The organism is Mesorhizobium sp. B2-3-5, assembly GCF_006442395.1.
GTDB lineage: Bacteria > Pseudomonadota > Alphaproteobacteria > Rhizobiales > Rhizobiaceae > Mesorhizobium.
The window spans coordinates 1-57,325 of sequence record NZ_VFVX01000029.1; the positions used below are offsets into that span (position 1 = coordinate 1).

The following is a 57,325-nucleotide window of genomic DNA, read 5'->3' on the forward strand; positions in this document are numbered from 1 at the left end:
AGACGTAGCCGGTCGGCACGACGAGGCCAACGACAGGCTTGGAGACGCCGGCGCGCTCCAGCTTTTCCATCAGGCTGGGCAAGGCCGAGTCCGAGGACGAGGTGCCGAGCACGAGCAGGATTTCTTCCTTGATGTAGAGCAGGAACTTCAGAATACTGAAGCCCGCCCACCAGCCGATGAGACCGAGCACGCCGAATACGAATATGATGCTGGTGAGGTAGAACGTGCCGATCAGGAATACGAGCGGGCCGAGCGCGGAAACGCCGTATTTGCCGACGGTAAAGGCCATTGACCCGAACGCGCCGATCGGCGCCAGCCGCATGATGACGTTGATGGCACCGAACACCAGGTGCGAGCCGGCATCGATCACGTCCCTGACCGGTTTGGCGCGGTCGCCGAGATGCGACAGCACATAACCGAACAGGACCGAGATCAGAACGACCGGGAGGATATCGCCTTTGGCGAAAGCGTCGACAATGGTGGTCGGAATGATGTTCATCAGGAAGTCGCTGACCGACTGTTCGGCGGCCTTGCCGGCATAGGCCGCGACCGCGCCTGCATCGAGAGTCGCCGGATCGGCGTTGAAGCCGGCGCCGGGCCTGATCAGATTGCCGACGATCAGACCGATGATCAGCGCAATCGTCGACACGACCTCGAAATAGACGAGCGCCTTGCCGCCAACCCTGCCGACCTTCTTCAGGTCGTTCATGCCGGTGATGCCGGACACGACGGTGCAGAAAATGACCAGTGCAATCACCATCTTGATGAGCTTGATGAAAGCATCGCCGAGCGGCTTCATGTCGATGCCGGCTTGCGGCCAGAAGTGGCCGAGCACGATGGCCGCCGCGATACCGATCAGCACCTGAACATAGAGGATCTGGTACCAGGGTTTACGCGGACGTCGGGAATGCACGTGAGCCATTAGGGTCCTCCCTTGGGCGAATGAAATCGCGACGACGGGCAGCACCCGTCGCGTGGGTTGATGGTTGGCATGCGTGGTCGCGAAGCCCGCGCTGGCGGGCGTCTCAGGCGCCGGTCAGCGTGGCGGTCCGGTCGCCTGCAATGGCATCACCAGCAGGACCGTGGCGGGCTCCTGGGTATGGTTGTGCAGCCGGCGGGCCTCGTTCGGCCCGATACGGCAGGAATCCCAACGGCGCAGGCGCACGTCCTCGCGGCCGTTCGATACGGTGACTTCTCCATCGAGTACGACGTAGATCTTCTCGACGTTCGAAGTGTCGAGCGTCGTGCCGCCACCGGACGCAAGGGTTGATGCGCCGAGCCAGACCGTGTCGGCTGGTCCGGCCTCGCGTCCTTGCAGCCGCGCCATATGCATGTCGTGATGGCCGGGTGCGTCATAGGCGGGCGCTTCGGCGAAACGGACGACGTGCATGGCGTCAGCCTCCAGGCACCAGAACGACGCGGTGCCGCGACGAGCCCATCACCGCCTGGTAGGCGGCGTAGGCGTCATCGAACCGGTAGACGGCATCGTCGACGATCGGAAACGGCTTCAGCGAGCCGTCGGCGAAACCCGGCGTCAGCGCTTTGAGGATGGCGCCGGTCTCGACCGAGCCGAGCGCGATGGTGTCGATGCCGACATAGGTGTGGCGGCCCTTGTAGAAAGCGAGGATGTCGAAGCTGACGAAGCGGTCTATAACGGAAATGAAGATGGCCCGACCGCCGACCGCCATCGACTTCTGGCCGATCTCATAGAACGGGTCGCCGACAGTGTTGAAGACGATGTCGGCCCCCTTGCCGCCAGTAAGTTCGCGGATCTTCGCCGGCACATCCGTCGTGTTCGCCGCGATCACCTCCACTGGCCCGTTGGCGTGGCCGGCATACGGTTCTTCGCGCCGCACCACACCGATCACGCGCGCACCGAGCCAACTGGCGATCTGTGCCGCCGCCTGGCCAACCTTGCCGTTGAGCCCGAGGATCATCGCAGTCTCGCCCGCGATCGGCAGGCCCGCACGCCGCAACCCTTCCCAGGCGGTGACGAACGGCACGCCGATGCCGGCGGCTTGGCGGGCGCCGATACCTTGCGGAACCTCGACGACGGCACTCGCCTCGACGATCATGTGGCTGGCGTGCGAGCCGTCCTGGCGGATACCGAGATCGCCCGATGAACCGAACACCAACTTCCCGACAAGGGCTGCCGGGCCGGCCACGACCTTGCCGGCATAGTCGCGCCCGGGCGTCCGTGGAAATACGGCATAGGGCATGAGGCCGGTGGCTGCCTTGGCATCCGAAGGGTTCACCGCGGCGGCGTGGATCTCCACCACGACCTCGTGGCCCGCGACCGCGCGTAGCGGGTGTTCCTCGACAGCGAGCCTGATCGCCGCATAGTCCGGCGCTTTCTCGTACAGGCGCAGTCCTCTCGCCGAGACCTGGAGATGGCGTGGATGTTCGGTGGTGAGTGACATGGTCGGCTCCGTTCGATCTCAGGCGACGCGCTTGGTGTTCGCCGGCCGGACAGGCAGGCCAAGAATGGCTCGCGCCTCGCGCGGATTGGCGACCTGGCCGCCAAGGTCTTCGACGATGCGGCGTGCCTTCTCGACCATTGCGGCGTTCGACGGCGCCAGCATGCCGCGCTCGAGATAGATGGCATCCTCCAGGCCGACCCTCACGTGACCGCCGGCAAGGTAGGACTGCGCGACCATGTGGAAGGCGGAGCGGCCGATGCCGATCGCGGTGAAGGCGGCATCCGGCGGCAGAAGGTTGCGGGCATAGACGACGGTCTCAGGCGACGGCTGGAAGCCATAGCGCACGCCCATGACCAACGAAGTAAGCGGAGGTCCCTGCAGCGTGCCGTCGGCGAGAAGATCGGCCAGCAGCGCGATGTCGCCCGAATCGAACAGTTCGATTTCCGGCCTGACGCCGGCCCCGGCGATCACCTTGGCCATGCGGCGCACATTGCCGGGCGTGTTGATAACCACCTCGCCGCCCGAATTCATGGTGTTGAGGTCGAGCGTGCAGATGTCGGGCTTGAGCGCGGCGATGTGCTCGACGCGGCGCTCGGGCGCCAACAGCGTCGTGCCGGGGCCGGCGACCCTGGGATCGTCCTGCGACGGCACAAACCGGCCGCCGGGACCGGTGGTCAAATTGACGATCAGTTCCGGGTTCGACCCGCGGATGCGGTCCAGCACCTCGCGATAGAGCTCGAGTTCCATCGATGGGCGCCCAGTCCGCGGATCGCGAACGTGGATATGCACGACCGCCGCGCCAGCCTCGGCGGCGCCGAGCGCCGACTCCGCGATTTGTTGTGGCGTGATCGGCAAATGCGGCGTCTGTTCTGGCTTGGTCAGATTGCCGGTGATCGCGCAGGTGATGATGATTTTTGGCAGCGGCGAGCGCATCATTCAGCCTCCGTCCTAGAGCGCACGGCCGCCGTCGACCTGGACGATGTGTCCAGTCGAATAGCCTAGCATGGTGGCGCATGCGGTGATGGCGGCAGCGATGTCCTCCGCCTCGCCAATCCGCCTGAGCGGTGTCGAGGCGCTGACCCTGTCGTTGAAGTCGGTGCCGCGGCCGGGCACGAACTCAGTGTCGACGACACCAGGCGACACCGCCAGCACCCGCACCTCGGGCGCAAGCACCCGTGCCAGCGCCTTGGTCATCACATCGATGCCGGCCTTGGCGGCACAGTAGGCGATCGAGGAACCAACGCCTGTGAAGGCGGCGATAGACGAGATCGACACGACGAGCCCGTCGCCGGAAGCCTTCAACATCGGCGCGAAGGTGCGGATCGCCGCGAACTGACCTCGCCAGTTGACCTGCAGCATGCGATCGATCAGCTCGTCGGTTAGTGCGTCCAGGTCGGCATGCAGCACCGGCTTGGTGAAGCCGGCGGCGTTGACCAGGATATCGAGCCGTCCGTAGCGGTCCTGAAGCCGCGTGCGCAGCGCAATCAGCGATGGGGTATCGACCACATTGGCGACATAAGCGGCGTGATCGCCGCCCAGCTCGGCGATCAGCGCCTTGGCCGCGTCCGTATCGCGCTCGGTGTCGAGATGCGTGACCACCACCGTTGCGCCGGCGGCGACCAGCATGCGGCTGGTGGCCGCGCCGATGGCGCCGGCGCCGCCGACGACGAGCGCGACCTTGCCGGCAAGGGAGCGGGGATAGGATGGTCGCGGACGCGCCGAGACCGATGAGGAGGCGGCGGCCCCCGGCTGGATTGAATTCGACATGATTGCTCTCTCGCGTGTTGAGGGACGACTAGCGGATAGGAGGGGTCGGCAGCTTGGCTTCGCCGGCCTCCATGACGAAATCGTAGGTCAATCGGAACCACGGGCCGTCGATCCCGGGAACCGGGGCGGCACCGACACCTTGCTGGAAATCACCGATGAGGTGGCGCGTGACGCCGAAGACCACGTCGCTCTCGAGATGCTGGTCGTCATCGACGAAGACCTGGGTGATCAGCGTCTTGTAGCCGGGCTTGTAGCAGAGGAAATGCAGGTGCGCCGGCCGATAGGGATGGCGCAGCTGTGCGCGCAGGAGATCGCCGACCGGGCCATCGGTCGGCACCGGATACCCGGCCGGCTTGACCGAGCGGAACCAGATGCGCCCCTCCGCGTCGGTCCGGAACTTCCCGCGCAGGTTCATGTCGGCCTGGCCAGGGTCCTGGTTCTCGTAGAGCCCGACCGGCGAAGCCTGCCATATGTCAACCTCGACGTCAGGCAGCGGGTTACCGTCCGGGTCGGTGATGCGGCAATTGGCAAACAGGGCCGGTCCGGGCGTTTCGGACCGGACGATCGAGCCGCCGTTCTCGGTCGCCGGGGAATGCATGCGCCAGAACGGCCCGAGCAGGGCCGAGGCGGTCTCGGTGGCGCCGTTCTGACCGTTGTTCAGGAGGCAGACTAAAGTCGAAAAGCCGATTGCATCCGAGAACAGGACGCCTTCATTGTGCGCATCGTGCGTGGACTGGCCTATCCGGTTGAGAAAATCGACGCCGAGTTCGAACTCCTCCTCGGTTAGCTTCACCTCGCGAGCAAACGCGTGCATGTGCCGCACGAAGGCTGCGACGACCTCGCGCAGACGGGCGTCAGGGGTCCGCGACATGGCATTGAGCACGACATCCGTCACCGCAGCTTGATCCCCGATGATGTGAGAGCGACGTCCGACCTCGTATTCCTTGGCTCCTGTTCCTGCGCTCATCGTCTCCTCCGATGCATAGTTTGCTTGCGATATGCAATCGATTGCATTTCAATATGCGATCGATTGCATACTGTCAAGCGAGGCTAGTGGCGCGGTTGCAGCGGGATCGGAATATTCAGGACGCAACGGGCTCGGCGGCGGATGCTCGGATCAAGACGGCGCGCGCTCGGATGCTGGTGAACGAAACTGGTCAGCCGTTCGGGATCACCCGTGACGCCTGCCCATCCACCATTGGAACTGTTTTTTCAGCCCTTGCCGCTTTGGCTACGGTCCTCCCCGGCCCACGCCGATCTCAGCAGACCGAGGATTTCGTCGCGTATCAGCGGCCGCGGATTCCAATAGGCGGCCGACATCGCAATATCTGCTGCGCCGGCGAGATCCGCTTCGCGCATTCCAAGCTCACGCAAGGCCCGTGGCGCTCCGACGCCGTCCGCGAAGATTGCAAGTGCATGGCCGACGTCGCCGTCATCAAAGATTTCGCGCATCGGATCCAGAAGGGCACCTGTGGCGGTCGCGTTGAAGGCGATCGTATAGCGCAGCATTACCGCGTGGGTCTCGGCATGAGGCAGGCCGAAGGAGCCGCCGAGCACATGGCATAGCTTGTGGTGCAAGGCCATGCCGACTTGCCCGAGCACAGTGCCGCACAGCCATGCCCCATAGAGGGTCTCGCCACGCGCCGTGAGATCCCGAGGATTGCGGCAGACATCCGGCAACGCCCTCCGGAACGCTCGAAGCCCCTCTGTCGCGAGAAGCGTCGATATCGGATTGCGATCGCGCGCATAGAGCCCCTCGGCCGCATGCGCCATGGCGTTGAGCGCGCTTGCCACGGTCGTCGAAGCCGGCAGCGACCGGATAAGTTCGGCGTCGTAGAGGATGACCTTGGGCTGAACCCGGGCATCCGTCAACGTCGTCTTGACCCCGTCTTCGGTCTGACCGAGCACCGGAGTGGCTTCGCTGCCGGCATAGGTCGTCGGCAGCACGATTTGCGGCAGTCCGGTTCTCAGTGAAAGCGCCTTGGCAAGCCCAATGGTTGATCCACCGCCGATCGCGACCAGGCAATCCCCGTCCATTTGTCCAACTTGTAACATGGCCTCCTGGGTCACCGGCACGGGCGTGTGCATTTGCGCGAGCGGCACTACGCCTGCAGCGAGGTCGCCCACATCCGTCCTCAGGTCGTGCGCCATCGCGACCTGGCCGGGGGTCGAAATTATGATCGCGCGCCTGCAGCCGAGGCGCTCGACCTCGGCGCCGGTGTCATGGCGAACCCCTGGGGCAAACCGGACCCGGACTGCTGCCTGGGAGAATGCGAATTCAGGTAGAAACGATGACATCGGCCTGCTTTCTCCGGCTCAGAACGAGCGGATTTCCTGGATATAAGCTTCGAAAAAATCGGAGAAGGTGGCAACCCGGAGCGGTAGCTTTTCGTAAGGCGGATAGTAGAGCGTGAGCCATATCTGCGGAGTGGTCCAGTCCGCAAGAACCTCCACCAGCCTTCCAGCGGCGAGATCATCGTCAACGATGAACCGGGGCAAGAGCACGATCCCTTCGCCGTTGAGGGCAAGTCGGGCGAGCAGATCGCCACTGTTGGAGCTGAAGGCGCCGGTTGCCTTGTGGGTTCGCCGGCCGCCGCCTTTCGAGAGTTCCCACTGCTCATCGCGCGCATCCGACCCGTAGCTGAGGCAATCATGCTCCGCCAGATCGTCGGGCGACTGCGGGGTACCGCGGGAGGTCAGATATTTTGGGGCAGCAACCAGCACCCGCGGCACCTCCCTTATCTTGCGCCAGATGGTCGACTTGTCGACGGGCGGTCCGGAAATCCGGATCGCGAGATCGTAGTCCTCTTCGACGATGTCGACGAACCCGTCGGAAAGCGCCAGGGAGACGTGCGTCTGCGGATACAGGATCACGAATTGCGAGAGTACGGGGGGTAGCACTTTCAGCCCTAGTGAAAGCGGGGCGCTGATGCGGATGCCACCGGACGTTATCCCCTGAGCCTCGCGGGTTTCCTCGGCCGCACGGACGAGCCCCAGGGAAAGAGGCGCCACGCGCGCCGCGTAGACGGCTCCGGCGGATGTCAGGGACACCTGCCGCGTCGTGCGCACCAGCAATTGCACGCCGAGCTGCCGTTCAAGCCCGGCGATGGTGCGCGTCACCGAGGCTGGCGTCATGCCGAGCTGGCGCGCCGCGCCGGCAAAACTGCCTTGTTCGGCGACGGCCAGGAATACGCGCAGAGATTCGAGTTCACCCATTCGGAGATTATTACGATAGAGGCAACAATCAATGCAAGATTATGCCTATTCCGAGAGCGAAAGTGGGAGGCTATCTGTTGCTCAACGAAGACAACCAAGAGCGAGGACACCACCATGCCTACCCAGATCAAAGGACTGCATCACGTCACTTCGATGGCTGCCGATGCACAGGAAAACAATGACTTTTTCACCAAGACGCTGGGCCTGCGCCGGGTCAAGAAAACCGTCAATTTCGACGCGCCGGACGTCTATCACCTCTATTATGGCGACGAGGTCGGTTCCGCCGGCACTGTCATGACCTATTTCCCGTTCCCGCATATCGCCAAAGGCAATCGCGGCGCCGGTGAGGTCTCCGAAACCGTGTTTTCGGTGCCGAAGGAAACGCTTGGCTACTGGAAAGAGCGTTTTGCCGGCAAGGGCGTGCTCGGACTGCAAGAGGTCGAAGCTTTCGGGGAGAAGCGCCTGCGCTTCCTCGGCCCGGATGGCGACGGATTTGCCCTGACTGAAGTCGATGGCGACAAGCGTCAGCCCTTCGCCGGCGGAACGGTGCCGACCGCCGAGGGTGTCCACGGATTCCACGGAGTGACCATGCGGCTGCGTGACGGCGGTGCGACGGGCGAACTCCTGAAATATATGGGCTACGAGGAAGCCGATCGGCGGGGAGCGCTGACCCGTTACGCCATCAAGGGCGGCAATGGCGCCGACTTCGTCGACATCGAGGTGTTGCCCGGCGCCCCGGCGGCACGCCAGGGTGCCGGCTCGGTCCATCACGTCGCCTTCGCGGTCGAGGACAGAGCGGCCCAGGCCGAGGTGCGCAAGGCACTGATGGACACGGGCTATCACGTCACCCCGGTTATCGACCGCGACTATTTCTGGGCCATCTATTTCCGCACGCCCGGAGGTGTCCTGTTCGAGGTGGCGACGCATGAACCCGGATTCAATCGCGACGAGGACACCGCCCATCTCGGCGAGGCGCTGAAGTTGCCGCTTCAGCACGCCTCCCTGCGCGACCGGATCGAAGAGATCCTCCCACCCATCGTCGACTGACATCGGAAATCCCGCCCCCGGCTCCGGCCGGCGGCCTTCAGTGAAATAGGAGAACACCATGTCTCGTGACGCTTACCAACATTTCGCAAAGCAGCCCGAAATCGGAGCTCCGCTTGTCTTCGCGTTCCACGGCACCGGCGGCGACGAACAACAGTTCACCGGTCTGATAGGGCAGATATTGCCCGGAGCCGGCATCATCTCGCCGCGAGGCGACGTGTCCGAGCATGGCGCAAACCGCTTTTTCCGCCGCAAGGCGGAAGGTGTCTACGACATGGCGGACCTTGCGACCCGTACCAGGAAGATGACGGATTTCATCCGCGCCCACCGGGAAGCGAATGAAAGCGCAACGGTCTTCGGACTCGGCTATTCCAACGGCGCGAACATTCTCGCTTCGGTGATCCTCGATGCACCAGAGCTCTTCGACCGGGTGGTGCTGATGCACCCGTTGATCCCTTGGTCGCCGCGACCCAATCCGGGTCTTCGATCACTTGAGGTTCTGATCACCGCCGGCAGGCGCGATCCGATCTGCCCGCTGCCTTTGACCGAGGCGTTGGCCGGCTATCTCGAAGGCCAGGGCGCGAAGGTCGATTTAAAATTGCACGATGGCGGGCATGAGGTCAGGCAGCAGGAGATCGATGCCGTCGCCACCTTCCTGACCCGCGGCCCATAAGGCGCCTTGCAGCGACCGGTTTTCCGTTACCCAGCCGGTCGCTGCGACCGCATGTTTGACCGATCTTCGAGAACGAGAGTATCCACTTCGATCGCGGGCCAGAAGTTGAGGCGGGTCAGGTGAGAGGCTCGATGCCGCAAGACAGGTCTGGATTCCGCCCGCCGCCCGGAGACGACGCCGAATTTTCTCGTCCCGGCTATCGACGCTTCAGGTCACTGATCTTAAGCAATGCCATTCCCTCGATGCGCCGACGAGGCCGCTTCATGCAGATAAACCCGACAGACAGGATGCCGACATGAGCAGCCATCAGCCAAGCGGCATCCATCACGTCACCCTGATCACCCGCAATGTGCAGGCGAATGTCGATTTCTATGTCGGTTTCCTTGGGTTGCGGCTGGTCAAGCGCACAGGCGGTTATGAGGATGCCGAACAGCTCCATCTTTTCTATGGTGATGGGCTTGGATCTCCAGGTTCACTCGTCACCTTCCTTGTCTGGGAAGACGGCGCGCCGGGGCGCGTGGGCAATGGCCAGGTTTTTGAAATAGCCTTCGCGGTTCCTCCGGCCAGCCTTGGCGAATGGATGACGCGCGCCTTGAAATATGGCGTTGCGGTTGACGGGCCGATGCACGAATTCGGCGAAGCTGTCCTGAGACTGAAGGACCCGGATGGCATCATCGTGAAACTGGTCGCTTCCAATCTTTCTGCGACGCATCCATGGGGCAAAGCCGAGATCGCCCCGCGGCGGTTGCGGGCCGTGACGATCCTGTCGGAAGTTCCGGAAGAGACCGCCGCTTTCATCGAGAGGTTCGGCTATCGGCGTGGTCCCAGCCGGGGCAGTATCACGCGTCTTCTGTCCGATACCGATGCCGTCGACATCCGTGACGGCTCTGGCTATGTCCCTGGCATCCCCGGCACCGGTACGGCCGACCATGTTGCATTCCGTGCCTCGGACACCGCGGCCATTGATGCATTGCGGGAGCAACTGTCGCGGCTCAATTCGTCGCCCACCAATGTCCACGACCGGCGCTATTTCACGTCGCTCTATGTGCGCGAGCCCGCGGGCACTTTGCTGGAAGTGGCAACGGACGGGCCGGGCTTCACCGTCGACGAAGCGGCGGAGCAACTGGGGACAACCTTGATGCTGCCTCCGGCCGACAAGGACCGCGCCGATGATCTTCGGATCATGTTGCCGCAGTTCGCCTTGCCTGGAGAGGCGCGTTTGCCACGGCGCGACCTGCCGTTCGCGCATCGCTTTCATACACCCGAAAATCCGGACGGCAGCACGATCATCCTGCTGCATGGCAGCGGCGGGACGGAGGCGGATCTGATGCCGCTGGCGCATCGGGTGGCGCCGCGCGCGACATTGCTCGGCGTGCGCGGACGCAGCCACGAAGAGGGAAGCGCGCGCTGGTTCCGCCGGATGACGGCCACCACCTTCGATCAGGCCGACATCAAGGCCGAGGCCGAGGCCTTCGCGGCCTTCGTGGAAGGCGCCATCACGGGTTATGGACTCGAATCCGGACGCATAAGCTTTCTCGGATTTTCCAACGGCGGGAATTTCGCCGCCGCGATGATTGGTCTGCAACCGGGAGTCATCCGCCGGGCGATCCTTTTGCGATCAATGCCGGTGCTGGAGACCTTGCCCACGGCCGACCTGAGCAACGTTGGCGTTCTGATGGTCTCCGGCTCGCGCGATCCGTTTGGTGACGGCTCCCGACTGGCGAATTGGCTCGCAGCGTCCGGCGCGAAGCTGGAGGTGCACACTATCGATGCAGGGCATGAACTTGTCCCGCAGGATACGTTGGTCGCACAGGAGTGGTTTGGCAGGAACAACGGAGAAGATCATGGCCGACATCAAAATCAGCAAGGAACAAACCGGTGAGCGGCATGGACGCTATGTGGCCCGCATAGAGGGGATCGCCGCAGAGGCCGAGATCACCTTCACGAAGAGGGGCGCCGATCTGATCAGCGCCGATCACACGGGTGCGCCGGAAACGATGAGGGGAACTGGCGCTGCCGCGGCCTTGGTTTCCTTCATGGTGGAAGATGCACGCAGGAGCGGCTTCAGGATTCTGCCGATATGTCCCTATGTCCGCGCGCAATATCGCAAGCATCCCGAATGGGCCGACGTCATGACGCTGCCTCCGGGCGCGGAGCCCAATTCCGGGAAGCACGGTTGATCCATCCGGATTTGTAGCTCGCTCGCCGCTGGCGCGTCGAGGGAAGCACCGTCACGAGGCTGTCGAAGACGGTGCCGCCGCAACCTGGCGTGACGAGGCCTCGTGCCGCATGAGAAAACGCTCTATCGACCGGATGGTCGCGATCAACAGCAGATTGATCACCAGATAGAGCACCCCGGCGATGGCGAAAATCTCGAAGATCGCAAAGGTCTGGCTCATCAGCCGCTTGGCATAGCCGGTGATTTCCAGCACCGTGATCGTCGAGGCAAGGCTGGTGCCCTTGACGACGAGGATGAGTTCGTTGCCATAGGCCGGCAGCGCCTGGCGGATGGCGAGCGGGAACTCGATGCGCCGGAACCGCAAGATGCGCGACATGCCGCAGGCCTGGGCCGCCTCGACAAGCCCGACCGGAACCGACATCAATCCGCCGCGCAGGATCTCGGATGTGTAAGCGGCCGTGTTCAGCGCCAGGGCCAGGACGGCGCAGCGCGCGCCGTCGCTGATCACCCACCACGAAGCCGCGTTGTCCTTGATCAGGGGAAGCTGGCCGAGCCCGTAGTAGAACAGGAAAATCTGCACCAGCAGCGGCGTCCCGCGAAAGACGTTGCTGTAGTATTTGGCGAAGCCTGAAAGAAGCCGGTTCGAGGACAGGCGCATCAGCGCCAGGCCGAGACCCAGATTGAAGCCGATCAACACCGAAACGAACGTCAGCGCGGCCGTTACCCACAGGCCCTTGAGCAGAACGGGAACCGCAAGCTGGATGAGGTCCATCATGCTACTTTCTTGTCCGCAGCCTGAGCAGGCGTTCGATCCCGTCGAACCCGGCCTGACTTGCAAGCGTGATGAGGAGATAAACCACCGCCGCGATCAGATAGAAGATGAACGGATGGCGGGTGGAATTGGCGCCGATGAATGAAATGCGCATCAGTTCCTGAAGGCCGACCACCGATACCAGGGCCGTGTCCTTGATGGTGGTCTGCCAGACATTGTTGATGCCGGGAACCGCTATGCGCAGCATCTGAGGGGCGATGATACGACGGAAGATCCGGCCGCCCGGCAGCCCGAGCGCGCGAGCGGCCTCGATATGCCCATTCGGGATGGCGCCGAGCGCCCCGCGCACGACCTCGGTCGAATAGGCGCCGGAGATGGCGCCGATGGCGATGACCGCGATGACGAACGCATAGCCGCTCTCCGCGACGCCGGCATAGCCGAAAGCCGTCACGACCCTGGTCACGAATTCAACCGAACTGAAAAACAAGAGGTAGATGATGAGCAGCTCCGGCACGCCGCGCACCAGCGACGTATACGCATCGACCAGCAGCGAAAGCGGAAATATCCGGGCCCATTTGATCAGGCCGCAGACAATGCCGATCACCAGCCCGGCCGCCATGCTGACGAGACCGACGAGGATCGTTATCGAAGCGCCGCGCAAGATCGCGGGCACCCAACCCGCTTCCCAAACCTGCCAGAGACCGAATTCCATGTGAGTGCCTAGTCTGCGCGAATGATACGAAGCCCGGATGCATGCGCCCGGTTGCCCGGGCACATGCGATAGAAGTCCACGGCGTTATTGGCAGGGCCGGGAAATGTCCGTCTTGAACCATTTCTGGCTGGCCTTGCCGACCGAACCATCGGCGATCAGCTCGCAAAGCCCCTTGTCGATCTTGGCCTTGAGTTCGGTGTTGTCCTGCGCGATGCCGACGCCGATGCCCTCGCCAAGAGTCGGATCGAACGTGCTCTTGATCTCGACGCCGACCAGCTGAAAATTCTTGCCATCGGGCTTGTCCAGGAAGTCCTGCAAGGCGGATTGATCGGCGAAAGCGGTATCGATGCGGCCGCTCGCCAGGTCGATCTGCATCTGGTCGAGCGTATCGTAGGTTTTCAGGTCGGCGTTCGGCGCACGCTTCTCGAGGAAATGCGCGTGCGTCGTGCCGGCCTGCACGCCGACTTTCTTGCCGTCGAGCGATTTCAGCAGCGTGTCGACGTCGGTGATGGCGGCCAGATCAGAGCCCTTGGCCGCGACGAACATGTTGGCCAGTTCGGCGTAGCCGACGCTGAAATTGATCTCCTTCTTGCGATCGGCGGTGATCGACATGCCCGAGATGATGACGTCGAAGCGCTTGGCCTTCAGCGCCGGGATCAACCCGTCGAAGGCCTGCACGACGAAGTGGCACTTCACTTGTAGCTTGGTGCAGAGCAATGCGCCGACATCGGCGTCGAAACCGGTGACATTGCCATTGGCGTCGGACATGCTCCATGGCGGGTAGGCGCCTTCCGTTCCGATGGACAATTCGCCTTCGGCGGCCAATGCGCTGCCCATGCTTCCCGCGAGAAAGGCGAGCAGCGTCAAGACTTTCAGTTTCATGTCAGTTCCCCTTGTTGTTGATCTTCATTGCCGTTGTCCGGTGCGAACCGAACGCTTCGAGGGTGTGGTTCCTCACTGCGTGCGCGCCAGGAACTGACGCAAACGCTCCGAGCGCGGGCTGCCGAACAGCTCCGCGGGCGCACCCTCCTCCTCCACCTTTCCCTGGTGGAGAAACAGAATCTTGTGGGAGACCTCGCGCGCAAACTGCATCTCATGCGTCACGAGGATCATGGTGTTGCCTTCCTCCGCCAATTGGCGGATCACCCGCAGCACCTCGCCGACCAATTCGGGATCGAGCGCCGATGTCGGTTCGTCGAAAAGGATGACCTTGGGCCGCATCGCAAGCGTTCGGGCGATCGCCGCCCGCTGCTGCTGGCCGCCGGAAAGCTGGCCCGGATAGTGGGCGTGCTTGTCGGCGAGCCCGACCTTCTTCAACAGGGCGTGGGCGTGTTCGATGGCCTTCTCGCGGGGCTCTTTCAGCACATGCCGGGGCGCCTCGATGATGTTCTCCACCACCGTCATGTGCGGCCAGAGATTGAAGTTCTGGAACACCATCCCGACGCGGGCGCGGATGCGTTCGACCTGCGCCATGTCGGCCGGCCCGACACGGCCGTTCGACAGCGGCTTCATCTTGATGACCTCGCCGTCGATGGCGACCTTGCCGCCATCCGGTTGCTCCAGGAGGTTGATGCAACGCAGGAACGTGCTCTTGCCGGATCCGGACGAGCCGATCATGGAAATCACCTCCCCGGCATGCGCCGTGAGATTGACCCCCTTCAACACCAGAAGGGAGCCGAAGCTCTTGTGAAGCTCGTCGATCTGCACGGCTGGCGTCGTGGGCTTCGGTTCCTGGGCGGGAGCCTCGGCAACCATCGCGGCGCGAACGGTTGGCGACGTTTGTTCGCTCCCGATGGCCTCGTCCTGGCCGATCTCGACAGCCTGCAGGTCCGCCAGCGCACGATCGAAATAGCGCAGGCTGCTGGAAAGGCAGACCCGCTGCCAATCCGCATCGTCCGGAATGAAGGCCGAGCGCAGCGTTTCCCGGATCCGCTTGCCCAGCGGCGAATCGAGCTTGCCGAACAGATGCAGCCAGTTGTCGGCTTGCACCGCTTCCATCACGGCCGGGCCGTCGAGCGTGCCGCATTCGACGACAAGCGGCAGCACACGCGCGTTCGGCATGGCCTTGCGGACGGCATCGGAGACATAGCCGGTCGCGGTCGCCGCGATGCCGGTGCCCGTCTTGGCGCCCGGACCTGTCAGGACTGTCGCAAGCGCTGGCCCGAAGATGGATTTGCCCCAGGCAAGGCCGGGATGCTCGGAACTCGCCACCGAGAGCAGAGCCGGATAACCATAGGGCCCGGCGCCGGTATGCAGGTCGAAGACGATGACCTGGCGCGCCCCGCCGGCAAAAGTCTTCAGGATCTCGTGCAAGGTGCGGTTCGACCAGACGGGACCGCCGCCACCGTAATACAGCCCGTCGGCGAATTCATACTGGCCGGCCTCGACGATTGCCGCCAACCCGGCATGCCCGAGTTTCTTGCGCGCCACGGCGAGCTTCTCGTCGGCCGCTATGCGATCCGGCCCTTCCCATTCATGGTAGGCCAGCGCGTCGTGCAAGCCGGCATAGCCGTTGTTGACGGGAGCGCCCGACGACCAGTCGATCAAGTTGCGGTTGAGATCGACATTGTCTTCATTGACACGCCGCGACCACGCCGTGCCCCAGGGATTGATGAGGTGGATGGCAAGGATCGCCGTATCGTCGGGCAAACGCCGCAGGTTCTTCTGGCCGAGCCACGCGGTCTGGCAAGCCGAGCCGAACGGCCCCTCGACACCATGCGTTCCGGAGATGACCACGATCAGCTTCGGCGCATCGCGGCGGCCAAGCAGCGCCACATCGGTCGCCAGAGCCTCGCCATCCGGTCCGTTCAGCGGATGAATATGTTCAGACAGTTCCGCGCCCGCCCGCTTGGCCGCTTCGCGAAATCCCCGGCGCAAGCCGGCGAAATCCGAGGCATAGGGCGCCGGCTCTGCATGGCGTACCATTGGTCCCGCCGGGCGACTGGCAGCTGCGGTCAATCCGTTCATTCCCTGTCGTTCCGCCGTGGGGCTATTCATCGTTGAGATCGCTCGCGTTCTTAAGGGGCAATCGGCGCTCGTTGCCTTGGGGTAGCGGGCTGCGGGACCGGACGAACCAGGCATCGCAGGCAAGCACCTTGTCGGGGTTCATGATCGACTGATCGTCCAGTGCTCTTTTCACCCGCTCCATTGCGGCGAGTTTCGTCGGGTCGGCTGTCGCCAGCAGGGAATGGATGCGCTTCGACCCAACGCCATGCTCGGCGGAAAAGGAACCGCCAATCTCCCGAAGCTGTTGATACAGGACGTCCTCTACCGCCTTCGCGAGGTGAGGAGCCAGCGGACCCTGGCGGTTGAGCACGATATGCAGGTTCCCATCGGCCAAATGCCCGAAGACATAGGGCGCGAGACCCGGCTCGATCGCGGCAAGGCCGGGCATGATCCTTTCGAGATAGGCTGAAATCTCAGACAATGGCACGGATACGTCGAAGGAAGGCGCATTGGGATGAGCGCGGTAAAGCACGCCGCTGTCCTCGCGCAGCCGCCACAAATCGTCCTCCTGTCGCCGTGAGCCGGCAATGATGCCGGTCGCCTCGGGATGACGCTCCATCGCTTCCGAGTAAATCCGCTCGAAATCCTCGCGCAGCGCATCCTCGCGGGCCCCGCCAAGCGACAGCAGGAGAAACAGCGGCTGCTCGGGCGCAACCCCGGGTTCTGACCATCCATGCGCGGCGGCTGCCAGCCTGAAATATGAGTTCCACATCGCCTCAGCCGCGCGCAGATGCCCGGCATCCGATTCAAGCGCCAGCCGAATTGTCCGCAGGGCCGCCTCGACCGACGGCAGGCCGAAAAGCGCGGTGGCGGTGGCTCGCGGCGAAGGGTCGAGCTTGACGACCACGCGGGTGACGATGCCGAGCGTTCCCTCGGCACCGATGAAGAGATGCTTCAGGTCATAGCCGGCGGAATTCTTCACCACCCGGGTCAGATCGGAATAGATCGATCCGTCTGCCAGCACGGCCTCGAGACCAAGCACGCGATGGCGCATGACGCCGTTGCGAAAGGCCATCACCCCACCGGCATTGGTGGACACCATGCCGCCGATCGTGGCCGAGCCGCGCGCTGCAAGGTCTATGCCCGGTTCCAGCCGGTGTTCGAGCGCGGCCTGCTGCAGGGCTTCCAGAGTGACGCCGGCGCCGACCACCGCCACGCGCTCGATCGGATCGAGCCGATCGATGTGGCTCATGCGCGCCGTCGACAGGACGATCTCGCCCGGCCGCGAAATGCTGCCCCCGACCAGGCCGGTCCGCCCGCCTTGCGGCACGATGGGAACCTCGTTGCGGCGGCAAATGCGCACCACTGCCGCGACCTCCTCTGTCGACGAAGGCGTGACAACAATGCCGGCACCACAATCCGTGCCGTTCGACCCAAGGTCGATCGCCCTGGCATCGTCGCCGGTCCACACGTTCGAGGCGCCGACGACACCGCGGATGCTGTCGACAACAGGCAATGGCACCGCCTGGCCGATCCAGTTCAGTTGCCCTGGAGAAGCGACGCCGCTCATTGTCTCGCCAAACCCTGGAGCGCCGTGATCAGCCGGTCGTTGTCCGCCGGGGAGCCGATGGTGACGCGCAGAAAGCGTTCATAGCCGGCCTCACGCCACGCCTTGACGATAATCCCCTGCTCCAGGAGACCAGCGGCGAGGCTCGAACTGTCGCCCTTGCCCTCGAAGAACAGGAAGTTCGTTTGCGACGGCGCCACCAGGAAGCCAAGACCGGCGAGCGCGGCGGCGACACGGGCACGCTCGCCTCTGATGCGCCCCACCGACGCCTTCATCCAACCTTCGTCGGCAAGGGCGGCAATAGCGGCTGTCTGCGCCGCGGCGTTGACGTTGAACGGCGTCTTTGCGGCGGCAATCACTCTCGCCAGCTCAAGGCCGGAACAGACGGCATAACCCGCGCGCAGTCCGGCCAGGCCATAAGCCTTCGAGAAGGTCCGCAGCACGACATGGTCGATAGAACTGTCGCGCAGAACCTCGATACCGTCCGGCGCGCCGGGATCGGCAAACTCGAAATACGCCTCGTCGAGGACGAGAAGCGTGCCGGGCCGAACGGCGCCGATCAGCCGTCGCAAGCTGGAGCGATCGAGACCGGGGCCGACCGGGTTCCAGGGCGAGGATATGAAGACCACTCGCGGCCCGGCGGCGATTGCTGTTTCGAGCCCGGCAACGTCGAAGCCCATCTCCAGCGTCATGGCGATCTTGACGACGTCAGCACCCGCCGCCAGCGGCTCTATCTCATGCAAGCCGAAGCTCGGCACCGTCGTCACCACCGAAGCGCCCGGCACCAGGACGGCACGCGAGATGGCGGCGATCATCTCCTCGGAGCCATTGCCGACGACGATCAGGTTGGGGTCGACCGTCAGTCTATCGCCAAGTGCCGTCCGCAAGGCCGTGCAGGCCGGATCGGCATAACGCCATGGCTCAAAGGACGAGGAGGCCAGCGCGGCGGTGACGGCGGGAGAACAACCGTCGGGGTTTTCGTTGCTGGCAAGACGGGCGATGTCGTGGCGCCCGCTCAGCGCCCGCGCCATCGCGATGTTCATGCCGGCATTGTAGGGCGGCAATGCCGCGACATGCGGATTGAGTGGGAAGCTTGAGGCTGGTTTGACCGACTGTTCCAAATCCCGACTTCCGTTTCCCCCGGCCACGCGCGGCACGACGATCTTGTCAAATATCCAGGACGACTGATCCGCGCGGCGTCGAGCAGCACAGCAGCACGTCGCCTGCCCTGAGCTCGTCCAGCGGTTCTTCGAAATAGGCGACCTCGCCCGAAACCAGCCGCGACTTGCAGGTGCCGCAGATGCCGGCCCGGCAGCTGAATTCCGGTGTCAGGCCCTGATGCTCGGCGAAGTCGAGCAGCGATGCCGCCGAGCCGTCCCAGACCGCCTTGAGGCCCGATTTTCGGAATTCCACGGTTGTCGCCTCGCCGGTCGCCTCGATCCTTGCCGATTGCAAGGGGACCGGGGGAGCTCGCACCGCATCCGGTTCGAGCACCGTCGCCGGGCCGAAAAATTCGTAGGCGATGCGATGCTTCGGCACGCCAAGGCCGCGCAACAGGGCGTAGATCGCCTGCATGAACGGCGGTGGCCCGCAAAGATAGAAATCATAGTCGTCGATCGGCAACAGGCGCTGCAGCACGTCTCGCGAAATCATGCCCTCGCTGTGGAAGCGCCGCTCGGCCCTGTCGCGCTCGGACGGCGATCGGTAGCAGTAATGGGCGATCAGCCCGGGCCGGGTGGCGACAAGGCCCGTCACCTCGTCGCGCAGCGCATGCACGTCGCCGTTCTCGCAGGCGTGAATGAAGGTGGCATGGCGGTCCGGCGTCGAGGTCAGCGCATGCAGCATCGACACCATCGGCGTCAGCCCGACGCCGCCGCTGAGCAGCACGACCGGGCGGGTGCTGGTCCTGTCGAGCACGAAATCGCCGCGCGGCCCTTCAGCCTGAAGCACATCGCCGACATCGATCCGGTCATGCAGGAAGCACGAGCCTGTCCCGTCGCGAAGCCCCGGCGCGGGTGCGACCTCGCGCTTGACACTGATCCGGTAGCGGCCCTCGCTGGCCGGCGAACAGGAGACGCTGTAGTTGCGCAGCACGTATCCCCTTTCGCCAGCGGCATTCCCGGGCAACGGAATGCGGAACACCAGGAACTGGCCCGGCTCGAAAGCGCGCCAGTCGCGTGGATTGACCGGTTCGAAATGAAACGACGTGATGACAGCACTTTCCTTCACCTTCGCGACCACCTTCAGGTCGCGAAACCCGCTGCTTGCGATAGTGTCGCGGGCGGTGAATGCGTTCATTCGGCGGCCGCCAATTCCTGGCTCTCGCTGGCGATCAGCTTGGCCAGATTGCGGCGGAAGCGCAGCGGCCCGACATCGATCTTCAGATCGAGATTGGGCGTATGCTTGTCGGCCATGCCCTTGTGCACGGCATTGAGCACGACGCGGTCCTCGTCGAAGGCGCCACGCACCGACGTGGCGAACTGGCGCGAAACCTCCAGATCGTCGGGCGCGAAATTGCGCATCTGGAACCAGTAGTATTTCGTCTGGTTCTCATCGACCGGCGTCATGAAGTTGTAGCTGTCCATGAGGAACACGTCCTCGTGCAGCGGCTTGCCCTCGCCGCCGGTGCGGGCCGGCACGAAGATCGCCTTGATGATCGCGTTGGAGGGGTAACGCACCTCATAGTGCTGCTTGCGGTCGCAATTGCCGGCGAATTTGAGGAAGGGCGCATAGAAAGGCGCCGGCTCCGCATCGACGACCCAGCGCCACACGGTCACACCGTCAGTGCCGACCGTGGTTTCGAGCGGCGCATCCTCCATGGCCTGGACGCCGCCGAAGGAGGATTGGTGGACCCACGACACATGTGAGGGATCGAGCAGGTTATCGGTCATGTAGAGATAATTGCAATCCAGCGACATCGACTCGCCGCGGTTGACGCCCCATGCCGGATCGCCCCAATGGTCGACCTCGAAAATCAAGGCGGGATCAGCCTTTGACGCCTCGCCCATCCATATCCAGAGCAGCCCGTAGCGTTCGGCGATCGGATAGGAGCGGACGCACGCGACATGCGGTATCTTTTCCGCGCCCGGCACCCGCGTGCAGGTTCCCGTGCTGTCGAAGGTCAGGCCGTGATAGCCGCATTCGACCGCGTCGCCCTTGATGCGGCCCATGGACAAAGGCAGCTTGCGATGCGGACAGGCGTCTTCGAGCGCCGCCACAGCGCCATCGGTCCGTCGGTAGAGGACAATGTCCTCGCCAAGGATTCGGACGGGCACCAGCCGGTCGGCGACCTCATGATCCCATGCGGCAACGTACCAGCAGTTTCGAAGAAACATGGCGTCCTCCCCAGCTTGTGAACACGAAAACGGATATCGTGCGAGCTTGGGACGACATAGGGCTTGCATCTGCGTTCTATTTTAGAAAAACTAAATCAAGCTGCCCCCAGGATCGATGCCCAGGTGAACAAGACGCCCCCATTGCGTGCGATACAGGCCTTCGAGGCTTTCGGCAGGTGCGGCAGCGTGACCGCCGCGGCAAACGAGCTTGGAGTCTCCGTCGGCGCGGTCAGCCAACAGATACGCAAGGCCGAAGATGCCCTGGAGGCGAGGCTGTTGGAACGGCGCGGCAGGAGCGTGGCCCTCACGGCGTTGGGCCGTGTCTATCACGCGGCCGTTTCACTCGGGTTCGATCAAATTCGCGAGGCTCAGGATGTCATCGAACGGGCCCGCTCCGCGGACACTTTGACCATCTCCTGCCTGCCATCGCTGGCCAGCAAATGGATCGGCCCGCAACTGCTGGATTGGCAGGCCAGCCATGCCGGCGCGACGGTGCGCCTGGTTGGCGCCGAGACAGAGCCCCGATTGGACACAGAAGAGTTCGACTTCCGTATTTCCTACGGCGACAAATATCGTGATTTCAACCACTACACCGAACTGTTCACGGATTGGGTGGTGCCGGCATGCTCGCCAGCGCTACTCGCAAAGCATCCTGTGCGCAGACCCGCCGACATTCTCGATCTGCCGCTTCTCAGCATAGAGTGGGCCCGCGACCACCGCTCGCCGCCAGGTTGGGCGGAATGGGCCGCAAGCATCGGGGCGTCGTACAGAAAGGCTTCAGGTGAAGTCGCCTTCTCATTGTCGAGCGCCGCGATCGATGCCGCGACAAACGGAAGGGGCATCGTGCTGGCGCAACTTTCGATGGCCGCCGAAGACATCGCGTCCGGCCGGCTCGTCATACCTTTCAATCAACGTCTAAAGTTGTCCCAGGCCTATTTCCTCGCCTGGGACCGCGGGGCCCTGCAAAAGCCCTTCGGTCCGGAACTGCGCGCATGGATCGTTTCGATTTCCAAGCGGATGGGCGCAGCGTTAACGGTCTAACTGATGTCCTCATGTCCCGCTCTCGTTCGCCGCCCAGTTGCGGATGCGAATACGTGCATCGAGAGGTCGCGCTGGAGTTCTTAAGCTGAACACGCTATATGACCATCTATATGGTCAGGAGAATGGCATGGATGAGATCAATCTGGCAGACGCCAAGGCCCATCTGAGCGAGTTGATCGACCGGGTCGAGGCAGGCGATTCAATCGACATCACTCGGCGCGGCAAGCCGGTTGCACGGCTCACCGCCGTGGCCAAGCCTCGCAAACCGATCGACGCCGCCGTGCTCCGGTCTCTGACGGCGACCATGCAGCCGCAGACTGAAAGCGCTGCTGATCTGGTGCGAGCGATGCGGGACGGCGACCGCTACTGATGCTTTATCTCGACACGTCGCTGATCGTCGCGGCGCTCTCCAATGAAGCGATGACGCCGCGCGTTCAGGCCTGGCTGGCGGAGCAGGATGCGGCGCAGCTTCTGATCAGCGACTGGACCATCACCGAGATGTCTTCGGCCATGGCGATCAAGCTGCGGACCCGCCAGATCAGCCTGGAACAGCGCGCCGGGGCGCTCGCCATGTTCAACAAGCTGGTCGCCGAGAACTTCACCGTGCTCGGCGTGACGGGCAGGCAATTCCGGACCGCGGCGAAGTTTGCCGATCAGCACCTGCTTGGGCTGCGAGCCGGCGATGTGCTGCATCTCGCCATTGCATCGGAGCATGGCGCCACGGTGCACACGCTCGACCAGCGGCTCGGCGAGGCCGGTCCAGCGCTCGGTGTGCCGACGCGGTTGCTGACATGAAGCAGGCCCTCCCGCTGCTTTTACCCCTCACTCCCACTCGATTGTCTTGACGCGGTTATGCCCTTTCCGCGTCTTTTTGGGTGTGGGCCTAGCACTAACAGCGCAAATTAATTCGCCGGAACAGAAGCAAAACAACTGGAAACAGGCCGAGTGCCCGGGCCCAATTGAGCAGCGCTGCTGATTGCGCGCGGCGCAGATATCGCTTGCCCCCGAAAAGCGGTGGACGGGCGATCGGATTGCCGCCGGATTAGCGACGAGCAGAAGCGGGCGATCGTGCAGGAAACGGAGAAGCCCGGCGTCGCCGTGGCACAGGTTTGCGCCGTTGCGCCCGAGGTCGAACGCGGAGCCGTTGCCAACTGACAGCCAATTGTCAGCTTCGTCATGGGATAATGCGTCCCAAGCGATCCAGAATGGATTCGCTAGTGCATGAGCCAAGCTGGATTGAAACGCGGATGAAAAAGATTGCCCTGTCGCTCTTCGTGATCGCTGCCTCCGGCGCCTATGTCTGGGAACAACCCGGCAAGGCCCAGACGGACGATATGCTTGGTTCGGCGCTTCCTGCCGACGCTGCGGAGCGTGATGCCGGGCAGCCAGCCATCCCCGCAACACCTGCGGACACCGCCCCTAACCCAGCGCCGGCCTTGCTCGAGCCTCGCCGGCAGAGCGTGCGGCTGGAGCCCCGGGTCGACGTGCCGTCGTCGGCGGTCGGCAAGGAAATGACGGCGGCTATTCCGATGCCCGCACCAGAGCCGGAGCAAGCCGCGGTCAGGCTATCGCAGGCGTCGCGGGTGCCGGCCTCCCAGCCCACGGCCCCGGCACCGGCGCCAGCCGTGGCCAAACCTCAGCCGAGCGTCGCTGCTGAAACGCAGGAGACTTCGTCATTCGCCGTAACTCCCGCCGTGTACATCCCTATCCCACAATCGCGGCCGGACTATCCCCAAGCACCGGCTCGCGTCATCCGCGCAGGAATGAAGGCGATCGCGACAAGTCCGGCCACGCACGGTTTCAGGGACGGAACATATGCCGGTCCCGTTACGGACGCCTATTACGGCCCCATGCAGATCCAGGTTTCCATACAGGGCGGCCGTCTGACCGCGCTGAAAGTGCTGAAATATCCCTCGGACCGGAGCACCTCCGTCCGCATCAACAGAGAGGCGCTGCCCATGTTGCGCGACGAGGCGATCAGCGCGCAAAGCGCCAATGTGGACATCATCTCAGGCGCAACGTTGAGCAGCAGGGCCTTTATCCAATCGCTCCACGGCGCGCTGAGGAAGGCTTCTTCCTAATTCGATGCGCGAAACCCGCGTTCTGATGGGAATGCCCATTACGGTCGACATCGGTGGCGCATCTGGCACGCTGATCGAGGACGTCTTCGGCTATTTCGACCGGATCGACCGGCGCTTCAGCACGTACAAGACCGACAGCGAGATTTCCGCCATCAATCGCGGCGACGTTCCGGTCAAGGATTGGAGCCGCGAGATGATGGAAGTGCTGGCACTTGGCGAGCGGACGAAGAACGAGACGGGCGGTTACTTCGACATGCGCAGGCCGGACGGCTCGCTCGATCCTTCGGGGATCGTCAAAGGGTGGGCCATCCGCAACGCCGCGGGCCTCGTTCGCCAAGCGGGCGTCGAGGACTTCTTCATCGAAGCCGGCGGCGACGTCCAGTCGAGCGGTAAGAACGGCTCCGGAACCGACTGGAGCGTCGGCATCCGCAATCCCTTCAAAATGGATGAAATCGTCAAGGTCATCTACCCGCGTGGTCTCGGCGTCGCGACCTCCGGCACCTATGCGCGCGGACAACATATCTACAACCCGCATGGGTTCGATGACCCGATCACCGGGATCGTCAGCCTGACGGTTGTCGGACCCGATGTGCTCGACGCCGATCGCTTCGCCACCGCCGCCTTCGCAATGGGCCGGGATGGCATCCACTTCATCGAGCAGGTTTCCGGCCTCGAGGGCTATGTCATCGACATCGACGGTCGGGCAACGCTGACAACCGGTTTCGGAGATCTATGCGAACCATGATCAAGGCCCTCGACCGATTCCTCGACCACCTGACCATGTACAGGCTGGTGCTCTATTATCTGACGGCCCTGCTGGTCACGGCCTTCGCCTTCACCTTCGCCAAGCTCGTGCCCTACGATCCACTCGCGCTCGCCTTCACCTCCGCGCTGACGCTCGCGGTCTGCTGGATCACCAACAAAGCCTTCGAACTGGTCTTCGAGGTTCCGGCAAACAAAGAGTCCGTCTACATCACCGCGCTCATCCTTGCCCTCATCCTCGATCCGGTGACCGCAACGGACCTCAAGGGCATTGGCGCCGTGGCATTCGCCTCCGTCTGGGCGATTTCATCCAAGTTCATCTTCGCTGTCGGCCGGAAGCATCTTTTCAATCCGGCAGCGCTCGGCGTGGCGCTGTCGGCGCTGCTTCTGGACAAGCCCGCCACCTGGTGGGTCGGCGGCAATTCGTGGCTGCTTCCCTTCGTGCTGGTCGGCGGCATTCTCATTGTCCGAAAGCTGCGGCGCCTGGATCTCGTCGCGGCATTCATGATCGTGGCGCTGATCACTATCCTGGCCACGACAGATCCGTCGCTCTATGGCGAGGCGCTCAAGGAGACGCTGACCTCGTCGCCGCTGCTGTTCTTCGCCTTCGTGATGCTGACCGAGCCGTTGACGGCGCCTACCACGCGTTGGCCACGCATCGCCTTCGCGGCGGTCGTCGGTTTCCTGTTCGCTCCCAACGTGCATATCGGCTCGTTCTATTTCACGCCGGAGCTGGCGTTGCTTGCTGGCAATGTGTTTGCTTACGCGACTGGGCCGAAGGGCCGCTTCGTGCTGACATTGGAGCGCATAGAGCGCTCCGCCATCGACAGTTACGACTTCATCTTCAGTTCGCCGCGAAAGCTGGCCTTCGAGGCGGGCCAATATCTCGAGTGGACGCTCGGCATGAACCGCTCCGACAATCGCGGCAACCGCCGCTATTTCACCATCGCCTCGGCGCCGACCGAGGAGACCGTCCGTCTGGGCGTGAAATTCTACCCGCAATCGAGCGCCTTCAAGCGCGAACTGATCGCCATGAAACCCGGCGGCAGAATCCATGCCGCGCAGTTGGCAGGCAACTTCACCCTTCCGGCGAACCATGGAACAAAGATCGCCTTCCTGGCCGGTGGGATCGGCATCACCCCATTCCGCTCCATGTTGCAACATCTGCTCGACCGCGACGAGAGACGCCCGATCGTCGTTCTCTATGGAACCGAGGGACAGCAGGATATCGCCTATCGCGATGTGCTCGGCACTGCCAGACGAAAACTCGGCATCAGGACAATCCATGCCGTCGCGCGGGGCGCCGAGCGCGGCCAGTATCCAGGCTACATCGACGAGCGCCTGATACGCCTGGCGGTCCCCGACTATCTCGAGCGGACGTTTTACATTTCCGGCCCACAGGCCATGGTCAAGGCGCTTCGCCAGAAGCTTCGCGCCATGGGCGTGCGCCGTTCAAGGATAAAGGTCGACTACTTCCCCGGCTTTGCCTGACGAGCAGTCACCCGTGCCTTGGGAACGAAATGGTCACGACCAGGCCCGGGTCGGCATTTGCCATGGCAAGACTTCCGCCGTAGGCTTCCACGATGTCCGAAACGATAGCGAGGCCAAGGCCGCTGCTGCCGCCCTTGCTGTCCAACTGAACCCCGCGGGACAGGACGGACTGCCGGTCCGCGTCCGGGATGCCCGGCCCGTCATCGGCAACGGCGATAACCACGGCCGCGGCTCTCACGGATGCCGCGATGCGTACCGATGATCGTGCGAAGCGCGTGGCATTCTCAACGAGGTTGCCGAGTATCTCCGACAGATCTCCTTCATCGATCGGCGCGACAAGATCATCGGCGACATCGATCTCGAAGGAGAGACGCTTGCCGCCAGGCGTCCGCTTTACCACGCCGACCACGCCGGCCGCGGTCTCGAGGACGCGGCAAGTGGCCTTGCCGAAAATGCCGGGCGCAAGGCGGGCGCGTGCCAATTCCCGCTCGACGTGGCGCCGGATCGCGCTGGCGCTTCTTTCAATATCGTCGGCTAGCTCAGTCTCGCCCTTCTTCCGCAGCGCGCGGATGTCGGCTGAGAGGACCTGCAATGGCGTCTTGAGCCCATGCGCCAGATCTGTCGCGCGTGAGCGGGCGCGTACGAGCGCCTTGTCCTGGGCCTCAAGCAAGCGGTTTATCTCATCGGCGAGCGGTTGCACCTCCCGAGGTGCCGCTACTTCGAGCCGCGTCGCGCGCTGGGCGACAACGTTTCGGACCGCGACCCGCAGGCTTTCCAGGGGGGCGAGACCCACAGTGATCTGGATGAAGAATGCGGCCATTAGGGCCAGGGCAAGAACGATCAGGGCCGGCGCGAGATCGCGAACATATTCGCTCACCGCTACTTCCACGCTGCGGTGGTTCTCGGCGACGATGGCACGAAACGATCGGCCACCGGGATCGATGACCGTGCGCGCGACCGCGATTGCGAGCTCTCCCTCCGGCCCTTTGAACTCCTTGATTTCCTTGAGCTCGCCACCGATTTGGTGGGCATGCAGTGCAAGGGTCGCATCCCATAGTGAACGCGAGCGGACAAGATAGCCGGATGCGATGTCCTCCACCTGCCAGTAGTGGCCGGACAGGGGAATGGAAAAACGGGGGTCGGTCAGCGGCGTCTGGACGGAGAGGTGGCCGTCGGCACCGTAAGCGGTGGCGCCGATCAGTTCGTTGAGGTCGACGGTTAGCTCACTGACGATACGCCGTTCGACATTCAGTTCGAACAGATAGCGCAACCCAACGCCCGCGATGGCAAGGGCGATGAGAATTGAAACCGTGGCCGCCAGCCAGAGCCTGAACCGGATCGAGTTTCCCATCAGCTGCCATCATCGGCTATGAGATAGCCGAAGCCGCGCCTTGTCTTGATGATGTCGCTGCCGAGCTTCCTGCGCAGGCGGGCAACGATGACCTCGATCGCATTGGGGTCTCGATCGTTGCCGGAATCGTACAGATGCTCCGCCAGTTCGGTCGGTGCCACGACGCGCCCGCCATGATGCATCAGGTACGCCAGAAGCCTGTACTCGAGAGGCGAGAGTGAAACAGGGGCGCCTTGGACTGAGACACGCATTTGAAGAGTGTCGAGAAGCAAGGGTCCGGATCTGAGCACCGGCGCTGCCTGGCCTGTCGAACGGCGCAGAATCGCCCGCAATCGCGCCAGCAGTTCCTCCATTTCGAAAGGTTTGGGCAGGTAGTCGTCGGCGCCCGCATTGATGCCTTCGACGCGTTCCGTCCACATGCCTCTCGCCGTCAGGATGAGGACTGGAAACCGGCGACCGTTGGCTCGCCATCGTTTGAGGACGGTGAGGCCGTCGAGCTTGGGCAAGCCGAGATCCAATATGGCCGCGTCGTAATTCTCGACGTCGCCCGCAAACCAGGCATCGTCGCCGTCCCGCACCACATCGACGGCCATTCCGGACGCCTTCAGCGCTGCAGCGACGTCCGCCGCGATCCGGGGTTCGTCCTCGGCCAGGAGGATCCTCAATGGTCGCTCCCCCCGCCTCTCACGATCACGCCGGCTCCGGCGTCAACGTCCACAATCTTGCGGCGACCGTCCGCGCCGACAACCTGCAATCGATAGATCCATTTGCTCCCAAGGCGGACAAGGTCGACGGCAACGACATCGCCGGGCGCCTTGGCGCGCACGATATCCAGTATCCTGGCAAAGCCCTTGATTTGGCCATGCTCGTAGAGGTCCCTTGCCCGGTCGTGATCGCCGTCGTCATCCTCGCCGGCTCGCGCTGCGAGCGGCTGGACGGCGGCGAGCCCAATAAGGCCAGCCACGACAAGTCGTTTGAGAATGGTTGTCATCGACCAGGCATCTCGCACACAAAGGCTGTCAATCCGCTGTCAGCCAGCCATCGTCCAGCAGGCAGCAAAGATAGTACCAGCAAGCTCGGCTCGAATATTGCGGATGCTGTGATTGCCGACAACCCGGCAATCACCGGTCAATCGAGGCCGGTCCGCGATCAGTAAGCAGATCGTGGAGCCTTACGCGCCCTGCTCCTAGTCTGACTTGCCCGGCAGTATCGAACCCAGAACCTGCCTGACGGTCCCGCGAATAACACCGGTTTCACTGGGATCGCCCTTTGCAAGCGACGATGTCAGGTTTTTGATCTGGTCGAAGGTGAAATGCGGGGGAAGTGGCGGGACCTCGGGATCGGTTTTGACCTCGAGGACAACGGGATAATCGGACGCAAATGCTTCGTCCCAGGCCGGTCCGAGGTCTTCTGCGCGATCAACAAACAAGCCTTTAAGACCTATCAATTCGGCAAACCGATGATAGGGCACGTCCGGGATACGCTGCGACGCCTCGAACTTCGGGTCGCCTTCCATGACCCGCTGCTCCCAAGTAACTTGATTGAGATCCTGATTGTTGAAGACGCAGATGATGAACCGGCCATTCGGCCAGGACGACTTCCAGTATTTGGCGACGGTGATCAGTTCCGCCATGTTGTTCATCTGCATGGCTCCATCGCCAACAAGCCCCACCACCGGCCGGTCCGGGTGCGCGAATTTCGCGGCGATCGCGTAAGGGACAGCGGCGCCCATCGAGGCAAGGCCGCCGGAGAGCGATGCCATCATCCCCGGCCTGATCCTGACGTCACGCGCGTACCAATTCGCGCAGGATCCGGAATCGCTCGTCAGAATGACGTTATCCGGCAATCTCGGCGAAAGCTCCCATGCCACAAGTTGCGGATTGACTGGGTCGGCTTTTGTCTTGGCCCGCTCCTCCAGAAGTTTCCACCAGTCGGCTACGCTCTTCTCGATCTGTTTGCGCCACTTGTTTTTCTTCTGCTTCAACAATGGCAGCAAAGCCTTGAGCGTCTCAGTTGCATCGCCGACAAGATTGACGTCCATCGGATAGCGCAAGGACATCATGCCGGGCTTGAGATCGATCTGAACGCCTTTGGCCTGACCTTCTTTTGGCAGGAACTCCGAATAGGGAAAGCCGGATCCGACCATCAGCAACGTGTCGCAGTCCCGCATCAGATCCCAGGAGGGTTCCGTTCCGAGCAACCCGATCGAGCCCGTTACCCAAGGGAGAAAATCCGGTAAAGCCGCCTTGCCGAGAAGCGCCTTTGCGGCACCCGCGCCAAGGCGATCGGCGATGTCGATCACCTCTTGCGTCGCGGCAAGGGCACCAGCCCCGACGAGGATTGCGACGCGCTCGCCTTCGTTGAGGATATCGGCGGCCGCTTTCAAATCATCCGCGTGCGGAACAACCAACGGCTTGCGATAGCCGACGCCGGAATGAACCGTGCCGTGAGCGCGGGACGGTTCCTCATAAGGCATCTCCTGCAAGTCGTTCGGCAGGACGAGCGCCGTCACGGTTCGGTTTGCCAACGCAATGCGAACGGCCCGGTCAACGAGGTGACGAACCTGTGCGGGAACAGCGGCCTGGTGGACGAAATCTCCCGCCACATCCTTGAAGAGGGAGGCAAGATCGACTTCTTGCTGGTAGTGGCCGCCGATCGCGCTGCGGGCCTGCTGGCCGACGATGGCCAGGACAGGCTGGTGGTCAAGGCGTGCATCATAAAGACCTGTCACGAGGTGCGTCGCGCCGGGACCGGAAGTCGCTATGCAGACGCCAAGTCCGCCAGAAAACTTGGCATAGGCCGACGCCATGAACGCGGCCATTTCCTCATGTCGTGCCTGGACGAATTCAATCTTGCCATCCGCACGGTTGAGGGCCCCGAAGACGCCGTTGATGCCGTCACCCGGGTATCCGAACATCCGCCGTACGCCCCAGGCGTGGAGGCGCGAAATCAGGAAATCGCCAACGGTTTTAGACATGAGAGGAGCCTTTCGATCACGGCTGGAAAGGGAATTAACCAGCGTGGCGACGTCCTGTTCCCAGCCTCGCCACAGATCGATGGGCCTGGCAGCCTTAGCCGGTACCGACCAAAAACCCGTTCTCTCGGTTTCTTACCCGCCCGTGAGTTTCTGTTTGATCTTGTCAAACATGCTGGCATCGTGGGACGCACCCATAAAACGGTTCTCGATCGCCGCCCACTCAGACATCCGAACGACGTCCTCGAATGTCTTGAGGTCGACGCTCTCCTCGGGTTCCAATGGCCTGCCTCGCCGGAGATCGCCGAGGGCCAGCTGCATGGCTTTCACAGCTCTGAACAACACAGTCGTTCGCAGCTGCCATGGCAAAGCCCCCGATCTGATAGGCAGGGAAACCGGCTAGATCGATGAGCCTGGCTGTCAGCGCATCCGCCGCCGAAGGCAAAACCAGCGGGCTATGGTGTTGAAGCACCGTTCTCCAGCTATTGGTCCGAGCCATCGGTCTGCCAAGCCTCCTAATCGGCTAATGGTGTTCACCGCTCCCAGAAGAGCTTCCCTGTCCGCCGGGTTCAGCCCGCAGCGACACGCCGGGCGACCGCCTCGGGATCATCGCGTGCCAATTCAGACGGACCTTGTTGCAGAGCCTGGTCTCGACCGACTTCCTTGCCAATCTTGTAAGCGGCATAGACGATGCCGAGACCGATCAAAAACCTGACCATGGAAAATCTCCTTCGGCGGGAAACCCAATCGTTGACGGATGGTTCCGGGAGCGTGCGATGACATTGCGCGCGCATCGGGCAAAGGGGTTTGGCCGAAGCCCCGCGCCTATTCGCCCAATATGATCCCGGAAGCTATGATCTGAGCCGTGCGCCCTGTTAGCCTTCCGCGTTTCACGAGCGTGGGTTTGACATAGGGTTTTCTCGTCATCACAGATCCACTGGCGCCGGAGATACCGTTTACCTTGCCAAGGCGGCATTCCGGCTTAAACGGCCTTCGCGCGCCAGTGTTCCACAGAATCACATGGTTCTGCTGATGAACAAACGCGATATGCAACGGCTTGGGGTCTCGAACGGGGACGAGATCGATCCGCCATCGGCAGCCGAGGATGGGGTCGAGCGACGTGTCCGGGGCCTGAGGGTCACGCCTTGCGCGATCCCTCCCCGGATTGCGCAGGCTGCTACTCGGAGCTCAATCCTCTGATTCCCCTGTGGCATCGGGCGGAGAAAGGCGCATGTGCCCGCGGCCAAAATCGGTACCGGTGAGTTTGGTTTTGCGTGGCGGATAGTAGGCAGCGGTCTTCCTTGCCCGACGCCCTCGACCTTCGTGCGTCGAGCCGGGAGGCAAAAGTCGGCCGGATCACAGCAGTAACCGCCGAACGACGTCACACCAACTCGATTGCCGTTAGCGCGAAAAGTGCTGCCTGTAACTTATGAGTGGGAGTGGCTTGCAGCATTCCTTTTCCTTGTCGCGGCGGCCTTCCTCGCAGAGGCCGACCTCTCGGCCGCGGAACGAGATGCCTGGGCTTTGCCGCCCTTCTCTCCCCCCTTGTGAGCCGCAGGGTGGCCGGTGTGCTTTCCACGTCCCGATCCGCCCTCCTTCTTGCCGCCGCCGTCATCCTTGTTCACCGTTGCCCAAGCACGACGTTCGGCTTCCTTTTCCGATACCCCTCGATGCTCGTAGCTCTCGGCTATGTGATCAGCTTTGCGCTCCTGCTTGTCAGTGTATTTCGACTTGTCGCCACGTGGCATCGTGACCTCCTGTTTCTCTAACGGTTGCGAACGAACACATTCCGATTTGGTTCCAGATCGCCAAGACATCCGAGCGGGACGCCGCTGAGCGATCGAATATCGACCATGCCCCAAACCCTTGTCGGAACTCTCGACCTGCCGGATCAGCGAACCCGGCGTGGCCGATCGCTTCCAATCAGCTGCCTTGCAAATTCGCCCAACCAGAAATGCAGCCATGGCCGGCGAGCACCGCCGACTTCGCTGGCAAGCACCAGGCGGTCCAACCCGCCGAGCCCACAACGCGGCGGGGTCAATCGCTTCGTGACGTTTTTCGGCGGCGTGTGCGCCGCTTGGCGACGATTTTGAGCGGCACAGGCGGTGCCGAAGCCAGCGCGCCCAAGGCCGCCTGTACCATACCGGACGCGACGAAATCGGCGCTGATGTCCTTGGCCAGATTGTCGGCGCCCTCTTTGTCGGCCCCGTCGAATTTGAACCATAGCGCGATCCCGACCCTGAGGTCCGCTTTGGCCCGCTTCAGCCGGCGCACCAGAAAGCGGGCATGCTTGACGGAATCCTGGTTGAGGAAGCCGACCACCGCTGTATTGACGCTGCCCAGCTCAAGGCGACGAATTGTCGACGGCTCCAAGTCTACAAAGCTCGCCTTTGACACCGCGGCGCCCTGCACTTCCAAAACCTGCGCCAGCATCGCCGCCGCTGCGTCGTCGAGTGGACCGCGGCCGCCAGCACAAAGCACCGTCAATCCCGAGCCATCCGGCAATTCGGCATAGCCATTGTTCGCGGTCTCATTGTCCTCGAGCGACCCCGCATCCTCGCCGATACCCAGGGCTTCCTCCTCGTCCATCTCGTGTTGAGCGCTGTCTTCGAGGTTCGCGACCAGCGTCAGCGCGCTGGCTGCCACCTGCTGAATCTGCTGGTCGTCCATTACGCCACGGACGCGGTCCTTCTCACCGAGCAGCAAGGCGGGCAGGGCCACCTTGTCGTAGAATTCGACTAGATAATTCTCCTCTAGAGTTTCCTCGGCATGGTCTGTTGCCTCGTCGGGATCGCCTGCCAGCAGTCGTTGGTAGAGCCGCGCGTGGGCGTCCAGTACCGGCTCGTTGCCGAACAGCACATCGAGGAATTCGAACTGCGGTACATGCCGGCCAAGCACAACCAGACAGACCGTGAGCGGTGTCGACAGGACCAATCCCAGCGGACCCCATAGCCATGTCCAGAAGATCGCCGCAACGATGATGGCCAATGGCGAGAGCCCCGTGCGCGATCCATACAGCCAAGGCTCGATGACGTTCCCGGTGATCAACTCCATCGCCACGAACAGAGCTGCCGTCCACAACACAAGCGACCATCCTGGCGCCACCGCCAGCGCAAGGAAGAGGGGCAGCAGCGCGCCGATCACCGGCCCGATATAGGGAACGAAACGAAGGGCAAGCGCCAGCAATCCCCACAGGAGCGCGTTGGGGATGCCCAACGCCCATAGCCCGATCGCAATCGGGATCGCGTAGATCAGGTTGACGACCAATTGCATCAGCAAGTAGCGCCCTACCCGCGAGCCGGCGTCCTGCAGCGCCTGCGTCGTCCGATGAAGGTCGCCGTAGCCGACAAGGCGAATGAAACGGTCCCGTAGATCTTCCCGCTCCAGAAGCATGAAGATGACGACGATGACGATCAAGCCAGCTGACCCCAAAGGGCTGATCAGCGGACCGATGATGTTCTGGAGGATTTCGAGCGGCTTTTCCTTGGCAACGATTTCAACCGGCACCGGGTCGCGTTTCGGGGTTTGCGGGGAGGCTGGAAGCGAAGGCTCTTGCCTGTTGATCTCCTGGCCAACCCGCTCGACTACACTGCTCAATCTCGAGATCACGCCGCCGCCTACTCCCGTCTCTTTGAGGGAACGGACCTTGGTGAGGATGTTTGACTGGTAAAGCGAAATGTTCTGAGCGAGTTCGCTGACCTGCGACGCGACAATAAAGCTGAACAGCGCCAGAACCGCGAATGCCCCGAGCACGCTCAGAATGACCGCGGCAAGGCGCGGCATGCCTGCCCGTTTGAGCGCCGAGACCAGAGGAGCGAGTGCAAAGGTCAGGAGCAGCGCGATCGCGATCGGCAAGAATACTTCTCGTCCGAAATACAACGCTGCAACAGTGGTTACGACAGTGGCCACGGTCGGCAACGCCGTGCGCCTGCGCGCTAAGGAAAGGGGTCCTCCCAGTCCGGAACTGGGGGAGATGCCGTTACGATCGATCGCCAAGAAATTCCTCCGCCTGCCCGCCGCGATCATAAACGCTAAAGTGCCATATGTTTTCCATCAATTGTGGTTTCCCTGGCCGGAACGAGGACACATCGAGACCCATGTCTGTGGGCACGACGGCTGCGGCAAATGCACTCCCTATGGCTTTGCCCGACCGCAGCGAAAGCCCCCGTCAGTGCGCATCACAGGGCCGGCATCCTGAGCCCAACACTCAACCCCATCCAAATCGATGAGGCCTCAAAACCTGCACGCCGTACCTGCTCCGTGCCTGCATGTTCCACAGCAAGCGCTGCGGTCCCGATTGGACGCTAAGTACTTGCTGCCGGTCGCACGTTCCTCCGGCGGGCGTTATTGTGCCTTTTGTATCGCTGGTGGTCATGCGCAACTGCGGGTTCGTCGCATTCGTGGCGTGAACCGTCATTTCCCACATGCAAAAGCGAGCACCGACCCGGAACCTCACAGGGCGCATGGCGTTTGGCAGCGTAATGCAATCAAGGAGGACCGTGTCATGGACTGGAATCGTGTCGAAGGAAATTGGAAGCAGGTCAAAGGCAAGGTCAAAGAACAGTGGGGCAAGCTTACTGACGACGACCTCGACCGTATTGCCGGCAAACGTGATCAACTCGAAGGCAAGATCCAGGAGCGCTACGGCATCGAGAAGGATCGTGTGCGGCGCGATATTGACGATTGGTACAGACGGCAAGACTGGTAGATATCGCCTGGCACGCCGTGTGGGCTTCTTCTTACCGGCGGCCGGCATGGGAACGCGGCCTGCGGCGGCAGACGCAACTCGCGGCTGCATCCCGAGGCCGCGTTATGACGCGCTCACCTCCTCCGCGGGGCCGTTCCGCGGCTAGGCCGTTTTGATTGCTTTAGGCTCCACATTTGCGATCGCCAAAAAAATGGTTTCAAGCAAATCCTTGTCGTGGAAGGGTTTGCCGAGCAAGGGCACGTCCGCCGGTCGATCGGCGATCTGGCTAGCATCGGCATAGCCGGTTATAATAACCGCGGGCCAATCGGAGCGCAGAGTGCGTGCGAAGCGGATAACGTCCACGCCCGATACGAGTGGCATGGCAAAGTCGGTAACGATGACGTCGAAATCATTAGGAGCGCGCTCGATCAACGCCAACGCCTCGGGCCCCCCTGCAGCGCAGGTCACATCAAAACCATGCTGACGAAGAGACTCAGCTGTCAGCTGCCGCAACGCGTTGCTATCATCGATCAGAATGATCGATGGACGCCTCGCGTCGGCGTTTAGGCGCATATACCCGACGTCGGTCTCGGCAGTAGGATTGCCTGGCTCCGCGACCGAGCGTGGCAGCCAGAGTTGCATGCTCGTTCCACGATCAACGACGCTCTCTATGCGAAGCGCACCGCCGGATTGCCTCATAAAGCCATAGACCGTACTGAGGCCCAGACCGGTCCCTTTCCCGACCGGCTTTGTCGTGAAGAAAGGTTCAATGACCTTGGCGAGAATATCAGGAGCTATGCCAGAACCTGTGTCCTTGACCGTCACAACGACATAGTCACCCGCCGGAACATCTGCCGAAGACGTCCTAAGCGAACGGTTGTGCGCTTGCACGGTTATCGTACCACCAGAGGGCATGGCATCACGCGCATTGAAAACCAGATTCATCAAAGCTAGCTCGAGCTGTCCGGCATCGACATGCACCGGCCACACCGTTTCGTCGATTTGCCAGTCAAATCGGATTAACGCTCCCAAAACAGGTGCGACCAACCCGTTCATGCTGTCGCCCAGCACTGCCAGGCGCACCGCTTCCGGCTTTAGGGTCTGCCGTCGGGAGAAAGCCAGCATTCGCGTGACCAGGTCAGCTCCTTGTTTCGCGGAACGCCGCATCAAGTCGAGAACCTGCCGTGCTTGACCGTCCAATGTCGCGCGGCGTTCGAGCAACCCCAATCCACTGAGAATTGCAGCCAGCAGATTATTAAAGTCATGCGCCAGGCCACCCGTCAGTTTGCCGATCGCGTCGAGACGTTGTGATTGTAGCAGTTGATCCTCGAGGCCACGCTGATCGGTAACGTCGAGCAGCGTACCGAGGATTTCGGACTCGCGGCCGTCAGCGCCGTTCGACATGACGCCTTGATCAAGAAAGATGCGATATTCGCCGTTGGCGCACTTCCAGCGGAATTCGCACGTATACGAGCCGGCCGTTTTGGCCGCCAGAAGTGCCTGCTCGAGCCGTGCCAAGTCGTCGGGATGGACCCGCTTGAGCCCGAATCCTGGATCGGAAGTCAGATCCGCAGGCGAAAAGCCGGTCAAACGCTCGACACCTTTGGTGACAAAGCGCGTCGCAAAGGGCGGTTCGGCTGTCCGCGCGTGAAAGCAAACCGGCAGCGAACTCAATATGGCATCCTGCCGTTCCTCCGCGCTGCGGAGAGCCCGTTCCGCCTGAAGCTTTTCCTTCTGCGCCTGCAGCGCCTGCGCCAGCAGTCCCTGCTCAATCCCCGCCTTCCGCTGGATTTCGATCGTCTTTTCGTGAAGCTCGACAAAAACCGCGACCTTCGAACGCAGCATGGTCGGATCAAATGGCTTGAACACGTAATCCACCGCGCCGGCATCATAGCCGCGCAGCATATGGGCGTCCTCCTTGTTGATCGCGGTGAGGAAGATGATTGGCGTGTGTTTGGACTGTTCGCGCTGTCGGATAAGCGCGGCTGTTTCATATCCATCCAGCCCTGGCATGAGGACATCGAGCAGGATAACGGCGAAGTCTTCCCTCAGCAGAAAACGTAGGGCCTCTTCACCCGATTGGGCGCAGATGACGTCGCCGGTGGTCGCGAGCACTTCGCTGATCGCCAGCAGATTGCGCTCATCGTCATCCACGGCAAGGATACGTGCCCGTGCCGGTCCTTCCGGCAGCTGAACGACCCCAGGTTTCCTTGCTCTGCTTCTTTGCAATTTTTGCATCGAATAGCCGTCAGTTCGCTGCCACGAGCATTTTTTCCGGGATGTCACCGCGTGACCGGGAACGCCCAATCCAGACACGAAGCAGCGCCAGCAAGAGATCGAGATCGACTGGCTTGGCGATGTAGTCGGAAGCCCCCGCGTCCAGGCATTTTTGCCGATCACCCTTCATCGCTTTGGCCGTAACCGAAATCAGCGGAATGTGAGCTATCGAGGATGTGGTGCGGATTTGCCGCATCGTCTCGTAGCCGTCCATTTCCGGCATCATGATATCGATCAACGCTGCATCGACGTCAGGCGTCTGTTCCAGCAGCGCTATGCCGTCGCGGCCTCGTTCAGCGTGCAGAACTTGGATGCCATAGGTCTCCAGAACGCTGGTGAGGGAATAAATGTTGCGAATATCGTCGTCGACGATCAGAACCTTCGCACCGGTGAGATCGGACCTGGCGTCCTGTTCTGTTTCGATCGTGCTTTCTTCGCGGCCTTCTCCCGGAAGGGTGGCTGAAATATGCAGCGCCAACTGGGCGAAATTCTCGGCGCGCGGCGCATTCGCAAAAGCCGGATTCAGCGACAGGACCGGGTCAAGCGCATCGGGATGGGGGGCAAAGAACAAAAGTTTCGGCAAGGCTTCGCCGAATTGGCCGGCGACCTCGTCTAGTGCCTGCGCATTGTCTTTGGCCGAGCGTCCGAACCCGAGCACGACGGCATCATACGAGGCGATCCCGATGTCGTCCGCATTTGCCGCGATCCGACCAACCGCGGTGACGGAGGTGACGCCGTCGCGGATCGCTTCGACCAGCGATAGCCGGCGATCCGGATCGGGGTCGGCGACCAGAACGCGGCGTTGGATGCGCAGCTTTCTGGAATGAATGTCCTGAAACACCTGCATCAGTTCATCCGATGATACGGGCTTAGTGGAAATGCTGGAGGCGCCCTTGCGCGCGAGGCTATTAATATCTCCCGCGCCTGAGATAACGTGGACGGGAATTGCCCTCGTCTTCTGATCATGGCGTAACAGATCAAAAAGCACCCAGCCGTCGATATCCGAAAGCCCGAGATCAAGCGTAATGGCATCGGGAACCAGCTTGCGCGCCAATGCCAAAGTGCCGGAACCCGCGTTTGACAAGACGCCTTTCAACCCGGCCGAACGCGCGAGGCCAAGCAACAAGCCTCCAAAGGTCGGGTCGTCCTCAACGATCAGAACGACCCGATCGGTGGGCGAGATAGAATCGCGGTCATCAATTAACTCGGCCGAAGGTGGACTGTTCGGGGATGCTGGCGTTGCGACTTCGTCCGTCACAGGAAGCAAGGCCGATTGCACTGTCGCCATTCTGGGGCCGTCGAACGGGATAACCAGCGTGAATGTCGATCCTTTGCCCGGCGTGCTTTCGACGCGCAATTCGCCGCCAAGCAACCGAGCGATCTCCCGACTGATAGAGAGCCCCAGGCCCGTACCGCCATATTTACGACTGGTGGTGCCGTCGGCTTGCTGAAAGGCTTCGAAAATAAGCTTTTGCTTATCCTCAGGTATGCCAATGCCGGTGTCGGTCACGGCGATCGCGAGAGCCTTTATCGGGTGCGAGGCTCGGTTGCGGCGGCCAGCTTTCTCGACCCGGAAGTTCAAACCGACCTCACCTTCGGAGGTGAATTTGAATGCGTTCGAAAGCAGGTTGAGGACAATCTGCTGCAATCGCTTCTCATCCGTGCGGACAGTATCTGGAAGGGCTGGGTCGACCGTTATGGTAAAGCCAAGTCCCTTGTCGGCCGCCAGCTGACGGAACGTGCGCTCCATATGCTGGCGCAGGTGTGACACCGGCATGTCGTTGATATCGATGGAGACCGTGCCGGATTCGATTTTCGACAGATCGAGGATGTCGTTGATGAGGCTGAGAAGATCGGTTCCGGCGGAATTGATCGTGCGCGCGAACTCTACCTGCTTTTCGTTGAGATTGCCTTGCTGGTTGGTCGCCAGGAGATTTGAAAGAATGAGCAGTGAATTGAGCGGCGTGCGCAGTTCGTGGCTCATATTGGCCAGGAACTCGGACTTGTATTTCGAAGTCAGCGCCAGCTGCTCGGCTTTCTCCTCCAATGCGCGTCGCGCCATCTCGATTTCGAGATTCTTGTTTTCCACCTGCTTCTTTTCGTTTTCGAGCAGCTGTGCCTTTTCCTGCAGCTCCTCGTTCGTGGCATGCAGCTCTTCCTGCTTCTTGGTCAGTTCAGTCTGTCGCGCTTGCAGTTCCGAGGTCAGCAGTTGCGACTGCTTGAGCAAGCCTTCGGTGCGCATTGTCGCGGCTATGGTGTTGAGAACGATGCCGACGGACTCCATCAACTGATTGAGGAACGACTGGTGGGTGTCGCGGAACTCGCCGAACGAGGCAAGTTCGATAACGGCTTTGACCTCATCTTCGAACAAGGCGGGAAGAATGATGACGTTGGCCGGCGAGGCGCTGCCGAGGCCTGATGTGACGCGCAGGAATTCCGGCGGGACATTGTCGAGCATGATTGCGCGCTTGTCGGCAGCACTTTGGCCGACCAGGCCTTCGCGCAGGTCGAGGCGCTGCTTGATCGCCGCCTTGCTTTCAGCACCATAGGATGCCGCCAGCTCGAGATAGGATTCCTCTTCGTCGCGATTGGTAACGTAGAATACCCCATATTGGGCGTTCACCAGCGGCGCGAGTTCGGACATGATGAGCCGCGAGACAGTGGCGAGGTCGCGCTCGCCTTGCAGCATCCGCGAAAACCGGGCGAGATTGGTTTTCAACCAGTCCTGTTCGGCATTCTTCAACGTCTGATCCTTCAGATTGCGGATCATTTCGTTGATATTGTCCTTGAGCGCGGCAACTTCACCCGAAGCTTCGACGCTGATCGAGCGCGTCAGATCGCCCTTGGTGACCGCTGTCGAAACCTCGGCAATGGCACGCACCTGGGTTGTGAGATTGGCGGCGAGCTGATTGACATTGTCGGTCAGGTCGCGCCACAGGCCAGCCGCTCCTGGCACACGCGCCTGTCCGCCGAGCTTGCCTTCGATACCCACCTCGCGGGCGACGTTGGTCACCTGGTCGGCAAAGGTCGCTAGGGTCTCGATCATGCCGTTGATCGTATCGGCCAGGGAGGCGATTTCGCCTTTGGCATCCACCGTCAGCTTGCGTTTGAGATTGCCTTGCGCAACCGCCGTCACCACGTCGGCGATGCCGCGCACCTGATTGGTCAGGTTCGTCGCCATCAGATTGACGTTGTCGGTGAGGTCTTTCCAGGTGCCGGCGACGCCTTCGACACGGGCCTGACCGCCGAGCTTGCCCTCGGTGCCAACCTCGCGCGCCACGCGCGTGACCTCACCGGCGAAGGAGTTGAGCTGGTCCACCATCGTGTTGATGGTTGATTTCAGCTCAAGGATTTCGCCCTTCACGTCGACCGTGATCTTTTTCGACAGATCGCCACGGGCAACAGCGGTCGTCACCTCCGCGATGTTGCGCACCTGTCCGGTCAGGTTCTCGGCCATCGAGTTGACGTTGTCGGTCAGATCTTTCCACGTCCCGGCAACGCCGCGCACCTGCGCCTGCCCACCGAGCTTGCCTTCGGTACCGACCTCGCGCGCGACGCGCGTCACTTCCGAGGCAAAGGAATTGAGCTGGTCCACCATTGTGTTGATCGTGTCCTTCAGCTCCAGAATCTCTCCACGGACATCCACGGTGATCTTCTTCGAGAGGTCACCGAGCGCCACGGCGGTCGTCACCTCGGCGATGTTTCGCACCTGACCCGTCAGGTTGGCGGCCATGGCGTTGACGTTGTCGGTCAGGTCCTTCCAGGTGCCGGCAACGCCGCGCACCTGTGCCTGACCGCCGAGCTTGCCGTCCGAACCGACTTCGCGCGCCACACGCGTCACCTCCGAGGCGAACGAATTCAACTGATCGACCATCGTGTTGATGACATCCTTGATCTGCAGGATCTCGCCCAGGGCATCGACCGTGATTTTCTGCGTCAGGTCGCCCGTCGCGATAGCCGTCGCGACCTTGGACACATCGCGCAATTGGACGGTCAGATTGCCGGCCATTGCGTTGACGTTGTCAGTCAGGTCCTTCCAGGTGCCACCGACGCCCTCGACATGAGCCTGTCCGCCGAGTTTGCCTTCCGATCCCACTTCACGAGCGACGCGTGTCACTTCCGAGGCGAAGGAGTTCAACTGATCGACCATCGTATTGACGGTATCCTTGAGCTCCAGAATCTCCCCTTTGACGTCGACCGTGATCTTCTTGGACAAGTCACCGCGGGCCACGGCCGTCGTAACCTCGGCAATGTTGCGCACCTGCCCGGTCAGATTGGCGGCCATCAAATTGACGTTGTCGGTCAGATCCTTCCACGTGCCGCCAATTCCCCTCACCTCGGCCTGGCCACCGAGCTTGCCTTCGGTGCCGACCTCGCGCGCCACGCGTGTGACCTCGGAGGCAAAGGAGTTCAACTGATCAACCATCGTGTTGATGGTGTCCTTAAGTTCGAGAATTTCGCCTTGCACCGCCACGGTGATTTTTTTGGAGAGGTCGCCGGAAGCAACCGCCGTCGTCACCTCCGCGATATTCCGCACCTGGCCGGTGAGGTTCTCAGCCATCGAATTGACGTTGTCGGTGAGGTCTTTCCACGTGCCGGCGACGCCACGCACCTGTGCCTGGCCGCCAAGCTTGCCTTCAGTGCCAACTTCGCGCGCTACGCGCGTGACCTCGCCCGCGAAGGAGTTGAGCTGGTCGACCATCGTGTTGATCGTCGATTTCAGCTCGAGGATTTCGCCCTTCACGTCGACGGTGATCTTCTTCGAGAGGTCGCCCAGAGCCACGGCGGTCGTCACCTCGGCGATATTGCGCACCTGGCCGGTGAGGTTCTCGGCCATGGAATTCACATTGTCAGTCAGATCCTTCCATGTGCCGCCGACTCCTTCGACGCGTGCCTGGCCGCCGAGCTTACCCTCTGTGCCGACCTCGCGCGCCACGCGCGTCACTTCCGAGGCGAACGAATTGAGCTGGTCAACCATCGTGTTGATGGTGTTCTTCAATTCGAGGATTTCGCCCTTCACATCGACGGTAATCTTCTTCGACAGATCGCCCGACGCGACGGCGGTCGTGACCTCGGCGATGTTGCGCACCTGCCCGGTCAGGTTGGTGGCCATCGCGTTGACGTTGTCGGTCAGATCTTTCCACGTCCCGGCGACGCCTTTCACGCGCGCCTGACCACCCAACTTGCCTTCGGTGCCGACCTCGCGCGCCACGCGCGTCACTTCCGAGGCGAAGGAGGCCAACTGACCGACCATGGTGTTGACGATCTTGCCAATCCGCAGGAACTCCCCACGCAGAGGCCGGCCGTCGATTTCGACCATCATCGTTTGCGACAGGTCGCCCTTGGCGACGGCACCGATGACTCGGGCGACCTCGGCTGTCGGCTGGACCATATCCTCGATCAGATCGTTGACGGACCGGACACTTGATTCCCAACTGCCGGTGGCGTTGCGAACGCGACCGCGCTCACCTATCCGCCCATCCTTGCCGACAACCCTGCTGAGGCGCTCGAACTCACGCGTCACCTGATCGTTGAGGTCAACGATCTCGTTGAAGGTTTCCGCGATTTCGGAATCGACCCCCTTGTACACGTTCTCGATGCGGACGGAAAAATCACCACGGCGGAAGGCTCTTAGAGAATTCAGAATGATTACATGGTCCAGTTCCCTTTTGGATGCCTGCACGGTCACAGCGCCCCTCCGATGCCGATGGATTTGCGTTAGGATAGAAACCCCCGACGGCCGAGCTACATCTCGCCGCAAGCTTGAAAACGTGCCATTTGGATAATGGTTCCATGTCGCGGTACTTCGCCGAGGTCAGTACCCCCAAGGGTTTCGAACGAGAAGGCGTCGTTCTCAAAGAGGAATTTCATGTCGCTGGCTCCAGTACAGGGGAAAGCGTGAGGCGGCTCTGAGGTATCGGCGCGCTACAGTTGAGCGCCGGGAACCTCGGCGACCCCCAGCTGCTGCATGAAAAGCAGGCTGTCGGCATTGGCCCAATATTCAGCCAGAAGACCATCCTTGATACGCAAGGTGTCCGTGCCGGTGAAGGTGATCGTGCGGCCGATCGCATTGGCCGATGCACCTGGGAAACCGCCATGGTAGGTGCCCCGTGCCCGCCAGCGAACAACCAGGAAGTCGCCATCGATGATCGGCCCCTGCTCGATCGTGAAATTGAGGCCGGTGAGGACGGAATTGATGCCGCCGACCCAGGCGTTGAGGGCGGCGCGTCCCTTGATGGTGTCATCGCCGAAGCCGGTCAGCGGCGCGGCGTGGGCGACGAAATCCGGAGCGATGATCTTATCGGTGTAAGATAGATCGCCGTTCCAGAGCAGACGCCAGGATTCGACAAGAGCGGCATGGGATGATGTGTCGGTCATGGGATTCTTTCGAGTTTAAACGGCTTCGTTGGGGATGGTGAGGGGGCGGTCCGTAGCGAGTTTTGCGGACCGTGCGAGACGACAGGCGCATCCTCGGCATTCTGGCGATCCGACCGACAGCAGAGCGACGGATTCCCGTCGCCTGCTGCCAAATGTCGGCTGTCAGTGGCTGCCAAACAGATTACGGTCGCTGCCCTGAACGACGGGCTGCTTGGCCGCGGGCTCCGACTTTTTGATCGAAGCCGTGTACGAATTGTCGATGGTAGCGGCCGGCTGGTTGGCGTTGGCCGAGCCATAGTTGTCGCTGCCGGCGAAGGCGGTGCCTATGGCAACGAGCATGGCGGCTGCGGTAAGCGCGATCTTGGTCATGTTGGATACTCCTGGTTTTCAAGGTTGGTGGTTTCTGGGAGTGGCTGCTGGCCGTCTCCGTTCGCTTGCATCTGCTGTATGAAGCCTTTGAGTTCGAATAGAAATTGACAGAAAATGGCGATCTGATATTCACAAATGAATGACAGAGATCGACTGGAACCTGATCAAGAGTTTTGTCACCGTGGCGGAGACCGGCAGCCTGTCCGCCGCCGCGCGAAAGCTCGCCGCGAGCCAGCCGACGCTTGGCCGCCACATCGCCGAGTTGGAACAAGCGCTGGGCGTGACGCTGTTCCGGCGCGGCCGAAGTGGCTACGCGCTGACTGAGGCCGGCAGCACGCTTTTCGAACGCGGCCGGGCGGTGAGCGAGCAGGCCAGCGCCTTCTCACGGCTGGCGCTGGGGTCCGTCGAGGCCATCGAAGGCAGCGTGCGCATCGCGGCCAGCGAGGTGGTGGCTGCCTACGTTCTGCCGGAGATGACCGCCAGGCTTGCCGTCGAGGAGCCCGGCATCGAGCTCGAAATCGTCGCTTCGAATCAGGTTGAAAATCTCCTGCGCCGGGATGCCGACATCGCCATCCGCATGGTCAAGCCGGCGCAGAACGAGCTGGTGGCGCGCAAGGTCGCGGACATACCGCTGCGCACTTGCGCGGCGATATCCTATCTCGACCGGCGAGGCCGGCCGCGGGAGCTCGGCGATCTGGCCGCCCACGATCTGGTCGGCTTCGACCGCAGCGACGATATGATCCGCGCTTTTGCCCAGTTCGGCATCTCATTGACCCGCAATGCTTTCCGTTTCAGGGCGGACAACCAGATCGTTCTGTGGGAAGCGCTGCGGACTGGAAATGGCATCGGCATCGGTCAGGAGCCGCTGATCCGCCGCGACCCGTTGATGGAAGTGGTGCTGCCGGACCTGCCGCTGCCGGTATTGCCGGTTTGGCTCGCGATGCATCGGGATGTCCGCACCAGCATACGTATCCGCCGGGTGGCGGATTTCCTGCATGAAGAATTGAAGCTTTATTCGGCCGGCGCCGGGTCGGGAGCGAATTCGGCGCGGTGAGCAAGCCCCGCCAGACGGGCCTCACGTCCGCTCCAGTCGCAGTTCGACAGTACCGGCCTTTTCTGATGTATGGTCCGTCGGACAACAGCCGGCCGGCGGTATGGCCCATTCCAGGAGCCTGGCTCTATCGTCCATATACGAGATTTTCGGCCTGGTGCTCGATCTCGCTGCCCTCTGGGCATGTAAACCCGCCCGTTCTTTGCGACCCACCGGACGGACATGCCTCCATCTCCGCAAATTCCAATTCGCGTTATTCCAGTCGACCAGCAGGTGTGTTACTACGTCGATGAATTGTTACGTTATTTCCTAACGAGAATATGAATCGAAATGCCTGATCCACACTCAACAGATCCGGCCTTCAGTGGTCTGACCAAGAACCAGTCGCTGGTCCTGGAGACCATTGCCAAGGCGCGTAGGCCGATCGGCGCTTACGAGATTTTGAGGGAGTTGGCGCCTCGAGGGATCAGATCACCCGTGCAGATCTATCGGGCGGTCAACAGCCTTATTCAATGCGGTATCGTCCACAAGGTCGAGAGCATCAACGCGTTTGTGCGCTGCACCGACGCGCATCCCCATCATGGACAAACAACGATCCTCGCAATTTGTGATGACTGTGGAACTGTTGTTGAACATCACGACGAGACGGTCGATCGCCGGCTTGTGGCCTGGGCCAAACAGGAGGTCCTCCAGGTCAACGCTGTCACTATCGAACTCAAAGTGCGATGCGCCAATTGCAGCGCTTTAGCCCCCTGACGAACACCAAAACCCGGATCTAGTACGGCAACTATTTGGGGTGACCGCCAAGGTCATAGCTGTGGACTCCCATGCGTACCGGCTTTGGCGGAGGCCGATGGCCGAAACCGCAAACACCATACCCCGTGGGCATTGCGAAACCCGTCAATAACCTGGGCTCAGTCGGATTCGAGGAGGAATGGTGCGATCATCTCGCGGGTCAGATCGGGAAACTCCTCATAGAACGAGAGCTTACCGCGCGGCAGTTCGACGGTCAGAACATCGGGGAGCGATGCGAGGCCGGTCATCTCCGCCTTCGACTTGCGTGGAGTTCCGCCACCGTAGGCGACAAGTATCTTCGTCGGGATACGTCGCGCGCTTTCCTGGAAGGCGTCGCGATCGATGAACGGATCAAGTTCCCCGGCGACGAAGCGGAAGGAAGCGTAGCGGGCGCCAGGCGCTTCGGTAACCGCACGTTTTTCGGCCATACGCTCTGGCGTCAGCAAGGTCGGATCGGCATAGACATGGCCGCGCGCCATCATGCCGATCACTGTGCTGTTCACATTGAGCCGATAGATGACAGACCCGATCAGCGGCAGGTCGACAGCCTTGACCAGCCCGCGAAACAGCGCCATGCGCCTGCCGGTCATGGTTGGAAGCGGCCCACGCCAAGTCGGCGACAACAGGCACAGACGACCGAATCCTGCCGGATTTTCGGCGGCCTCCGCCAGCACATAGCCCGCGGCGTGGCCTGCCGCGATGGTGGCGGCCGGCTGAACGACACTCTCCATGACAAAGCGCAGGAATGTACGATAGAGTTCCGGGCGCCAGTCGACCCTAGGGCGAGGCAATGTGCCAAAGCCGGGCCAGTCGATGGCAGTCGTCGCGAAGGATGTACCGAGCCGCTCCTGCAGCGATCGCATCTCGGTACGGGTCGAGATTGAGCTGAGCGCCGGCAGCAGGAGCAGGTTCTTGCCCGCTCCAAAACGGGTCAGGCCGATGGCGACCTTTTTGCCATCGGCGCTCCATTCAATCTGATCCTCGATCCAGTCCATGCCTTCAATGCTGTTTGACGTTCGCCTCTCGGGGTGAACCCTCCGTCTCCTGGCTGGGAAGCCGCCGCTCGATTTGCAACGCGAGTGCAATGTCAGGCTTTCCAATCATTGCCGCTGCCTTGCCGACGCGCAAGGAGCGCATCGGGCGCCCCTCCTCGAATATGCTGATGACGGTCTCCAGATCAGGACAGCCGGATTCGCGGCAGCGAACCTCCGTAACGGTGATTGCGACATCTTCCTTCAGATCAAGCCCATTGCGTATCCATTGTTTGATCCTGTCGGCATTCGACGACGACGGCCCCCGTCTGGGAGCAAAGGGATTGACGAATTTCACCAGCTTCTCAGCCTCTCTTGATCGGCAAAGGTTACGCCCGGCACTCCATGAAGCCGCTTTCGATGATGTCCTTCGGCAGATTGCGACCGATGAAGACAAGACGACTGATCCGTTCCTCGTCGGCCTTCCATGGCCGCTGGTGATCGCCCTCGAGCAGCATATGGACGGCTTGCACCACGAAGCGGTCGTCGTCTTGCTTGAAAGCGAGAATGCCCTTCATGCGCAACATATCCATGCCGAACCGCTGCGTGATCGCCTGGAGCCATGGCAGGAATTTTTTCGGGTCGAGCGCTTCCCTGGTGACCAGAGCGAAGCTGGTAACATGGTCATCGTGCTCATGCTCGTGGAACTCGACGAGGAAATCCGGCTCCACGTCAAGGATCCGGTCGAGGTCGAATGAATTGCGGCCGAGAACCTTGTCGAGATCGACGTCGCAACGCTGCGTGCGGTGGATGGAAACGGTGGGATTGATGCGCCGGATGCGGCTTTCGACCTCCTTCAGTTCCTCGACCGAGACGAGGTCGGTCTTGTTGAGCAGCACCGTGTCGGCGAATGCCAACTGCTCCTGGGCTTCATGCGCTTCATCGATCTCGCCGAGCAGATGCTTGGCGTCGACCACGGTCACGATGGAATCGAGCCTGGTCTTGGAGCGAACGTCCTCGTCAACGAAAAAAGTCTGCGCGACCGGCGCCGGGTCGGCGAGTCCGGTCGTTTCCACCAGGATCGCGTCGAAACGGTCGCGACGGCGCATGAGGCTGTCGATGATACGGATAAGATCGCCGCGTACCGTGCAGCAGATGCAGCCATTGTTCATCTCGAACACTTCTTCGTCGGCGTCGACGATAAGATCGTTGTCGATGCCGACCTCGCCGAACTCGTTGACGATGACAGCATATTTCTTGCCGTGATTTTCGGACAGGATACGGTTCAGAAGCGTGGTTTTGCCCGCGCCGAGATAGCCGGTCAGCACGGTCACGGGAGTCTGGGTCTGCATGGCGGGAACTCCGTTGAAGGACGGTTTTCATCTTGTTATCGGTTATAGTATAACGTATCAAGCAGAAAGATGTGGGACTTGGGCGGATGCATCCATGCTTCACCGCGTATGACCCGGCGGTGGCCGCCGGTGCCGCTGGCAAGCCTCTAGAGATCGACGATACCTGGCGCCGGTCGAGGCCAAGGAAGTCGAGAAACTAATCATTCAAGAGCCTTACAGAAACCGATCGAATGACTTAGAAATCCGACAAATGGTCGGCTGTCCCAGCGAGAGGCGCGTGAACCAAACGCTATTTGTCGAGCTTATGTGGGACCAGACGGTCGGATCGACTGCTATTGGACAAAGGGCGATGTACTGGCGAAGTGATGAGGGCAGTTCCCGATATCTGCGTGATCGAATTGAAACTCGCCGATAATTCCAACCGACCCACTACCCATAAAAGTCCTATTTTGATGGCTCCATCAACGGCAATTGGCATTTTGGCAATCGTGGCAGGTCCGTGAGTGGCGCAGTTTCCTGAAGAAAAAGCGAGCCTGCCGTCCGGCAGACACGAAATCCGGCTTGGCTACTATTCTTACCGTCTCGTGGCGGCTGCGACCGCTTTGACGGCCGGGTCCACAACGGCGCAAGCGCATATCATTCAGTCAGGGACAGGTGGATTTGGCAGCGGCTTTGAACATCCGCTGACCGGGCCCGACCATTTCCTGGCGATGTTTGCTGTGGGACTATGGGGCGCCCAGATCGGCGGACGTTCGATCTGGACGCTGCCGGTTGCGTTCCCGCTGATCATGGTCATGGGCGGGATCGCCGGGATTGCAGGAGTCGCGCTGCCCGGTGTCGAGATTGGTATCGCTCTCTCGATCATGGCCTTGGGGCTTGCCATTGCATGTGCTTGGCGGCCGGCGGAATGGGTCGCGTTGCTTATGATTGCGGTGTTTGCAATCTGCCATGGATACGCCCATGGGGCGGAACTGCCGAATGCAGCCGACCCTGCCGACTATGCCATTGGGTTTGTCATCGCCACCGGCTTGATCCACCTGCTGGGCATCGGAGTCGGACTTCTGCTGGGCAAGGCATTCGGCGGGCGGTTGTCCCAGGCCTTGGGCGGATTGATCGCGGCGGGAGGCGTCTATTTCCTTGCCGTCTGAAGCAACTCCCGGGCGCTCGGCCGGGCGATTCCTGCATCGATGGTCGGGCCCGGTTCTGGCTCTCGCCGGGATCGCCATGATCGCCGCGCTCGCAGCGTCTTCCGAAAGGACACAGACATCATGGTGGATCCTCAACAGCGCCCTTTCGCCCGAACGCATCCTGCCCTTGGTCGGACTGGGCGTTGCAACCGCTTTGGTAGGCGTGAGGCTTAGAGTTTTCACACTCGCGACCTTCTTGCTGGGCGAAGTGGTCGGGGCATTGGTTTACGATCGATATCTTGCCCTTATGGCCGGCGTGCCGGGCGCGACGACTCACGCTTTCCTCACTGCGCCGTTTTCGATGCTGATAATTGGCATCGCCCTTATCGTTTCCGGCCGTTTCAGAGGCTGGACAATCGCTGTGGCGGCGGCGCCGATCGGCGCTTTTTTTGCCGTCGTCATAAAGCTCACCGACCCTACCGTGAACGACCCTCGAATCCCGCTGTTTGGAACGATCATTGCCCTCTGGGTCATTGTCGCAATCGGCCTGACCGGGCGGATTTTCCGGCCTGCATGGTACACGATCGGCGCACGCATCCTGGGCAGTTGGCTGGTCGCGATCGGACTTCTGCTCGGAGGCGCGGCCATCGCCACCAAGCCTCCAGCAGCCATACCCCGAACATCGGAGGCTCCATCCAATGGGTCGAGCCCTGGCAAATACCGCTACGAGCCTCCTGCTCCGCAATTCACCCGGCCGCGCGATCCCTTGAAGCAAGACACGCATAAGTCGATACCGTGAACGGCACGGCAGGCCTGAAGAAACGCGTGGCACCTCAGCCAGTCAATGCGCCGCCTTCAAACGCTGGATGAGGCCGGCGGCCAGATAGGCGGCTGCTCCGAGCGACGTGATCCAGAAGCTCGTCGGCCAATCGGTCAGGAAAGCAAGCCATAGGCTGGTCCAGGCGATGACGACCGCTAGCGCGATCGAAATAAGGATGCCTCTCAGCACGCCGCGCGCCAGGCGCAGCGTTGTTGCCGCCGGGGCGACCATCAGCGCGAAGACGAGCAGCACGCCGACGATCTGGGTGGCCTCGGCGGTCGTCACCGCGACAATGATCATGAACATGGTCGAGACGAAATCGAGGTTCACCCCCTTCGCCTCCGCCAGTTCGGGCTGCAGGCTGGCGAAGAGCAGGGGCCGGGAAATGAAGATCAACGCCGCCAGGATCACCACGGACAGAACGGCAAGGATGATCACTGTCCGGTAACTTATGCCGAGCACGTTTCCAAACAGCACATTCGTCGCCTGTGACGCGAAGGCGGTGTAGAAATGCAGGAACAGCAAGCCGAGACCGAGCGAAACCGTCAGCACGATGCCGATCGCGACGTCGCGATGCGCTCTTTCCCCCAGAAGCCCGATGCCGATACCGGCCAGAACGGTGAAGACGGTCAACCCGAAGAATGGCGACAGGCCGAGCAAGCCTGCGCCTGTCGCGCCGGGAAATCCGACATGGGCCAGCGCATGTCCGGCGAAGGTCTGGCCGCGCAGCACGAGGAAATATCCGACCGCCCCGGTCACGATGGCGACGACCGTGCAAGCCGCGAAGGCGTTGCGCATGAATTCGTAGTCAAACATCGTGAACATGCGCAGCGCCTTCCAACTCGATGTCGTCCGCCATGACGAAGATGCGCCCGGCTACCCGCACCACGTTGATATGCGTGCCATAAAGCTTGGACAGGACCGGACCGTTGATGACCTCATCGACGCTGCCGATCGCGGCACTGGCGTTGCCGAGATAGAGCACGGCATCAACGGCGCGCAGCAAGGGATTGATCTCGTGCGAGCAGAAAATCACGGCGATACCCAGCCGTTCGCCGACCTCGTGGACGAGTTCGATGATGGTGCGCTGATGGGCGGCATCGAGACTGATCAGCGGCTCGTCGAGCAGGAGAAGCTTGGGGTCGCAGATCAAGGACTGGGCGATGAGGATACGTTGCCGCTCGCCCCCCGACAGTTCCGCGAATGGCCTCCGGGCGATATCGGCCGCGCCTACCTCTTCAAGCGCCTTCCATGCCATGTCTTTCTCGAGCGCCGACGCCGCCGGCCAGCGCCAGCGATGACCGCCCGCCGCGGTGACGACGAGATCGAAGCCGCTGATGCCGGCATGGGTCACGATGCGGCGCGCCTGCGGCATGTAGCCTATAACGGGATTGCCGCGTGTCGGTGGCCGGCCAAGAACGGAAATCGCTCCACTGGCCGGGCGGATAAGTCCGAGGATCGCGCGCAGCATGGTCGTCTTGCCAGCGCCATTGGCGCCGAGGAGCCCTACGAATGCGCCTTGCGGAATGGAAAAGGAGACGTCGGAAAGCACCCGGCGTCCCCCATAGGTCAATGTAACCCTGTCGAAGGCGATGACGTTCATTGCGTGCGCGCGGCAAGGGCTTTCTGCACGTCGCCGATCTGGCCACCGAACCACGACTGGATCGTCTGGCCGGCGGGCTCCGTCTCAGTGACGCCTATGACGGTGACCTTGTTCTGCTTGGCGATGTCGAGAAGGCGCGTCGTCGCTTCGTCCGTCACCTGCGAATTGTAGAACAGGATCTTGGCCGATCCGTCCTTCAGGCTGTTCTCGAACGCCGCCACCTGTGTCGCGCTCGGCTCCGTGTCGTTCATGACCGCCACCTGGAAGTCGTAGTTCAACATCTTGAGGCCGAGGGCTTCAGCCATGTAGCCGAATACCGGCTCCGTAGCGGTTACCGCGGTCCCGCCATAGGCCGCCTTGACGTCATTTATCTGCTTGTTGATTGCATCCAGCGACGACTGAAACTTCGCCAGATTGGCCTGATAATCCGCCGCGTTGGCAGGATCGAGCTTCGAAAGATCGGCGGCGAGTTCCTTGGCGATCGCCGGCAGCGTCACCGGATTGTACCACAGATGCGGGTTATCGCCCGACTTCTTGCCGATCAGATCCGCGGCCACGATGGTCGTGCGCTGCGTGCCGGTCGAGGCCGAAAGAAGCTTGTCCATCCAGGGGTCATAGTCCGCACCGTTGTAGATGATGATCTTGGCGTCGGCGACAGTACGCGCCGTCGACGGGCTGGTTTCGAACAGATGCGGGTCGTCGTTTGGGTTGGCAAGGATGCTGGTCACGGAAACGTGGCTGCCGCCGATCTGGCGGGCGAGATCGCCATAGAAATTCTCGGCCGCGACAATGTTCACCTTGTCTTCGGCGTGAGCGCCACCGCCTGCCAGCAGCGTCGCCACGAACAGCAGCGCCGCCGCGAATGGAAAGGAACGCATGTCTTTCTCCTCTTGCAGTTCGAGAGGCCGGACCGGTCCCGCCCCGCGTCATCGATACGTAACGGTATAACATTGTGTTGATATTATGGCCGACCTGCCTGGCTGCGCCCATGCCGCACAGATGTCATCCGAAATCCATCCGGTTCAATAGGTCGTCTCCTGGTCGGGCCACATCCGCCTCACTCATCGGTGCTCGCCATAGAAACTTTGCATCCTCGAATCGCTGACGGTCTCGTGGCGGCCGCACGGCCCGTAATCCAAGCGAAACGAAATCGCTCCGCCCGACAGTTTGAGGGCGGCGCTGCCAACATCCCAACCTCGTTCCTCAAAGTACCGTCAGTACTAGCTGGGCGGGCTGTGGCAGGAAAATTGTTTTATTTTCAATGCCTTATAGAAAAAATACCGTCACGAGCCTCATGGTCGATGACGGTACTTGGGAAAGTTCGTGGTAGCAATATGCGGAAGGTCCGTCAGGCAGGCCGTCAAGACCAAATTCTACGTGCCGATAGTCCCCGAATGTCCTAGAGATGATTTACTTTTATTTTCAATGCCTTGCATTGTAGAACGACGTGCATTCGGCGGCGTTTGAGCAGGCCTGAATCATTCCCACTCAATCGTGCCGGGCGGTTTCGACGTGACGTCGTAGACGACGCGGTTGATGCCGCGGACCTCGTTGATGATGCGCGTGGCGGCAGCGCCCAGGAAGCCCATGTCGTAGTGGTAGAAATCGGCCGTCATGCCGTCGACCGAGGTGACGGCGCGCAGGGCGCAGACGAATTCGTAGGTGCGCCCGTCGCCCATCACGCCAACGGTCTGCACCGGCAGCAGCACGGCGAAGGCCTGCCAGATGGCGTCGTAGAGGCCGGCCTTGCGTATCTCGTCGAGGTAGATCGCGTCGGCCTCGCGCAGGATCTCCAGCTTCTCGCGCGTGATGCCGCCCGGGCAGCGGATGGCGAGGCCTGGGCCGGGAAACGGATGGCGGCCGATGAAGCTTTCGGGCAGGCCGAGTTCCTTGCCCAGCGCCCTCACCTCGTCCTTGAAAAGTTCGCGCAGCGGCTCGACCAGCTGCATGTTCATGCGCTCGGGCAGGCCGCCGACATTGTGGTGCGACTTGATGGTCACCGACGGGCCGCCGGTGAAGGAGACGCTTTCGATGACGTCGGGATAGAGTGTGCCCTGCGCCAGGAAATCGGCGCCGCCCAGTTTCTGCGCCTCTTCCTCGAACACTTCGATGAACAGCCGGCCGATGGTCTTGCGCTTCTTCTCCGGATCGGCTTCGCCTTCCAGCGCCGAGATGAACTTGTCCGAGGCATCGACCAGGATCAGCGGCAGATTGTAATGTTGGCGGAACATCGCCACCACGCCGGCGGCCTCGTCCTTGCGCATCAGGCCGTGGTCGACGAGGATGCAGGTGAGCTGGTCGCCGACCGCCTCGTGGATCAGCAGCGCGGCGACCGAGGAGTCCACGCCGCCCGACAGCGCGCAGATGACCTTGCCCTTGCCGACCTGCTTGCGGATCGCCTCGACCGCGTGCTCACGATAGGCGCGCATCGTCCAGTCGCCCTCGATGCCGGCGATGTTGTGGACGAAGTTCCTGAGCAGCCTCGCGCCGTCGGGCGTGTGCACCACTTCAGGGTGGAACATGATGCCGTACATCCTGCGCTCGGCATCGCCGAAGATGGCGAAGGGCGAGCTTTCCGACTTGCCGAAGACCTCGAAGCCCGGCGGCAGCGCGATGACGCGGTCGCCATGGCTCATCCAGACCTGATGGCGCTGGCCGGTGGCCCACAGGCCCTCGAACAGCGGACTGTCCTTTTCGATCTCGACGAAGGCGCGGCCGAATTCACGATGGTTGGAGCTTTCGGCGACACCGCCCATCTGCACGCACATCGCCATCTGGCCATAGCATATGCCGAGCACCGGCACGCCGGCGTCGAAGACGATCTGCGGCGCGCGCGGGCTGCCGATATCGCTGGTCGACGCAGGACCGCCTGACAGGATCACCGCTTTTGGATTGATGCGCTTGAACGCCGCCTCGGCCGATTGGAACGGCACGATCTCGGAAAACACCCCCGCTTCGCGGATGCGGCGGGCAATGAGCTGCGTAAACTGGCTGCCGAAATCGACAATCAGGACGGTGTCGGGATGATTGGCTGTTGTCATGGCGAGCGTTTAGAGAAAGAAACGAGTCTGCGCAATGGGTTGCGTAGCTGACGTTCAGAGCGGTCTCGGCTCGTCACGGGGTGAATCCGTCCGCAGCGTGCCCGACCCGATCGCCTGTTCGAGGCGCGTGACGGCGTCGGCCAGCTTCTCGTCGATGACATGGAGGTATTCGGTCCAGTCACCAACGTGCCTGAGATCAGCCGCGCCGTCGGAAATGCCGCGCAACCCGATCAAAGGCACATCGAACAACTGGCAGGCGCGCAGGCAGGCGAAGGTTTCCATGTCGACCATGTCGGCCGCGATCGTGTCGTAGGCCGCGCCGGTGATGATCGCCCCACCGGTCGACAGCGTGGCCTCCTTTATCTCCGGGATGCGGAACGGCAGCGGCACGGTCACCGGCAGGTCGAGAAACGGCGTCGCGCCTTTCTCGAAGCCAAGCGGCGACGCATCGATGTCGCGATAACTGACGGAGACGGCCTGGTAGATCTCGGTCTGCTCAAGCGTCCTGCTTCCGGCGGAACCGAGCGACACGACGAGATCAGGCAAGGCTTTCTGCGACTTCAGCCAAGACAGTTCCGCGCCGAGCCGGACGCCGGCTTCGACCGGGCCGACACCCGTCATCAGCGGGGTGAACAGCCGCTGCAGATGCGGCCCATATTCGGCCTGCGCCGCCATGACGAAAAGGACATCCCTGCCACCGATCCGCACAATTTTGTCCATCGGATCACCCTGCAATCCCATCACGGCCAACCATCGTCATCATCGTCCCCGTCATGGTGGCGATCAGCTTGGCCTCGCCGTCGGCGGCGAAGGCATAGGCCTGGCCATCGGCAACGATGATGGTGCGGCCGGGCTTGGTCACCGTGCCACGGAACAGGAAACGCTCGCCCCTGCCCGGCGCCAAAAGGTTGACCTTGAATTCGATGGTCAGCACACCTGAATTCTCCGGCATCAGGGAGAATGCCGCATAGCCGCAGGCCGAGTCCAGCGCGGTCGAAATGACACCCGCATGCAGGAATCCATGTTGCTGGGTCAACGCCACCGAATAAGGCATCTCGATCTCGATGATACCGGGCGTCACAAGCGTCAGTTCGGCACCGATGGTCTCCATCGCCTGCTGGCGCGCGAAGGACGCCCTGACGCGATCCTCATAGTCTGGAGCCGGTACGATCTTTGCCGCCATCACGATTTGCCTTCAGGTTTGCCGGGAAAGCTTATCGCAGAGGCACGGGCAGCAGGCAATGCTTTTGCTGCAGTGCAGCATTCGGCCCGGTCTTGGCAGAGAAATCGAATCTCCTGTGATATGGGGGCGCCCCTTTGCGGTTCAACTGGTCCTGCGCATGGCACAGAAGTAGAATCCGTCAGTGCCGCTCAGCGCCGGCGACAGTGAAACATCCCCGCCGGCGCCGATCCGCGCGGCCGCCTCATGGCCTGGAAAACAGCTGTTCCAGAGCGCGCGGTGATCGACCGGAGCAAAGCCGCTGTTGCGCTCGCGGAATGCCGCGACCTGTTGGCCATTCTCCTCGTCGAATACCGAGCAGGTGATGTAGACCAGCAGGCCGCCGGGTTTGACATAGGCGCGTGCCGCGTCGAGGATCGCCGATTGCTCACCCTTGCGGGCGTCGAGCTGTCTTTGCGTCAGCCGCCATTTGGCATCGGGACGGCGCCGCCAGGTGCCGCTGCCGGTACAGGGCGCGTCGACCAGCACAATGTCCATATGCTTGGCGAGCGGAGCGAGTTCGGCCGGCTTGGTGACGACCTGCACATTGCGGTTTTCCGAGCGGCGGATGCGGTCGAAGATCGGCGCCAGCCGCGCCTTCTCGGCGTCATGGGCAAAGATCTGGCCCCGATTTTCCATCGCGGCCGACAGCGCCAGCGTCTTGCCGCCAGCGCCGGCACAGAAGTCAAGCACCTGCATGCCGGCCGTCGCGCCGGCAAGCGCTGCGGCAATTTGCGACCCCTCGTCCTGGACCTCGAACCAGCCTTTCTGGAAGGCCGGCTCGGCCTGCACGTTAGGGTGCCTGCCGTCGCCGTCGATGGGCGGGATTCGGATGCCCTGTGGCGCGATCCGTGCGGCGCTGGCCCCGGTCTGCGCCAGCTCGGCCAGCACTTTGGCGCGGTCGGCCTGCAGCGTATTGACCCGGATGTCGAGCGGCGGGCGGGTGGCAAGCGCGGCGCCCTCCTCGACCCATGTCCCGCCGAAGGCCCGTTCGAAAAGCGGTTCGCACCAATCGGGTATGTCGGCGCGAACCGCGGGCGGCGCGTCGGCAAGCCTGCGTCGTGCGATTGCCTGGAGTTCCGTGGCGCTGAGCAGCGGCGGCGCGAACTTGTCGCCTTCGAGCGCGGTGTTGAGTGATTGCGCCGTCTGGCCCCATTCGAGCAGCAACGCCCCGAAGCCGATGGCACGCGGCGTGTCTTCGCCGAGCAGCCAGCCGGCGGAGCGTTTGTGGCGCAGCGCGTCGTAGACGATGTTGCCGATCGCGGCGCGATCCCCGCCGCCAGCGAAACGGTGTGAGAGCCCCC

General features: G+C 62.0%; 54 protein-coding genes (1 of these 54 cut by a window edge). 16 read left to right on the plus strand and 38 right to left on the minus strand.

The window, feature by feature from the left end:
- The 8 genes from FJ958_RS24720 to FJ958_RS24755 all read right to left on the minus strand — a co-directional run.
- Nucleotides 1–922: cation:dicarboxylase symporter family transporter (locus FJ958_RS24720; protein WP_140746438.1), on the minus strand; the 922-nt coding region annotated here is incomplete at its 3' end.
- A gap of 114 nt (nt 923–1,036) precedes the next feature.
- On the minus strand, nt 1,037–1,390 hold the full coding sequence (locus tag FJ958_RS24725) for a cupin domain-containing protein (protein ID WP_140746441.1): 354 nt from the start codon (nt 1,388–1,390) through the stop codon (nt 1,037–1,039).
- Nucleotides 1,391–1,394: 4 nt separating this feature from the next.
- A complete protein-coding gene (locus tag FJ958_RS24730) occupies nt 1,395–2,420 on the minus strand; it encodes a zinc-binding alcohol dehydrogenase family protein (protein ID WP_140746444.1) in 1,026 nt (341 codons plus the stop codon).
- 18 nt (nt 2,421–2,438) lie between these two features.
- The gene (locus FJ958_RS24735) at nt 2,439–3,353 is read right to left on the minus strand and encodes a 3-keto-5-aminohexanoate cleavage protein (RefSeq protein WP_140746605.1); all 915 of its coding nucleotides are present in this window, start codon (nt 3,351–3,353) and stop codon (nt 2,439–2,441) included.
- Between the two features lie 15 nt (nt 3,354–3,368).
- Entirely contained in the window at nt 3,369–4,187 is an 819-nt protein-coding gene (locus tag FJ958_RS24740) for an SDR family oxidoreductase (RefSeq protein ID WP_140746447.1), read from the minus strand.
- 28 nt (nt 4,188–4,215) lie between these two features.
- Nucleotides 4,216–5,058: a dioxygenase gene (locus FJ958_RS24745; protein ID WP_140746608.1), complete on the minus strand. Its 843-nt coding sequence runs from the start codon at nt 5,056–5,058 to the stop codon at nt 4,216–4,218.
- Nucleotides 5,059–5,399: 341 nt separating this feature from the next.
- Nucleotides 5,400–6,485 carry a maleylacetate reductase gene (locus tag FJ958_RS24750; protein ID WP_140746450.1) on the minus strand — a complete coding sequence of 362 codons (1,086 nt, stop codon included), beginning with the start codon at nt 6,483–6,485 and terminating at the stop codon, nt 5,400–5,402.
- 18 nt (nt 6,486–6,503) lie between these two features.
- Nucleotides 6,504–7,403, minus strand: a complete 900-nt coding sequence (locus FJ958_RS24755) for a LysR family transcriptional regulator (RefSeq protein WP_140746453.1) — start codon at nt 7,401–7,403, stop codon at nt 6,504–6,506.
- A 114-nt stretch (nt 7,404–7,517) separates the two neighbouring features.
- On the opposite strand from FJ958_RS24755, the gene FJ958_RS24760 reads away from it, so the two are divergent.
- Both FJ958_RS24760 and FJ958_RS24765 read left to right on the plus strand, forming a co-directional pair.
- The gene (locus FJ958_RS24760; RefSeq protein WP_140746456.1) at nt 7,518–8,450 is read left to right on the plus strand and encodes a ring-cleaving dioxygenase; all 933 of its coding nucleotides are present in this window, start codon (nt 7,518–7,520) and stop codon (nt 8,448–8,450) included.
- Nucleotides 8,451–8,508: 58 nt separating this feature from the next.
- Nucleotides 8,509–9,120 carry an alpha/beta hydrolase gene (locus FJ958_RS24765; protein ID WP_140746459.1) on the plus strand — a complete coding sequence of 204 codons (612 nt, stop codon included), beginning with the start codon at nt 8,509–8,511 and terminating at the stop codon, nt 9,118–9,120.
- Between the two features lie 196 nt (nt 9,121–9,316).
- Here the strand turns inward: FJ958_RS24765 and FJ958_RS32200 are convergent, their stop codons facing one another.
- Nucleotides 9,317–9,559 carry a hypothetical protein gene (locus FJ958_RS32200; protein WP_246679748.1) on the minus strand — a complete coding sequence of 81 codons (243 nt, stop codon included), beginning with the start codon at nt 9,557–9,559 and terminating at the stop codon, nt 9,317–9,319.
- On the opposite strand from FJ958_RS32200, the gene FJ958_RS24770 reads away from it, so the two are divergent.
- Together FJ958_RS24770 and FJ958_RS24775 are read left to right on the plus strand one after the other, a co-directional pair.
- Complete coding sequence (locus FJ958_RS24770) at nt 9,470–11,002, plus strand: VOC family protein (RefSeq protein WP_246679742.1); 1,533 nt, start codon at nt 9,470–9,472, stop codon at nt 11,000–11,002. The two genes, FJ958_RS32200 and FJ958_RS24770, sit on opposite strands and share 90 nt — an antisense overlap.
- The gene (locus FJ958_RS24775) at nt 10,962–11,300 is read left to right on the plus strand and encodes a GNAT family N-acetyltransferase (RefSeq protein ID WP_210243473.1); all 339 of its coding nucleotides are present in this window, start codon (nt 10,962–10,964) and stop codon (nt 11,298–11,300) included. Before FJ958_RS24770 ends, FJ958_RS24775 begins: the two co-directional genes overlap by 41 nt.
- A gap of 51 nt (nt 11,301–11,351) precedes the next feature.
- Here FJ958_RS24775 and FJ958_RS24780 read toward each other — a convergent pair whose 3' ends face one another.
- The 8 genes from FJ958_RS24780 to FJ958_RS24815 form a co-directional block, all read right to left on the minus strand.
- Nucleotides 11,352–12,071 (minus strand): ABC transporter permease, encoded by a 720-nt coding sequence (locus FJ958_RS24780; protein WP_181176510.1) that lies wholly within the window; start codon nt 12,069–12,071, stop codon nt 11,352–11,354.
- A gap of 4 nt (nt 12,072–12,075) precedes the next feature.
- Nucleotides 12,076–12,783, minus strand: a complete 708-nt coding sequence (locus tag FJ958_RS24785) for an ABC transporter permease subunit (RefSeq protein WP_140746471.1) — start codon at nt 12,781–12,783, stop codon at nt 12,076–12,078.
- 84 nt (nt 12,784–12,867) lie between these two features.
- Nucleotides 12,868–13,665, minus strand: a complete 798-nt coding sequence (locus FJ958_RS24790) for a transporter substrate-binding domain-containing protein (protein WP_140746474.1) — start codon at nt 13,663–13,665, stop codon at nt 12,868–12,870.
- Between the two features lie 72 nt (nt 13,666–13,737).
- Nucleotides 13,738–15,708, minus strand: a complete 1,971-nt coding sequence (locus FJ958_RS32480) for a DUF2817 domain-containing protein (protein WP_281406685.1) — start codon at nt 15,706–15,708, stop codon at nt 13,738–13,740.
- Nucleotides 15,709–15,772: 64 nt separating this feature from the next.
- Nucleotides 15,773–17,299: an FAD-binding oxidoreductase gene (locus FJ958_RS24800; protein ID WP_140746480.1), complete on the minus strand. Its 1,527-nt coding sequence runs from the start codon at nt 17,297–17,299 to the stop codon at nt 15,773–15,775.
- Nucleotides 17,296–18,417 (minus strand): aminotransferase class I/II-fold pyridoxal phosphate-dependent enzyme, encoded by a 1,122-nt coding sequence (locus FJ958_RS24805; RefSeq protein WP_140746483.1) that lies wholly within the window; start codon nt 18,415–18,417, stop codon nt 17,296–17,298. The genes FJ958_RS24800 and FJ958_RS24805 overlap by 4 nt, the downstream gene beginning before the upstream one ends.
- A 46-nt stretch (nt 18,418–18,463) precedes the next feature.
- Nucleotides 18,464–19,594 (minus strand): 2Fe-2S iron-sulfur cluster-binding protein, encoded by a 1,131-nt coding sequence (locus tag FJ958_RS24810; RefSeq protein WP_140746486.1) that lies wholly within the window; start codon nt 19,592–19,594, stop codon nt 18,464–18,466.
- On the minus strand, nt 19,591–20,631 hold the full coding sequence (locus FJ958_RS24815) for an aromatic ring-hydroxylating dioxygenase subunit alpha (RefSeq protein WP_140746489.1): 1,041 nt from the start codon (nt 20,629–20,631) through the stop codon (nt 19,591–19,593). Before FJ958_RS24815 ends, FJ958_RS24810 begins: the two co-directional genes overlap by 4 nt.
- Nucleotides 20,632–20,754: 123 nt before the next feature.
- On the opposite strand from FJ958_RS24815, the gene FJ958_RS24820 reads away from it, so the two are divergent.
- The 6 genes from FJ958_RS24820 to FJ958_RS24845 all read left to right on the plus strand — a co-directional run bounded on the left by FJ958_RS24820 (nt 20,755) and on the right by FJ958_RS24845 (nt 26,006).
- The gene (locus FJ958_RS24820) at nt 20,755–21,672 is read left to right on the plus strand and encodes a LysR substrate-binding domain-containing protein (RefSeq protein WP_140746611.1); all 918 of its coding nucleotides are present in this window, start codon (nt 20,755–20,757) and stop codon (nt 21,670–21,672) included.
- 127 nt (nt 21,673–21,799) lie between these two features.
- Complete coding sequence (locus FJ958_RS24825) at nt 21,800–22,042, plus strand: type II toxin-antitoxin system prevent-host-death family antitoxin (protein ID WP_140746492.1); 243 nt, start codon at nt 21,800–21,802, stop codon at nt 22,040–22,042.
- Nucleotides 22,042–22,467, plus strand: coding sequence for a type II toxin-antitoxin system VapC family toxin (locus FJ958_RS24830; RefSeq protein ID WP_140746495.1), 426 nt, complete (start codon nt 22,042–22,044; stop codon nt 22,465–22,467). Before FJ958_RS24825 ends, FJ958_RS24830 begins: the two co-directional genes overlap by 1 nt.
- 452 nt (nt 22,468–22,919) lie before the next feature.
- Nucleotides 22,920–23,753, plus strand: coding sequence for an FMN-binding protein (locus tag FJ958_RS24835; protein ID WP_140746498.1), 834 nt, complete (start codon nt 22,920–22,922; stop codon nt 23,751–23,753).
- Between the two features lie 25 nt (nt 23,754–23,778).
- Nucleotides 23,779–24,498 (plus strand): FAD:protein FMN transferase, encoded by a 720-nt coding sequence (locus FJ958_RS24840; protein WP_246679740.1) that lies wholly within the window; start codon nt 23,779–23,781, stop codon nt 24,496–24,498.
- Entirely contained in the window at nt 24,495–26,006 is a 1,512-nt protein-coding gene (locus tag FJ958_RS24845; protein ID WP_140746504.1) for an RnfABCDGE type electron transport complex subunit D, read from the plus strand. Before FJ958_RS24840 ends, FJ958_RS24845 begins: the two co-directional genes overlap by 4 nt.
- Nucleotides 26,007–26,013: 7 nt before the next feature.
- Here the strand turns inward: FJ958_RS24845 and FJ958_RS24850 are convergent, their stop codons facing one another.
- Both FJ958_RS24850 and FJ958_RS24855 read right to left on the minus strand, forming a co-directional pair.
- The gene (locus FJ958_RS24850; RefSeq protein ID WP_140746507.1) at nt 26,014–27,357 is read right to left on the minus strand and encodes a HAMP domain-containing sensor histidine kinase; all 1,344 of its coding nucleotides are present in this window, start codon (nt 27,355–27,357) and stop codon (nt 26,014–26,016) included.
- Nucleotides 27,357–28,022 carry a response regulator transcription factor gene (locus FJ958_RS24855; protein WP_140746510.1) on the minus strand — a complete coding sequence of 222 codons (666 nt, stop codon included), beginning with the start codon at nt 28,020–28,022 and terminating at the stop codon, nt 27,357–27,359. Before FJ958_RS24855 ends, FJ958_RS24850 begins: the two co-directional genes overlap by 1 nt.
- Here FJ958_RS24855 and FJ958_RS31675 point away from each other — a divergent pair.
- Nucleotides 28,022–28,513 carry a hypothetical protein gene (locus tag FJ958_RS31675; protein ID WP_181176506.1) on the plus strand — a complete coding sequence of 164 codons (492 nt, stop codon included), beginning with the start codon at nt 28,022–28,024 and terminating at the stop codon, nt 28,511–28,513. The two genes, FJ958_RS24855 and FJ958_RS31675, sit on opposite strands and share 1 nt — an antisense overlap.
- A gap of 30 nt (nt 28,514–28,543) precedes the next feature.
- On the opposite strand, the gene FJ958_RS24865 is transcribed toward FJ958_RS31675, so the two are convergent.
- The 5 genes from FJ958_RS24865 to FJ958_RS24885 form a co-directional block, all read right to left on the minus strand.
- Complete coding sequence (locus tag FJ958_RS24865) at nt 28,544–30,334, minus strand: thiamine pyrophosphate-requiring protein (protein WP_140746515.1); 1,791 nt, start codon at nt 30,332–30,334, stop codon at nt 28,544–28,546.
- Between the two features lie 132 nt (nt 30,335–30,466).
- A complete protein-coding gene (locus FJ958_RS24870) occupies nt 30,467–30,652 on the minus strand; it encodes a hypothetical protein (protein ID WP_140746518.1) in 186 nt (61 codons plus the stop codon).
- 248 nt (nt 30,653–30,900) lie between these two features.
- The gene (locus tag FJ958_RS31680) at nt 30,901–31,050 is read right to left on the minus strand and encodes a hypothetical protein (protein ID WP_181176507.1); all 150 of its coding nucleotides are present in this window, start codon (nt 31,048–31,050) and stop codon (nt 30,901–30,903) included.
- A gap of 708 nt (nt 31,051–31,758) precedes the next feature.
- A complete protein-coding gene (locus tag FJ958_RS32215) occupies nt 31,759–32,079 on the minus strand; it encodes a plasmid stabilization protein (RefSeq protein WP_140746524.1) in 321 nt (106 codons plus the stop codon).
- 289 nt (nt 32,080–32,368) lie between these two features.
- Nucleotides 32,369–34,306, minus strand: coding sequence for an AI-2E family transporter (locus FJ958_RS24885; RefSeq protein WP_246679744.1), 1,938 nt, complete (start codon nt 34,304–34,306; stop codon nt 32,369–32,371).
- 529 nt (nt 34,307–34,835) lie between these two features.
- Between FJ958_RS24885 and FJ958_RS24890 the strand changes: the two genes are divergently transcribed.
- Nucleotides 34,836–35,039, plus strand: a complete 204-nt coding sequence (locus tag FJ958_RS24890; protein WP_140690704.1) for a CsbD family protein — start codon at nt 34,836–34,838, stop codon at nt 35,037–35,039.
- A 141-nt stretch (nt 35,040–35,180) separates the two neighbouring features.
- Here FJ958_RS24890 and FJ958_RS24895 read toward each other — a convergent pair whose 3' ends face one another.
- From FJ958_RS24895 to FJ958_RS24910, 4 genes are all read right to left on the minus strand, one after another.
- Nucleotides 35,181–37,256, minus strand: a complete 2,076-nt coding sequence (locus tag FJ958_RS24895; protein ID WP_140746530.1) for a response regulator — start codon at nt 37,254–37,256, stop codon at nt 35,181–35,183.
- 10 nt (nt 37,257–37,266) lie between these two features.
- A complete protein-coding gene (locus FJ958_RS24900; RefSeq protein WP_140746614.1) occupies nt 37,267–42,978 on the minus strand; it encodes a HAMP domain-containing protein in 5,712 nt (1,903 codons plus the stop codon).
- A gap of 242 nt (nt 42,979–43,220) precedes the next feature.
- A complete protein-coding gene (locus tag FJ958_RS24905) occupies nt 43,221–43,673 on the minus strand; it encodes a nuclear transport factor 2 family protein (RefSeq protein ID WP_140746533.1) in 453 nt (150 codons plus the stop codon).
- Between the two features lie 162 nt (nt 43,674–43,835).
- On the minus strand, nt 43,836–44,042 hold the full coding sequence (locus FJ958_RS24910; RefSeq protein ID WP_140746536.1) for a DUF680 domain-containing protein: 207 nt from the start codon (nt 44,040–44,042) through the stop codon (nt 43,836–43,838).
- A gap of 139 nt (nt 44,043–44,181) precedes the next feature.
- Between FJ958_RS24910 and FJ958_RS24915 the strand changes: the two genes are divergently transcribed.
- Both FJ958_RS24915 and FJ958_RS24920 read left to right on the plus strand, forming a co-directional pair.
- Nucleotides 44,182–45,096, plus strand: a complete 915-nt coding sequence (locus FJ958_RS24915; protein ID WP_140746538.1) for a LysR family transcriptional regulator — start codon at nt 44,182–44,184, stop codon at nt 45,094–45,096.
- A 327-nt stretch (nt 45,097–45,423) separates the two neighbouring features.
- Nucleotides 45,424–45,849, plus strand: a complete 426-nt coding sequence (locus FJ958_RS24920) for a Fur family transcriptional regulator (protein ID WP_140746541.1) — start codon at nt 45,424–45,426, stop codon at nt 45,847–45,849.
- Between the two features lie 158 nt (nt 45,850–46,007).
- On the opposite strand, the gene FJ958_RS24925 is transcribed toward FJ958_RS24920, so the two are convergent.
- From FJ958_RS24925 to FJ958_RS24935, 3 genes are read right to left on the minus strand one after another with little or no spacing between them, the layout of a single operon-like run.
- Nucleotides 46,008–46,883 (minus strand): alpha/beta fold hydrolase, encoded by an 876-nt coding sequence (locus FJ958_RS24925; protein ID WP_140746543.1) that lies wholly within the window; start codon nt 46,881–46,883, stop codon nt 46,008–46,010.
- Nucleotides 46,884–46,887: 4 nt separating this feature from the next.
- Nucleotides 46,888–47,217: a nitrate reductase gene (locus FJ958_RS24930; protein WP_181176509.1), complete on the minus strand. Its 330-nt coding sequence runs from the start codon at nt 47,215–47,217 to the stop codon at nt 46,888–46,890.
- 31 nt (nt 47,218–47,248) lie between these two features.
- Nucleotides 47,249–48,211: a GTP-binding protein gene (locus FJ958_RS24935; RefSeq protein ID WP_140746546.1), complete on the minus strand. Its 963-nt coding sequence runs from the start codon at nt 48,209–48,211 to the stop codon at nt 47,249–47,251.
- A 503-nt stretch (nt 48,212–48,714) separates the two neighbouring features.
- Here FJ958_RS24935 and FJ958_RS24940 point away from each other — a divergent pair.
- Nucleotides 48,715–49,359: a HupE/UreJ family protein gene (locus tag FJ958_RS24940; protein WP_348642220.1), complete on the plus strand. Its 645-nt coding sequence runs from the start codon at nt 48,715–48,717 to the stop codon at nt 49,357–49,359.
- Between the two features lie 76 nt (nt 49,360–49,435).
- Complete coding sequence (locus FJ958_RS24945; RefSeq protein ID WP_140746549.1) at nt 49,436–50,137, plus strand: hypothetical protein; 702 nt, start codon at nt 49,436–49,438, stop codon at nt 50,135–50,137.
- Between the two features lie 42 nt (nt 50,138–50,179).
- On the opposite strand, the gene FJ958_RS24950 is transcribed toward FJ958_RS24945, so the two are convergent.
- The 7 genes from FJ958_RS24950 to FJ958_RS24980 all read right to left on the minus strand — a co-directional run.
- Nucleotides 50,180–50,983: a metal ABC transporter permease gene (locus FJ958_RS24950; protein WP_210243472.1), complete on the minus strand. Its 804-nt coding sequence runs from the start codon at nt 50,981–50,983 to the stop codon at nt 50,180–50,182.
- A complete protein-coding gene (locus FJ958_RS24955; protein ID WP_140746552.1) occupies nt 50,967–51,761 on the minus strand; it encodes an ABC transporter ATP-binding protein in 795 nt (264 codons plus the stop codon). The genes FJ958_RS24950 and FJ958_RS24955 overlap by 17 nt, the downstream gene beginning before the upstream one ends.
- Complete coding sequence (locus FJ958_RS24960; RefSeq protein WP_140746554.1) at nt 51,758–52,639, minus strand: zinc ABC transporter substrate-binding protein; 882 nt, start codon at nt 52,637–52,639, stop codon at nt 51,758–51,760. The genes FJ958_RS24955 and FJ958_RS24960 overlap by 4 nt, the downstream gene beginning before the upstream one ends.
- Nucleotides 52,640–53,239: 600 nt before the next feature.
- Entirely contained in the window at nt 53,240–54,802 is a 1,563-nt protein-coding gene (gene guaA, locus FJ958_RS24965; RefSeq protein WP_140746556.1) for a glutamine-hydrolyzing GMP synthase, read from the minus strand.
- Nucleotides 54,803–54,856: 54 nt separating this feature from the next.
- Nucleotides 54,857–55,522: a 5'-methylthioadenosine/S-adenosylhomocysteine nucleosidase gene (locus FJ958_RS24970; RefSeq protein ID WP_140746559.1), complete on the minus strand. Its 666-nt coding sequence runs from the start codon at nt 55,520–55,522 to the stop codon at nt 54,857–54,859.
- Nucleotides 55,523–55,526: 4 nt separating this feature from the next.
- Entirely contained in the window at nt 55,527–55,985 is a 459-nt protein-coding gene (locus FJ958_RS24975) for a PaaI family thioesterase (protein WP_140746562.1), read from the minus strand.
- A gap of 141 nt (nt 55,986–56,126) precedes the next feature.
- Nucleotides 56,127–57,325, minus strand: the 3' portion of a protein-coding gene (locus FJ958_RS24980) for an RsmB/NOP family class I SAM-dependent RNA methyltransferase (protein WP_140746565.1). The gene runs 91 nt beyond the window's last position; the window shows 1,199 of its 1,290 coding nt (coding positions 92–1,290); its start codon lies off the right edge, out of view; the stop codon is at nt 56,127–56,129.

Coding starts and splice junctions, on each gene's coding strand:
- FJ958_RS24740 (WP_140746447.1), bottom strand. CDS start 4,187: ATGTCGAATTCAATCCAGCCGGGGGCCGCCGCCTCCTCATCGGTCTCG.
- FJ958_RS24975 (WP_140746562.1), bottom strand. CDS start 55,985: ATGGCGGCAAAGATCGTACCGGCTCCAGACTATGAGGATCGCGTCAGG.
- FJ958_RS24765 (WP_140746459.1), top strand. CDS start 8,509: ATGTCTCGTGACGCTTACCAACATTTCGCAAAGCAGCCCGAAATCGGA.
- FJ958_RS24910 (WP_140746536.1), bottom strand. CDS start 44,042: ATGACCAAGATCGCGCTTACCGCAGCCGCCATGCTCGTTGCCATAGGC.
- FJ958_RS24865 (WP_140746515.1), bottom strand. CDS start 30,334: ATGTCTAAAACCGTTGGCGATTTCCTGATTTCGCGCCTCCACGCCTGG.
- FJ958_RS24785 (WP_140746471.1), bottom strand. CDS start 12,783: ATGGAATTCGGTCTCTGGCAGGTTTGGGAAGCGGGTTGGGTGCCCGCG.
- FJ958_RS24905 (WP_140746533.1), bottom strand. CDS start 43,673: ATGACCGACACATCATCCCATGCCGCTCTTGTCGAATCCTGGCGTCTG.
- FJ958_RS32480 (WP_281406685.1), bottom strand. CDS start 15,708: ATGGTACGCCATGCAGAGCCGGCGCCCTATGCCTCGGATTTCGCCGGC.
- FJ958_RS24960 (WP_140746554.1), bottom strand. CDS start 52,639: ATGCGTTCCTTTCCATTCGCGGCGGCGCTGCTGTTCGTGGCGACGCTG.
- FJ958_RS24840 (WP_246679740.1), top strand. CDS start 23,779: ATGGGAATGCCCATTACGGTCGACATCGGTGGCGCATCTGGCACGCTG.
- FJ958_RS24850 (WP_140746507.1), bottom strand. CDS start 27,357: ATGGGAAACTCGATCCGGTTCAGGCTCTGGCTGGCGGCCACGGTTTCA.
- FJ958_RS24790 (WP_140746474.1), bottom strand. CDS start 13,665: ATGAAACTGAAAGTCTTGACGCTGCTCGCCTTTCTCGCGGGAAGCATG.
- FJ958_RS32215 (WP_140746524.1), bottom strand. CDS start 32,079: ATGCCACGTGGCGACAAGTCGAAATACACTGACAAGCAGGAGCGCAAA.
- FJ958_RS24955 (WP_140746552.1), bottom strand. CDS start 51,761: ATGAACGTCATCGCCTTCGACAGGGTTACATTGACCTATGGGGGACGC.
- FJ958_RS24920 (WP_140746541.1), top strand. CDS start 45,424: ATGCCTGATCCACACTCAACAGATCCGGCCTTCAGTGGTCTGACCAAG.
- FJ958_RS24950 (WP_210243472.1), bottom strand. CDS start 50,983: ATGTTCACGATGTTTGACTACGAATTCATGCGCAACGCCTTCGCGGCT.
- FJ958_RS24725 (WP_140746441.1), bottom strand. CDS start 1,390: ATGCACGTCGTCCGTTTCGCCGAAGCGCCCGCCTATGACGCACCCGGC.
- FJ958_RS24750 (WP_140746450.1), bottom strand. CDS start 6,485: ATGTCATCGTTTCTACCTGAATTCGCATTCTCCCAGGCAGCAGTCCGG.
- FJ958_RS24825 (WP_140746492.1), top strand. CDS start 21,800: ATGGATGAGATCAATCTGGCAGACGCCAAGGCCCATCTGAGCGAGTTG.
- FJ958_RS24800 (WP_140746480.1), bottom strand. CDS start 17,299: ATGAGCGGCGTCGCTTCTCCAGGGCAACTGAACTGGATCGGCCAGGCG.
- FJ958_RS24935 (WP_140746546.1), bottom strand. CDS start 48,211: ATGCAGACCCAGACTCCCGTGACCGTGCTGACCGGCTATCTCGGCGCG.
- FJ958_RS31675 (WP_181176506.1), top strand. CDS start 28,022: ATGGTCGCTCCCCCCGCCTCTCACGATCACGCCGGCTCCGGCGTCAAC.
- FJ958_RS24730 (WP_140746444.1), bottom strand. CDS start 2,420: ATGTCACTCACCACCGAACATCCACGCCATCTCCAGGTCTCGGCGAGA.
- FJ958_RS24915 (WP_140746538.1), top strand. CDS start 44,182: ATGACAGAGATCGACTGGAACCTGATCAAGAGTTTTGTCACCGTGGCG.
- guaA (WP_140746556.1), bottom strand. CDS start 54,802: ATGACAACAGCCAATCATCCCGACACCGTCCTGATTGTCGATTTCGGC.
- FJ958_RS24870 (WP_140746518.1), bottom strand. CDS start 30,652: ATGCAGCTGGCCCTCGGCGATCTCCGGCGAGGCAGGCCATTGGAACCC.
- FJ958_RS24745 (WP_140746608.1), bottom strand. CDS start 5,058: ATGTCGCGGACCCCTGACGCCCGTCTGCGCGAGGTCGTCGCAGCCTTC.
- FJ958_RS31680 (WP_181176507.1), bottom strand. CDS start 31,050: ATGGTCAGGTTTTTGATCGGTCTCGGCATCGTCTATGCCGCTTACAAG.
- FJ958_RS24895 (WP_140746530.1), bottom strand. CDS start 37,256: ATGCAAAAATTGCAAAGAAGCAGAGCAAGGAAACCTGGGGTCGTTCAG.
- FJ958_RS24830 (WP_140746495.1), top strand. CDS start 22,042: ATGCTTTATCTCGACACGTCGCTGATCGTCGCGGCGCTCTCCAATGAA.
- FJ958_RS24835 (WP_140746498.1), top strand. CDS start 22,920: ATGAAAAAGATTGCCCTGTCGCTCTTCGTGATCGCTGCCTCCGGCGCC.
- FJ958_RS24815 (WP_140746489.1), bottom strand. CDS start 20,631: ATGTTTCTTCGAAACTGCTGGTACGTTGCCGCATGGGATCATGAGGTC.
- FJ958_RS24755 (WP_140746453.1), bottom strand. CDS start 7,403: ATGGGTGAACTCGAATCTCTGCGCGTATTCCTGGCCGTCGCCGAACAA.
- FJ958_RS32200 (WP_246679748.1), bottom strand. CDS start 9,559: ATGGAGCTGTTCGGCATCCTCATAACCGCCTGTGCGCTTGACCAGCCG.
- FJ958_RS24760 (WP_140746456.1), top strand. CDS start 7,518: ATGCCTACCCAGATCAAAGGACTGCATCACGTCACTTCGATGGCTGCC.
- FJ958_RS24780 (WP_181176510.1), bottom strand. CDS start 12,071: ATGGACCTCATCCAGCTTGCGGTTCCCGTTCTGCTCAAGGGCCTGTGG.
- FJ958_RS24945 (WP_140746549.1), top strand. CDS start 49,436: ATGATCGCCGCGCTCGCAGCGTCTTCCGAAAGGACACAGACATCATGG.
- FJ958_RS24845 (WP_140746504.1), top strand. CDS start 24,495: ATGATCAAGGCCCTCGACCGATTCCTCGACCACCTGACCATGTACAGG.
- FJ958_RS24890 (WP_140690704.1), top strand. CDS start 34,836: ATGGACTGGAATCGTGTCGAAGGAAATTGGAAGCAGGTCAAAGGCAAG.
- FJ958_RS24810 (WP_140746486.1), bottom strand. CDS start 19,594: ATGAACGCATTCACCGCCCGCGACACTATCGCAAGCAGCGGGTTTCGC.
- FJ958_RS24970 (WP_140746559.1), bottom strand. CDS start 55,522: ATGGACAAAATTGTGCGGATCGGTGGCAGGGATGTCCTTTTCGTCATG.
- FJ958_RS24735 (WP_140746605.1), bottom strand. CDS start 3,353: ATGCGCTCGCCGCTGCCAAAAATCATCATCACCTGCGCGATCACCGGC.
- FJ958_RS24925 (WP_140746543.1), bottom strand. CDS start 46,883: ATGGACTGGATCGAGGATCAGATTGAATGGAGCGCCGATGGCAAAAAG.